Source organism: Phytohabitans kaempferiae, from assembly GCF_042433955.1.
Lineage (GTDB): Bacteria > Actinomycetota > Actinomycetes > Mycobacteriales > Micromonosporaceae > Phytohabitans > Phytohabitans kaempferiae.
The window spans coordinates 1-57,671 of record NZ_JBHLUH010000071.1; the positions used below are offsets into that span (position 1 = coordinate 1).

47 protein-coding genes (1 of these 47 running past the window's edge) are annotated in these 57,671 nt (G+C 69.6%); 27 read left to right on the top strand and 20 right to left on the bottom strand.

Annotated elements, in window-relative coordinates; all coding sequences use genetic code 11:
- Positions 1-296 precede the first annotated feature (296 nt).
- Entirely contained in the window at positions 297-851 is a 555-nt protein-coding gene (locus ACFFIA_RS32510; protein WP_377258342.1) for a TetR/AcrR family transcriptional regulator, read from the bottom strand.
- A 442-nt stretch (positions 852-1,293) separates the two neighbouring features.
- Here ACFFIA_RS32510 and ACFFIA_RS32515 point away from each other — a divergent pair, with 442 nt between their 5' ends.
- The 3 genes from ACFFIA_RS32515 (at position 1,294) to gshB (ending at position 3,676) form a co-directional block, all read left to right on the top strand.
- Entirely contained in the window at positions 1,294-1,965 is a 672-nt protein-coding gene (locus ACFFIA_RS32515; protein WP_377258344.1) for a glutathione S-transferase family protein, read from the top strand.
- A gap of 191 nt (positions 1,966-2,156) precedes the next feature.
- Positions 2,157-2,666 (top strand): hypothetical protein, encoded by a 510-nt coding sequence (locus tag ACFFIA_RS32520; RefSeq protein WP_377258347.1) that lies wholly within the window; start codon positions 2,157-2,159, stop codon positions 2,664-2,666.
- A complete protein-coding gene (gene gshB, locus ACFFIA_RS32525) occupies positions 2,666-3,676 on the top strand; it encodes a glutathione synthase (RefSeq protein WP_377258350.1) in 1,011 nt (336 codons plus the stop codon). Before ACFFIA_RS32520 ends, gshB begins: the two co-directional genes overlap by 1 nt.
- 525 nt (positions 3,677-4,201) lie before the next feature.
- Here gshB and ACFFIA_RS32530 read toward each other — a convergent pair.
- The 3 genes from ACFFIA_RS32530 to ACFFIA_RS32540 form a co-directional block, all read right to left on the bottom strand.
- Complete coding sequence (locus tag ACFFIA_RS32530; RefSeq protein ID WP_377258353.1) at positions 4,202-4,546, bottom strand: response regulator transcription factor; 345 nt, start codon at positions 4,544-4,546, stop codon at positions 4,202-4,204.
- Between the two features lie 398 nt (positions 4,547-4,944).
- Positions 4,945-6,861 (bottom strand): DUF1996 domain-containing protein, encoded by a 1,917-nt coding sequence (locus ACFFIA_RS32535; RefSeq protein ID WP_377258356.1) that lies wholly within the window; start codon positions 6,859-6,861, stop codon positions 4,945-4,947.
- A 302-nt stretch (positions 6,862-7,163) separates the two neighbouring features.
- Positions 7,164-7,544 carry a hypothetical protein gene (locus tag ACFFIA_RS32540; protein ID WP_377258359.1) on the bottom strand — a complete coding sequence of 127 codons (381 nt, stop codon included), beginning with the start codon at positions 7,542-7,544 and terminating at the stop codon, positions 7,164-7,166.
- A gap of 588 nt (positions 7,545-8,132) precedes the next feature.
- On the opposite strand from ACFFIA_RS32540, the gene ACFFIA_RS32545 reads away from it, so the two are divergent.
- Both ACFFIA_RS32545 and ACFFIA_RS32550 read left to right on the top strand, forming a co-directional pair.
- On the top strand, positions 8,133-8,966 hold the full coding sequence (locus ACFFIA_RS32545) for a hypothetical protein (RefSeq protein WP_377258362.1): 834 nt from the start codon (positions 8,133-8,135) through the stop codon (positions 8,964-8,966).
- Complete coding sequence (locus tag ACFFIA_RS32550; RefSeq protein WP_377258364.1) at positions 8,963-9,757, top strand: maleylpyruvate isomerase family mycothiol-dependent enzyme; 795 nt, start codon at positions 8,963-8,965, stop codon at positions 9,755-9,757. The genes ACFFIA_RS32545 and ACFFIA_RS32550 overlap by 4 nt, the downstream gene beginning before the upstream one ends.
- A gap of 164 nt (positions 9,758-9,921) precedes the next feature.
- Here ACFFIA_RS32550 and ACFFIA_RS32555 read toward each other — a convergent pair whose 3' ends face one another.
- Entirely contained in the window at positions 9,922-10,536 is a 615-nt protein-coding gene (locus ACFFIA_RS32555; protein WP_377258366.1) for a lytic polysaccharide monooxygenase auxiliary activity family 9 protein, read from the bottom strand.
- Between the two features lie 500 nt (positions 10,537-11,036).
- The gene (locus ACFFIA_RS32560) at positions 11,037-11,615 is read right to left on the bottom strand and encodes a hypothetical protein (protein ID WP_377258369.1); all 579 of its coding nucleotides are present in this window, start codon (positions 11,613-11,615) and stop codon (positions 11,037-11,039) included.
- A gap of 990 nt (positions 11,616-12,605) precedes the next feature.
- On the opposite strand from ACFFIA_RS32560, the gene ACFFIA_RS32565 reads away from it, so the two are divergent.
- The 3 genes from ACFFIA_RS32565 (at position 12,606) to ACFFIA_RS32575 (ending at position 15,699) form a co-directional block, all read left to right on the top strand.
- Entirely contained in the window at positions 12,606-13,142 is a 537-nt protein-coding gene (locus tag ACFFIA_RS32565; protein WP_377258372.1) for an AAA family ATPase, read from the top strand.
- A 317-nt stretch (positions 13,143-13,459) separates the two neighbouring features.
- Positions 13,460-14,230 carry a hypothetical protein gene (locus tag ACFFIA_RS32570; RefSeq protein WP_377258375.1) on the top strand — a complete coding sequence of 257 codons (771 nt, stop codon included), beginning with the start codon at positions 13,460-13,462 and terminating at the stop codon, positions 14,228-14,230.
- Positions 14,227-15,699: a glycosyltransferase gene (locus ACFFIA_RS32575; protein ID WP_377258378.1), complete on the top strand. Its 1,473-nt coding sequence runs from the start codon at positions 14,227-14,229 to the stop codon at positions 15,697-15,699. Before ACFFIA_RS32570 ends, ACFFIA_RS32575 begins: the two co-directional genes overlap by 4 nt.
- A gap of 28 nt (positions 15,700-15,727) precedes the next feature.
- Here the strand turns inward: ACFFIA_RS32575 and ACFFIA_RS32580 are convergent, their stop codons facing one another.
- Both ACFFIA_RS32580 and ACFFIA_RS32585 read right to left on the bottom strand, forming a co-directional pair.
- The gene (locus ACFFIA_RS32580) at positions 15,728-17,902 is read right to left on the bottom strand and encodes an APC family permease (protein WP_377258380.1); all 2,175 of its coding nucleotides are present in this window, start codon (positions 17,900-17,902) and stop codon (positions 15,728-15,730) included.
- A 118-nt stretch (positions 17,903-18,020) separates the two neighbouring features.
- Positions 18,021-18,728, bottom strand: a complete 708-nt coding sequence (locus ACFFIA_RS32585; protein WP_377258383.1) for a hypothetical protein — start codon at positions 18,726-18,728, stop codon at positions 18,021-18,023.
- 157 nt (positions 18,729-18,885) lie between these two features.
- Between ACFFIA_RS32585 and ACFFIA_RS32590 the strand changes: the two genes are divergently transcribed.
- A complete protein-coding gene (locus ACFFIA_RS32590) occupies positions 18,886-19,740 on the top strand; it encodes a Rieske (2Fe-2S) protein (RefSeq protein ID WP_377258385.1) in 855 nt (284 codons plus the stop codon).
- 23 nt (positions 19,741-19,763) lie between these two features.
- Here the strand turns inward: ACFFIA_RS32590 and ACFFIA_RS32595 are convergent, their stop codons facing one another.
- Entirely contained in the window at positions 19,764-20,612 is an 849-nt protein-coding gene (locus ACFFIA_RS32595; protein WP_377258387.1) for an SDR family oxidoreductase, read from the bottom strand.
- A 537-nt stretch (positions 20,613-21,149) separates the two neighbouring features.
- Here ACFFIA_RS32595 and ACFFIA_RS32600 point away from each other — a divergent pair.
- Positions 21,150-21,716 carry a hypothetical protein gene (locus ACFFIA_RS32600; protein WP_377258390.1) on the top strand — a complete coding sequence of 189 codons (567 nt, stop codon included), beginning with the start codon at positions 21,150-21,152 and terminating at the stop codon, positions 21,714-21,716.
- 28 nt (positions 21,717-21,744) lie between these two features.
- Here the strand turns inward: ACFFIA_RS32600 and ACFFIA_RS32605 are convergent, their stop codons facing one another.
- Positions 21,745-21,942: a hypothetical protein gene (locus tag ACFFIA_RS32605; RefSeq protein WP_377258393.1), complete on the bottom strand. Its 198-nt coding sequence runs from the start codon at positions 21,940-21,942 to the stop codon at positions 21,745-21,747.
- Positions 21,943-22,071: 129 nt separating this feature from the next.
- On the opposite strand from ACFFIA_RS32605, the gene ACFFIA_RS32610 reads away from it, so the two are divergent.
- Complete coding sequence (locus ACFFIA_RS32610) at positions 22,072-23,619, top strand: MFS transporter (protein WP_377258396.1); 1,548 nt, start codon at positions 22,072-22,074, stop codon at positions 23,617-23,619.
- A 44-nt stretch (positions 23,620-23,663) separates the two neighbouring features.
- Here the strand turns inward: ACFFIA_RS32610 and ACFFIA_RS32615 are convergent, their stop codons facing one another.
- Entirely contained in the window at positions 23,664-24,125 is a 462-nt protein-coding gene (locus ACFFIA_RS32615) for a hypothetical protein (protein WP_377258398.1), read from the bottom strand.
- A gap of 202 nt (positions 24,126-24,327) precedes the next feature.
- Between ACFFIA_RS32615 and ACFFIA_RS32620 the strand changes: the two genes are divergently transcribed.
- The 6 genes from ACFFIA_RS32620 to ACFFIA_RS42625 all read left to right on the top strand — a co-directional run bounded on the left by ACFFIA_RS32620 (position 24,328) and on the right by ACFFIA_RS42625 (position 32,667).
- A complete protein-coding gene (locus ACFFIA_RS32620) occupies positions 24,328-24,471 on the top strand; it encodes a hypothetical protein (RefSeq protein WP_377258401.1) in 144 nt (47 codons plus the stop codon).
- Between the two features lie 50 nt (positions 24,472-24,521).
- Entirely contained in the window at positions 24,522-25,658 is a 1,137-nt protein-coding gene (locus tag ACFFIA_RS32625) for a sensor histidine kinase (protein WP_377258404.1), read from the top strand.
- A gap of 8 nt (positions 25,659-25,666) precedes the next feature.
- Positions 25,667-26,305: a response regulator gene (locus tag ACFFIA_RS32630; RefSeq protein WP_377258407.1), complete on the top strand. Its 639-nt coding sequence runs from the start codon at positions 25,667-25,669 to the stop codon at positions 26,303-26,305.
- Positions 26,306-26,925: 620 nt separating this feature from the next.
- Entirely contained in the window at positions 26,926-28,305 is a 1,380-nt protein-coding gene (locus ACFFIA_RS32635) for an aspartate aminotransferase family protein (protein WP_377258410.1), read from the top strand.
- Between the two features lie 11 nt (positions 28,306-28,316).
- Positions 28,317-32,555 (top strand): Pls/PosA family non-ribosomal peptide synthetase, encoded by a 4,239-nt coding sequence (locus ACFFIA_RS32640; protein ID WP_377258412.1) that lies wholly within the window; start codon positions 28,317-28,319, stop codon positions 32,553-32,555.
- Positions 32,556-32,574: 19 nt separating this feature from the next.
- Positions 32,575-32,667, top strand: coding sequence for an MbtH family NRPS accessory protein (locus ACFFIA_RS42625; protein WP_512700730.1), 93 nt, complete (start codon positions 32,575-32,577; stop codon positions 32,665-32,667).
- 71 nt (positions 32,668-32,738) lie between these two features.
- Here the strand turns inward: ACFFIA_RS42625 and ACFFIA_RS32645 are convergent, their stop codons facing one another.
- The 3 genes from ACFFIA_RS32645 to ACFFIA_RS32655 all read right to left on the bottom strand — a co-directional run bounded on the left by ACFFIA_RS32645 (position 32,739) and on the right by ACFFIA_RS32655 (position 39,644).
- Positions 32,739-35,582, bottom strand: coding sequence for an AfsR/SARP family transcriptional regulator (locus ACFFIA_RS32645; RefSeq protein ID WP_377258415.1), 2,844 nt, complete (start codon positions 35,580-35,582; stop codon positions 32,739-32,741).
- Between the two features lie 63 nt (positions 35,583-35,645).
- A complete protein-coding gene (locus tag ACFFIA_RS32650; protein ID WP_377258418.1) occupies positions 35,646-37,865 on the bottom strand; it encodes a golvesin C-terminal-like domain-containing protein in 2,220 nt (739 codons plus the stop codon).
- A gap of 342 nt (positions 37,866-38,207) precedes the next feature.
- Positions 38,208-39,644 (bottom strand): RICIN domain-containing protein, encoded by a 1,437-nt coding sequence (locus tag ACFFIA_RS32655; protein ID WP_377258421.1) that lies wholly within the window; start codon positions 39,642-39,644, stop codon positions 38,208-38,210.
- Between the two features lie 174 nt (positions 39,645-39,818).
- Between ACFFIA_RS32655 and ACFFIA_RS32660 the strand changes: the two genes are divergently transcribed.
- Positions 39,819-40,451 carry a DeoR family transcriptional regulator gene (locus ACFFIA_RS32660; RefSeq protein WP_377258424.1) on the top strand — a complete coding sequence of 211 codons (633 nt, stop codon included), beginning with the start codon at positions 39,819-39,821 and terminating at the stop codon, positions 40,449-40,451.
- Positions 40,375-40,656: a substrate-binding domain-containing protein gene (locus ACFFIA_RS32665; protein WP_377258545.1), complete on the top strand. Its 282-nt coding sequence runs from the start codon at positions 40,375-40,377 to the stop codon at positions 40,654-40,656. Before ACFFIA_RS32660 ends, ACFFIA_RS32665 begins: the two co-directional genes overlap by 77 nt.
- 32 nt (positions 40,657-40,688) lie before the next feature.
- On the opposite strand, the gene ACFFIA_RS32670 is transcribed toward ACFFIA_RS32665, so the two are convergent.
- Complete coding sequence (locus ACFFIA_RS32670) at positions 40,689-41,099, bottom strand: VOC family protein (protein WP_377258427.1); 411 nt, start codon at positions 41,097-41,099, stop codon at positions 40,689-40,691.
- 10 nt (positions 41,100-41,109) lie between these two features.
- Positions 41,110-41,553 (bottom strand): helix-turn-helix transcriptional regulator, encoded by a 444-nt coding sequence (locus tag ACFFIA_RS32675; RefSeq protein WP_377258429.1) that lies wholly within the window; start codon positions 41,551-41,553, stop codon positions 41,110-41,112.
- A 195-nt stretch (positions 41,554-41,748) separates the two neighbouring features.
- On the opposite strand from ACFFIA_RS32675, the gene ACFFIA_RS32680 reads away from it, so the two are divergent.
- Together ACFFIA_RS32680 and ACFFIA_RS32685 are read left to right on the top strand one after the other, a co-directional pair.
- Entirely contained in the window at positions 41,749-42,267 is a 519-nt protein-coding gene (locus ACFFIA_RS32680; RefSeq protein ID WP_377258432.1) for a hypothetical protein, read from the top strand.
- 190 nt (positions 42,268-42,457) lie between these two features.
- Positions 42,458-43,810, top strand: a complete 1,353-nt coding sequence (locus ACFFIA_RS32685; RefSeq protein WP_377258435.1) for a GH1 family beta-glucosidase — start codon at positions 42,458-42,460, stop codon at positions 43,808-43,810.
- On the opposite strand, the gene ACFFIA_RS32690 is transcribed toward ACFFIA_RS32685, so the two are convergent.
- A complete protein-coding gene (locus ACFFIA_RS32690) occupies positions 43,807-46,458 on the bottom strand; it encodes a glycoside hydrolase family 38 N-terminal domain-containing protein (protein WP_377258439.1) in 2,652 nt (883 codons plus the stop codon). The two genes, ACFFIA_RS32685 and ACFFIA_RS32690, sit on opposite strands and share 4 nt — an antisense overlap.
- Positions 46,459-46,778: 320 nt before the next feature.
- Between ACFFIA_RS32690 and ACFFIA_RS32695 the strand changes: the two genes are divergently transcribed.
- The 3 genes from ACFFIA_RS32695 (at position 46,779) to ACFFIA_RS32705 (ending at position 50,066) form a co-directional block, all read left to right on the top strand.
- The gene (locus ACFFIA_RS32695; protein ID WP_377258442.1) at positions 46,779-48,152 is read left to right on the top strand and encodes an ABC transporter substrate-binding protein; all 1,374 of its coding nucleotides are present in this window, start codon (positions 46,779-46,781) and stop codon (positions 48,150-48,152) included.
- A 95-nt stretch (positions 48,153-48,247) separates the two neighbouring features.
- On the top strand, positions 48,248-49,195 hold the full coding sequence (locus ACFFIA_RS32700; RefSeq protein WP_377258445.1) for a carbohydrate ABC transporter permease: 948 nt from the start codon (positions 48,248-48,250) through the stop codon (positions 49,193-49,195).
- Between the two features lie 28 nt (positions 49,196-49,223).
- Positions 49,224-50,066, top strand: a complete 843-nt coding sequence (locus tag ACFFIA_RS32705; RefSeq protein ID WP_377258447.1) for a carbohydrate ABC transporter permease — start codon at positions 49,224-49,226, stop codon at positions 50,064-50,066.
- 97 nt (positions 50,067-50,163) lie between these two features.
- Here ACFFIA_RS32705 and ACFFIA_RS32710 read toward each other — a convergent pair whose 3' ends face one another.
- Complete coding sequence (locus tag ACFFIA_RS32710; RefSeq protein WP_377258450.1) at positions 50,164-51,729, bottom strand: MFS transporter; 1,566 nt, start codon at positions 51,727-51,729, stop codon at positions 50,164-50,166.
- Between the two features lie 80 nt (positions 51,730-51,809).
- On the opposite strand from ACFFIA_RS32710, the gene ACFFIA_RS32715 reads away from it, so the two are divergent.
- On the top strand, positions 51,810-52,487 hold the full coding sequence (locus tag ACFFIA_RS32715; protein WP_377258454.1) for a TetR/AcrR family transcriptional regulator: 678 nt from the start codon (positions 51,810-51,812) through the stop codon (positions 52,485-52,487).
- Between the two features lie 194 nt (positions 52,488-52,681).
- Here ACFFIA_RS32715 and ACFFIA_RS32720 read toward each other — a convergent pair whose 3' ends face one another.
- Positions 52,682-54,730, bottom strand: a complete 2,049-nt coding sequence (locus ACFFIA_RS32720; RefSeq protein WP_377258457.1) for a hypothetical protein — start codon at positions 54,728-54,730, stop codon at positions 52,682-52,684.
- A 37-nt stretch (positions 54,731-54,767) separates the two neighbouring features.
- Positions 54,768-55,781 carry a hypothetical protein gene (locus tag ACFFIA_RS32725; RefSeq protein WP_377258460.1) on the bottom strand — a complete coding sequence of 338 codons (1,014 nt, stop codon included), beginning with the start codon at positions 55,779-55,781 and terminating at the stop codon, positions 54,768-54,770.
- Positions 55,782-55,910: 129 nt separating this feature from the next.
- Between ACFFIA_RS32725 and ACFFIA_RS32730 the strand changes: the two genes are divergently transcribed.
- Together ACFFIA_RS32730 and ACFFIA_RS32735 are read left to right on the top strand one after the other, a co-directional pair.
- Positions 55,911-56,906 (top strand): hydroxyacid dehydrogenase, encoded by a 996-nt coding sequence (locus tag ACFFIA_RS32730; protein WP_377258548.1) that lies wholly within the window; start codon positions 55,911-55,913, stop codon positions 56,904-56,906.
- 109 nt (positions 56,907-57,015) lie between these two features.
- Positions 57,016-57,671, top strand: the 5' end (the start) of a protein-coding gene (locus ACFFIA_RS32735; protein WP_377258463.1) for an NHL repeat-containing protein. The gene runs 1,411 nt beyond the window's last position; 656 of the gene's 2,067 nt are visible here — the first part of the coding sequence; the start codon lies at positions 57,016-57,018; its stop codon lies off the right edge, out of view.

The window sequence follows — 57,671 nt, forward strand, 5'->3', positions numbered from 1 at the left end:
GTCGTGGGCGCCGTCGGGCGAGCCCGCCTGGCCAGGTGCCGTGACGCCGAGGTCAAATACGCCCGACGCCGTTTCGGACGCAGCGGTTGATGCCAGTATCAGCAAGCTTTGCCGTCGGCGTCGTAACGGGGCGTGGGTTGCGGATGTCGTGCTCGTGAGTTTCCGCCCAGCGGCCGAACTCGCCGCGATCGTCGCCTCGCCCGACGCGGGCCGCCTGTCCTGGGTGACCGCGGTCGTCCTCACTTGGCCGGTGGTAGGTACTACTCACCTCGGTGACGTCTGCCGCTACCCCAAGATCAGGTCGGTCTCGGCTGCTCTAAGCCGCGCAGGAGCAACTCGATCAATCGGAGAGGGTCGTAGTTTGGATCGCTGTCGCGTCCGATGCAGAGGTTGCCGAGGCCGCGCATCAGCTCATAGGCGCGCCAACCGGGTCTGATCTCGCCGGCATCGGTGGCAGCGTCGAGCAGTTGCGCGCACACGGGCACCAGGCGATCGAGGAAGTAGGCGTGCAGCGCTTCGTAGCCGCTGCTGGACGGCCGTAGCGCGTTGGCGAGCCCGTGCTTCGTCACCAGGAAGTCAACGAGGTGGCCAACCCACTCGCGTAATGCCGCGAGCGGAGAGTCGGCGCTGGCCAGCAGGGCGGGGCCGGCCTCGGCACAGGCCTCCACCTGGTGGCGGTAGACGGCTACGACAAGATCGGCCCGGGTCGGAAAGTGGCGATAGATCGTCCCGATCCCGACACCGGCCCTGGCCGCGATATCACGGATCGGCGCATCGACGCCGGAGGTGACGAACGCCGCAGCCGCCGCGGCGAGTAGCGCCCGCTGGTTGCGTTGCACGTCGGCCCGCATTCGTCGGGCCGGTACCTCCCCAGACTGGTTCGTCGTTGACACCGAGTTCCTCCAAGGCGAGTTGACAAAGCGGATCACTGTTCCGTATCGTCCGGAACAGTGATCCGCTTTGAGCTTATCCCAAGCCGCAGCCGTGCCCCTATACAGGTCGGACGGCATCAGCGAAGGTGTCCCAGCGAGAGGTGACTCGTTCGAACGAAGCGACCCGCGAGACCGCCACCGTCGGCGTGCGGGGCCCCGCCCTGTCCATCAGTCCGGGCGTGCTGCCAGCTTCCGACCGCGTTGTGGAACTAGAACATAAGCGGACGTGTGCGCATGGCGCGGAGTGCCGAGCCCGACATGGTGTCCGGGAGGTGTCGCGCCCGGCTGGACGTAAAGTCGCCAGGCCACGTGTCTCGCTGGCAAGGCGCGTGACAGAGCAATCTTTGAGAGGAGAAGTCCCATGATTTTCTACGATGCTAATGCGCCAGGACCAAACCCGACGACCGTGCGGCTATTCGCCCATGAACGCGGGGGTCTCGAGTTCGATGTTGTGTCGATCGACCTCGTGGGCCTCGAGAACCGGAAGCGCCCCTACCTGGATACCGTAAATGCCCGAGGTGAAGTGCCAGCACTTCGCCTCGACGACGGAAGTATAATTACCGAAATAACGGCGATCTGCGGCTATTTCGATGAAATTGCAAAAAGCGGCCGCAGGCTCTTCGGAGAAACACCTGAGGAGCGAGCGATGATCCACATGTGGACTCGGCGGGCTTACCTGGAGGTAGTTCTTCCTTTCGTGAATCATTGGCGCGGCAGCGAAGCTGCCGAGAACGCCTATCGCGGCCACCGCATTCTCCAACCGGAGGCCAGGCGGAGCAACAGGCTGCTCGCCGAGCGCGGGCTCAATCAGTTTGACGAGGATCTTGAGGGGAAGACCTTCATCGCTGGCCAAGACATCACGATGGCCGATATTCTTCTGTTTGCCTTCATGGCAACGAACATCGAGGGGGAAGGTACCACGTGGCTCAATGTGCCCCAGCGACCGAACGTCGCCGCGTGGTATGAACACATGGAGGCACGCGATGCGAGCAAAAAGATGTTGACCACCCTGCCGGCACGCTTTAAGAACTAGCAATTAGATCCTGCTACGCAGGGGCGACGGCATGCCGCTCGTAATTCGCCGCATCGTTGCGCCATCACGGCGGGGGATTACGGCAGCCTCTATCCGGCGTGCGCCGCTCGACATTGAGTGATCGGCGCTCAGTAGTCGCAATACCTGAAACTGGGGGATCCATTGATATGCCGGGCTCCGAGCGGTCACGCGTGGACGTCAACATGACGACGGCGGGCAGGGCGTTTATCCGCGGCGCCAAGCCGATGGCCGCCACGGCGGACAAGCTGGTCGCGATGACGCAAGCCGCCAACCAAGGCCGCGCAGACCGATCGACGCTGGCGCACAACAGTTCCGTTTCGGCGGGCGACCCGCATGCGACGATGACGAGCTGGCGCGACGGGCATCCTGATGTCGAGTACGTTGTAGCCGACATCCGCCCCGCGCCGATTGCCCCCACGCCCCGGCCCTTGTCGGCCGAGCGGATCAACGCCACCGATCACGCCCTCGGTGCGTCGGTTTCGGGGGACCGGGCGGGCGTGGCCATCGCCGCCGCGAACCGCCCGCGCCGCGGCGCCGCGTGGGTGCACCGACACCCGGGTATGGGGCCCGATCTACCGTTCGTAGGGCTCGACCACTATGGCCTCGGCGTCGAGAGATCGCATCGCGGACTCGAGGCCAACACCGACGTGCAGGCCCTCGACGTCCTTGGGACCGTGTGATGCGGTTCCTGTTTGTTGTAGACCCACTTGCAGGTCTTCTCCCCGGTCACGATACGAGCGTCGCCCTGATGGAGGCGGCGCAGCGGCTGGGGATGGACGTGTGGGTGGCCGGCGCCGCCGACCTGACCATCGCACGCAAGGGGGTGGCAGCGTGGGCGCAACCGGTCCGGATCGTCCCAGCGGAGCGGCAGCAGGGTCGTTGGACGGCACCGGTGGACTGGTGGCGGGCCGGCGAGCAGGAGCGAATCGATCTGAGTGCCGGCGATGCAGTACTTATGCGCGTCGATCCTCCCGTGAACAGCGACTACCTGCGGACGACGTTCGTGCTCGACGCCGCAGTCCGCGAGGGGGCGCTGGTGGTCAACGACCCGCGCGGCCTGCGCGAGGCGAACGAGAAGCTGCTGTCGCTCGCCGTGCCCGACCTCGCCCCCGAAACCATCGTCACCGCCCACGCCCACGACATTCGGGAGGCGCTCGAACGATGGGACCCGGGGGTGGCCAAGCCGTTGGAGGAGATGGGCGGGCGCGGTGTGGTCATGCTGCGCAAGCACGATCCGGGCGTGACAGCGCTCATTGACCTCGTGACCCGGCGTGGAACACGCCAGGTTGTCTTCCAGGAGTACCTCGCCGCAGTGGCGGAGGGAGACAAACGCATCTTCTTGCTCGACGGCGAGCCGATCGGAGCCATCAACCGCCGGGCGTCACATCCGGATTTTCGATGCAACCTGGCCGTCGGGGCCGTCTCGGAGGAGACGGTGCTTGACGCATCCGACCTGGAGATCTGCCGTCGGCTGCGCCCGGTGCTCAGGCGTCTCGGCCTGGCGCTGGTCGGGATCGACGTGATCGGCGGGCGACTCACGGAGGTCAACGTGACAAGCCCGACCGGGCTCCGCGAGATCGAGCTGTTTAGTGACGACCGACCAAGCGACCGCGTCATCGGATGGATCGCAAACGCGGCCGCCGCGCCCGAGGTAGTCCGGAAACGATCGCAACAGAGCCTGATTTCCTGATCGCGGAATCCGCTCCGTCGCGGAACCCGGGAGCCTTCGTGCAGCCACGCTCGTCTGCCTTCTGCGGGTGTGTCAAACGAACGGGCCTGTCTCATATACCGTGGTGACGGAGCGGGTGAATCCACTTGTCCCGACGATCGCCTACGGTGACAACCCAACGGATGCGCCGGCTGGCACACGGGCCGCTCGGGAGCAGCGCGGCGAGACCCACAACGGCTCGATCAGCGATGCTGGGATGGCAGGCACAGAACCTCCCATGATCACGAAGCGTCAGCAACCTTCATGATCACTGGATCTATGCCTGCACTCGTTCAGGCACGCCACCCAGCCCCACCATTACGCGCGACATCTAAACTGCAACCACCGATCCGGAGGTGTCAAGAGACGGACCACACCGGCGGGATTTCAACATCGGGACAGGAGATTCCAGCACCATGAGATTGGAAGAATGGCCGACAGCCGCTCCACGCATCATCTGCAGTTCAAGCGACCGCGAACGGGACCGGAATGTCGCCTGCGGAGCCCTCAGGTCAGCATGCCCTCGCGGTAGGCGTACATCACTGCCTGTAGACGGTCACGCAGCTTGAGTTTGGCGAGGATGCGCGACAGATATGTCTTGACGGTTTCCTGACTTATCTCCAGGGCTGAGGCGATCTCATCGATGGACAAGCCTTCGGCCATGAGGTGCAGCACTTCCAGTTCGCGTGTGCTCAGCGGGGTATGCCCTCGGCGGGCCGGATCTGCGGCGTGCTCGCCGCCGAGTTGGCGGGTGTGGTGGCTGGCGCGGGATTGTGCCACGGTTGTCCTCTCTGGCGAACTCGCGCTCGTCTCGAGCCTTCGTGAGACGGTCAGCGAGGGTTCATCGTTCAAGTACGGCAGGGTGAGTTTTCCGACGGACCCGCTGACAGCCGCGATCGCGGTTCGCGAGGCGGCCAGGGTTGAGCGTCGCGCCGGGCCGCCTCTATACGCTGGTAGGCCGCCAGCGCCTGGTCCGGGATCGGGGCGCCCTGCAGCCCGCGCGACCTGCGCAGCACGTGCAGCAGTGTGCTGCGCAGCAGGCCCCGTCCGCCCAGGCCCAGTGGATCGGATCGCCTGGCGGTGAAGAATCACCTCCACCACATCTTCACCAAGCTCCAGGCCACCAACCGCACTGAGGCGGTCCTGCGTTGGTCGGGCCAGCAGCAGACGACGCCCGCCGGCTGAACGCGGCGCCAGCCCCGCCGACCGCGTGTGGACGGCGGAGCGGGCGCCTCCCGACACGACCGGCGCTATCCCGAGTACACGGTCAGCTCGGCCACCGACCACCAACTGCTCGCCGAACCTGTCTGCACCACCTTGATGTATCGGGCGTCGCGCTGCGCGAACGTCGCCAGGATCTGCGTCGCGAAGCCCTTTCCGTCGGCGACTGGACCGGTCCATGTGTTGCCGTCGGTGGAGAGGAACACCTCGTAGCCGCGGGCGTAGTCGCTCCCGGTGGAGAGCAGTGATAGGCCGCTGACCGGGTGGACGCCGCGCATGTCCACGGTTACGGACTGGCCGTCGGTCATCGGCGCCCCCGTCGTCCAGCGAGAGTTCCGGTCGCCGTCGAGCATCTTGGCGGGGCTGTCCCCGGTGCGCGACGCGGTGGCGGTCCAGCCGGTCCGGTCCAGGATCTCGCGGCTGCCGGCTACCTGGTAGTGCTCGTCGAGAGCGGCGCCGGCGCTGGGGTCGAACTGGTCGTACCCCCGGGCGTCGCACTGCCGGCCGGCGTTGACGCAGTGCTTCACCAGCGCGGTCAGGGTCGGGATGTCCCAGGCATTGTAGAAGTCGTAGTGGAAGGAGTAGCCGCGCCCGCTGGAGAGCCGGACCTTCGACATGTCCCCGCTGACCGGAAAGGCCATCTTGAACTCGATCATCGGTACCGCCACCGGATGGTCCACCGGGCAGACCTCGTCGACCGGGTACACGATGTGACTCTTGTGGTCGGGGGTGTCCAGGTGCAGGCCGTCCCAGCAGCTCGGCGCCTGCATCCGGATGTTCAGCTGGGTACCCGCCGGGCAGCTGGCGGGGAAGTCGACGTTCTCGTAGCTGTCGCCGCACTCCCAGCCTTTCTGGTAGGCGGGTGAGGACTCGAACTGCGCCGCCGTGGTGGTCGGGCTGCCGACGAGAAAGCGCAGACCGACCGGGAACGGGCGCACACTCGTGTAGTCACGCACGCCGCTTTTGTAGTAGATCACCTGCGGGCCGTCGGGCAGCACGGGCGTGTCTCCGTTGTAGACGGTCGGCATCCAGTACCCCGACTTGTCGCCTGGCACCACGCACATCGTGTTTCCGTCCAGGAGCGATGCCGTGGTGCTCGCCGCATTCGTCGTCGTGTTACCCATGAACGTGTGGTCGTGCGAGGCACCCGCTCGGTTCGGGAAGACGATCGGGTCGTCCGGCAAGCGGTGGCTCGGCGCGCAGTTGGCCTGGAACTCCCGGTGTTCCTTCCGCGGCGGCCTCGCCGTCGACGGCACCACCCCGGTCACCGGCTGATCGGCCATCACGTACCCGCCGCCCTCGCCGGACCCATGCCCCGGGTGCGACATGCTCGGGCTCGGCTTGGGGAGCGTGGACGGCTCTGTGGAGGGACTGGTCCCGGGCGTCGAGGTCGGCCCGGCCGTCGGGGCGGGTTCGAGCCGCGTCCCGTACACCTGGAACTCCCAGAGCGAGAACCCGTACCCGGTGGCCCGCTTCGTTCCGTGCACCCGCACGAACCGGCCCTCACCGCTGACGTCCAGCTCCTGCTCGCCGCCGGTGCCCGCGGTGGTGCGGTAGACCGAGTTCCAGGTGGCTCCCTCCGGCGACACCTGGATCTCGAACGCCGTGGCGTAGGCGCGCTCCCAACGCAGCACGACGCGGTCGACGCGCGCCTGCGCACCGAGGTCGACACGTAGCCACTGCGCGTCCTGGAACGCGCTGGACCAACGGGTCCGGTCGTCACCGTCGACCGCACGCGCGGCGGACCAGGATGCGCCCTCTACAGAGGACGCGCTGGCCGGTTTGCCTTGGGACAGTGGGGTTTCCTCGGCACCAGCCAGTCGAAGTGGCCCGATCGCGGTCCACGACGTCACCGCGGCGGTCAGAGCGACGATCGCCGCCACAATGGAGTACCGCAGGCGCTGGCGACGCCTTGGGCCGGACGGAGGTAGGACTCGGGTGAGCATCGAGCCTCCACAAGGGATCAAGGATCGTAGTGTCGCCGGTACGCTAACCGCGCCCGGCTCTGTGGCGAATGAAGCGAAAGACCCAGAAGGCGCCGCCAGCGGGCCCAGGTTCCAGTGCCCTGGGCCACGGCTGGGCCTTTCGACTCAGGATCGTGCGGCGGTGCGCGGTCTACTGTCTCGCCATGCACACGGCTAATGCGGAACACCCTGGCCGGGGTCGGCCCGGGGCCTGGCGGCTGGCCGGCGCCGCGGCGCTGGCGTCCCTAATTAGCCTCGATGGGACTATCGCGGTCACCCAGCGCCTACATCTCGGCGAACTCCACATGGGTCGGCCTCATGAGATCATTGAACTCCGAATACACCGTGCCGTCGGGATCGGTTGACGACAGGATGACGGTGCCTTCGCCGCTGCCGCTGAAGATGGTCGAGGAACCATCGGAGAGGTCGAGACGTGTTGTGCCGTCGGCGTGGTAGGTGTAGTCGCCTGAGTTTCCGTCGGGAAACTGCACATGGCCCGGCCGGTTCTCTGCGTCGAATTCCGTGTAGACCGTGCCGTCGGGATCGGTCGATGACAGGATGACGGTGTCTTCGCCGCTGCCGCTGAAGATGGTCGAGGAACCATCGGACAGGTCAAGACGCGCCGTACCATCGGAGAAGTAGGTGTACTCACCCGAGAGTGCCATGATCCGCTCCTGGTCTCGCTGCCAGATCCGCTATTGGTTGAATGGGATTCAGGCCTCGGTGGCCTCGGGAGAAAGGGTCCGAACCGCCGACCGAAATCCAGCGGCGCCCGCGCGGTGAATACCGCCGCGGGCCAAAGCGCCCGGCGCGGCGACGGGACTGCTGCGGTCGGGCGGCGAGCCGGCTGCACGGCCTTCGGGGTCGGTGCGAGCCTGAGAGATCTCGGTGCTGGCGGTAGCCGCCGGGACGCCACCGAAAGGTGACCCCGGAGGTCGCGGACGGGGGGCCGCGCCCCGTGTCGGATCGGGCGAAACGACGCATACGAGTTGAGCGATGTCATGAGGGGAAACCCTTACGTGGTATGGGGCGGCGAGGCTGATCCGCGCCGGGCGCCTCGCCGCACGCTATCGCCTTGACGCGCGCGCACTCCAGATCCTCATTCGGGGGGCACGCCCACGTTCCACAGTTGGGGACGGCAGTTCCAGTGAGGCTTCGCCTCGGACCGCCCAGTCGGGTGACTGGCCTGGCCTTTCCCGTCGCGGTGGTTGCATCCTCGCATTCATAACCGTGGTTGTGATGGGCGGGCGGTCATGGGCACGCGTGTGGTGACGGTCAACGATGTCCTGGACGGTCATGTTGCGCTGGATATCCAGTGCCTGGACCGGATCTACCTCAACGCGTACGTGCTGAAGTTGCAGACCAGTGCGCAGGTGGTGGCGTTCCTGTCCGGGCACCTGGGCTACCCGTTCCCGTCGCCTGTGCTGTTCAACAAGATCGGGCAACGGTTCCGGCAGGCGGTGGCGGCCTACGCCGAGGCCAACGACATCCCATGGATCAAGTTCGGCAAGGACGACGACAAGCTCGCCACCATGAGCCCGCACCTGCGCCGCCAGGCCGTCACCGGCCGCTCGGGGGTGGCCGCGATCGGGGTGGGCCAGGAGTTCCAGCGGGTGTGGACGGCCACCGAGGGCAAGACGTCCACCGGCACTCCGCGGTGGTCGTTCTACAAGGCCGACCGCAGGGTGACCTGCTACTACTTCTTGAGGCCTTCGGTCCGGCGTTCATCAAGGTGCGCCTACTTCCCCTACCCGGGCAAGATCTGGATCAACGGGCACGAGTGGGCCAAACGGCAGGCCACCAAGGCCGGCATCGCCTACACCGAGCTGTCCAACGGGTTGCAACCGGATCGGTCACAGCGAAGATGCCAGCCACGACGCCGACCAGTACAGGCACCGGCAGTTCCAGGGTCGAGTCAGGGGGAGGGAGTACCGGCATCCTTGAGGCCAACTCGCCGAGCGACCCCGACGGATCAGGAGGTGATCGGCAAGTCGCCTGACACGCCGATCCACACCTCACCGATGAGTTTGACCGGCACGCCGAGTCTTACCCAGCACAACGAACCTACGGAAAGGTCAATCCAGTGATCGAGCTGAACGCGGAACACGCCCGGCGAGGGATTGTCGAGTACACCCGGCGTTTGGCGGGATCAGCCGCCGCGGTCGGACCTGACGCCGTCGTGCCGACAGCCCCGGAGTGGACCATCACTGACCTGGTCGAGCATGTGGGTCAGACCCAGCACTGGGTGGCGGAGATCATCGAGCGGCGCATCACCGACCCCACGCAGTTGCCCACGGAGATGGCCGTACTCCCCACAGACCCCCGCGAGTGGCGGGCGTGGCTGTCGCAGTCCGCGCAGCGGGTCGCGAACGCCTGCTCCGATGACGCGCTCGACGCGCCGGTGTTCAACGCCGCGGGGGACGAGCGGTCTGGGACGCGATTCTGGATGTCCACCGTCCTCAACGAGACGGTCGTCCACGGCTTTGACGCGGCCAACGCGGCGCACCGACCGGCCGACATCGACGCCGACATCGCAGCCGCGCTCATCAGCAACCACCTCGCGATGCTCACCTCCCCCACGTGGGAGACGCGGCGGTCCGAGTCCGCCCGCGCCATCCGGGGCACCGGGCAGACCCTGCAATGGCTGGCCACCGACACCGCGGGCGCTTGGTTCGTCGAACGGCGGCCTGACGGGGCGAGGTGGCAGCCCGGAACCCAGCAGGCCGACGTGACGGTGACCGGCCCGGCAGGATCGCTGCTGATGATCCTGACCCGACGACTCCCTCTAACCGGCCGCGAAACCACCGACATCAGCGTCGACGGCGACACCGACCTCGCCCAGCACTGGCTCGACAACACCGCCCACGTCAGCGACTGAGCGGCACAGAGACGCCCACCGCCATGACAGCGGTGAAGCAACGTTCGCCCCAACGATCCGCGGCCGTCTGGGCGGGCTCGTTGGGCAGCGGTTGGGCGGAACAATCCGGCCCAGGACGCTGACGTCCTGGGCCGGAGTAGTGCCGCGGCTGTCGGTCTCGCTGGTCAGGCGATGTTGATGTCGCTGCACCACATGTAGGTCTGGTCCATGTGCGACGCCTTCCAGATCACGAAGAGGACGTGGTTTCCGGTGCGTCCAGAGACCGAGACGTTGAACGAGATGTTCTGCGCCGGCGCGTAGCGCCCGGTCGTCGTGATCAGGTCGAGGTTGCCCCACCCGAGGCGCTGTGTGGAAGGGTTGAACCCCTGCTTGGTGACATAGACCCGGAAGTAGTCAGCACCGTGGCTGGCCTGGTCGTACAGCTGAACCGTGAAGCTGCGGCCGACGGTGGTCGTCTTCCACGCTCCGGGCTGGTTCAGCGTGTCGTTCCTGGAGAGGGCGTTGCTGCACAGCTGTCCGTCCGGGGTACGGGCCTGGTACTGGCCGGCGAGGCCGTCCCGCAGCGCGCTCATCCAGTTCCACATGGTGTCGGGGTTGGCCTGGAACGCCCGCCAGCACATGGGGTCTTGCTGCTGCATGGCCGGGTTTGTGTGCTGGTTGCCCCAGGTCTTCCAGCACTGGTAGGCGCGACTTGCCGGGTTGATGATCGTGCCGTGAGCCTGGGCCGCGCCGGTCCAGGGCAGCATGCCGACCACCATGGCGAACAGCAGGACGAGCACTCGGAGGGGGTGACGGGCGGCTGACCGGGACCGTCCGCCGGATTGATCGGGCTGGTGGGAACGCACTGTTCTCCTCCGTTCCTCGGCACTAAGGATCAGTATGGGAGCGCTTCCGACCACTATTACATCCATGAACTTAAATATCAATACTGATCTATCTTTGGTCCGATGTGGATCGAGTTGACCGGAGTCGCCGTCGAGTGCGGAGCCCGGAGTGGTGCATCACCCCACCGGATGGCGAGGTCGCTGGCAGCATTGACTGCTGGCGATCCTTCGTCCGCTCATGCTCGCCGCCGTCGCCGTTTGGGAGTGCGACGATCGCACCAGGCGCGACGCGGACGTCCGGCCAAGCCGCACGCCGAAAGGCCTACGCCGAGCCTGGTCTGTGCGCCGAGATCCGCAGCCGCGGCATCACGGCTGGTTCGCAGCTGCCAGAGGTGGGCCGTGAGGGCGGCCGGATGGGTGCGGGTACGACCGCCTCATCCGGCCGCCCAGCGTGGTCAGAGCCCGGCCGCGGCGTCGTACCGGCGGCGCAGGTCGGCCATCTCCGAGTCGGCCAGCGCCTCCTTGAGCGCCAGCTCCGCGTACTTCTCCGGGAACATCTCCCGCAGCCGGTCGACGAACATGACGTCGGCAGTCGCCTCGACCACCTGGATGCCCGGAGGGTCGGTGGACATGTCCATGATCACCGGTCCGGCCAGCTTGACCGCCACGTCCCAGGGGCGCTTCTGCTCGGCGACCCCGCAGAGGTGGAAGCCGTAGGCCGTCCGCACGTCGGCGAGCGCGGTGACCTCGGCCGGCTCGTAGCCGTAGACGCGGACCCCGCAGACCACCGCCGGCTGCTCCTCGGTGGTCACCTGCTGGACATTGTGTCCGGCGTGGTTGTGTTGTCCCGGGTCCGCCTTTTCGAGCACGGAACGCATCCGGGTCAGAACCTGTGCTTGCAGATCCGCCGGCTCCGCCTCCGAGCCGGCCGGGTTGACCAGTGCGACCACGCCGGCCGACACCGCCAGCAGGATCACCGCCACCCACACAAAGCGGTTTCGGTACCACCCCGCGAAACTCTCCCGGGAAATCATGATCGCTTCTCACCTCGTCGCCGGTTCTGGTGCGCTGGCAGACCGCATCGGACGCCCCGGTGTGCCAGACGTCGAGCGCGTCGGACGTCGCGGGGACACGTGCCGGGGGACACGTACGGCGGGCGGGGATAGCTGCCCGGGGATATGCGCCCGTCGTCGTGGAGGTGGCCCGGCGATGCGGCGCGCGAGCGTCTGCCAAAGCGGCGCGCTGCCGGCACTGCGTTGCTCCCGTGCTGGCCGTTCCCAGCACGGTTGCCCCCGTGCTGCGGCGATATGAGCCATTCCAGCACGCCTGGTCCGTTCCGGCAATATCGACAACCCTCAACATATTTCGGGCCGGTCGCCCGCCGGCGCACCAGTCGTGAAACTACGGAACGTAGTCGATGAGATCATCGGGACCGGGTCGGTAACGCGATCCCGCGGAGGTATCCAGGCTTCCCGGCAGAGTCCCACCAGCCAGCCGAAGCGCTCGGGATCACTCGTGTGGCCGGTACTTCCTCGTGAACCGCACACCGTTGAAGGTATGGGTGCAGCACGAGCAGAAGGGTTCCATGCTGTGCGGGCCAAGCTCGGGGTTGACCGCCTGTAAACGGTTGTCGGCGTCTACGTAGAGGCCGTCACCAGGCTACGGGACGCCATGCCTCCCGCGGACCCACTACGGTGGTGGCATGGGAGCGCTGAAGCCGTGGCACCTCGCCCTAGCCTGCTGTCTACTCACGACGATCGTCGTGGTTGTCGGGATGGTCTGGGCGGCGATGCGCGGCCGATAGGGACGTCCGGCCACGCGGTAGCTGCGCACCGCGGTCGGGGCTGGTGACGGTCTCGATGTGGCGCGCGGCGACGCGTCCACACAGGACGCCTGACAAAGCCGGCAGAGCTTGAGCGCCGTCGACCGGTCCAGCGAAATCGTGCCGCCCGCGTCGCAGGCCGAGTCGTTCCTCGTGCTGCACTACCGAGTGCGAGACCCGCGCTACGGAGGGAGCGACGCGAGTGCGTATTGGTGTGGCCGGTACTCACGGAATCGGCAAGACGACACTCGTCGAGGATCTGTCGACGCGCAATCCTGACCATGTGAGCGTCGCGGAGCCGTACGTCCTGCTCGAAGACCAGGGCTACGAGTTCGGCTATCCGCCGTCGCCAAGTGAATACATGGTGCAGTTCAAGGCTTCCCTTCGGCTGTTCCGGCGACCAGCACCGAAGGCCATCTTCGATCGCACGCCGCTGGACTTCGTGGCTTACCTGCGCGCGTCAGGTGGCGAGCTGGAGTCAGACGCGGACGTGGAGGCGCTCCGTTCGGCGCTGACGAGCCTGGATCTGCTCGTCGTCATCCCGATAACGACCGACACCGAGCGGTCGCTGCCCCCGGCCGACTTCGCCGAGCTGCGCAAAGCGATGAACGATGCCCTGCTGGATCTCGTCTACGACGACAGCCTCGAGGTGCTTGGCGGCGTCAACCTGATCGAGCTGGACTGCCCTCTCGGCCGGCGGACGGAGCAGGTGTCCAAGGCCCTGACGCGGCTCGCTTGAGACCATCCGGCGTCCACAGTGGCGTCGTGCGGATGTCGCGGATAGAACCGCTGAAACATGGTCAAGCGCCGGCGATCCATCCTATTTGGACGAAGTCGGTTGTGGGCGGGTCCAACCGTTTCGTCGGCGTCGACGGTGTCCCCGAGCCGACAGTGTTCCCGGCGGCGCGTCTGTACCGTGTGGCTTCCGAACGTCACACTCGCGTGCCACACCGGTAAGCCATCTGTCAGCGCTCCACGAGAGAGTAGGAAGCTGCTGTGTCGTCGTTTGGCGTGGTCATACCGTCGCATGGCGGCAGCAATACCCTTCATCGCAGCGTGATGTCGCTGGCGGCGCAGCGTTTCGACGGTGATCTCACCGTGGTCGTCGCGGTGAACGATGACCGGCCCGACAGCCTGGCCGTCGCCGAACTGCTCGCACCGGTGTTGCGGGGCGTCGGTGTCGAATGCACCGTCGTGCACACGGCGCCGGGGCGAGCGGCGGCGCTGAGTGCCGCGGATCGGTTTCTGCCCCGCGCACCGCGGCTGTATCTGGACCAGGACGCCGCGTTGTCCACACACGCGGTGGCCGATCTGGCGGCCGTGCTCCAGCCTGGCACCGGCGTGCACTTCGCCGCGCCGGCAGTGCGGTTCGCCGCGTGTCGCAGTGCGGTCTCGCGGGCCTACTTCCAGGCATGGAGTCGGTTGCCCTATGTCCAACTCTCCCCGGTGGCCTGCGGCGCCTACGCGGTCTCGGCCGCCGGGCGGGGACGCTGGGGCGACCTTCCCGCCATCCACTCCGACGACAAGTGGGTCCGCTGGCACTTCGCACCGCACGAGCGCAGGGTCGTTGGCACGTCGACCTACGAGGTGCTGCCGCCGGACGGCATCGAAGACCTGGTCCGCGCCCGCCTGCGGTACCGGCGCGGCAACCGGGAACTGCGGGCGCTCGCACAGGTGCCCGCGCACGCCGACGACGACCGCCGCTACCAACATTTGGTACGCCGCATGGTGATGAGGCCGGCGGCGTGGTCGCCGGCGTTGGTGATGGTGGCCGTGCACGCCGCGGTCGCGGTGCTGGACCATCAGCCCCGGCGCGGTCCCGCGTGACGAGCCGGCTCGACGTCGTCGTGCCGGCCCACGACGAGCGGATGCTCGTCGGCGCCTGCTTGCGCGCGCTGCTGTGCGACGCGGGCGAGATCGACCTCCGGATCGTGGTGGTCGCCAACGGTTGCACCGACGACACCGCCGACGTGGTCCGGGCCGTCGCCGCGGCCGGATCACAGCCGGGACGCGAGGTGGTCCTCGTCGAGACCGCGACGGCGGACAAGGCCCACGCGCTGAACGCCGCCGACGTCCACCGCCGGGGCTGTTCGGTGGTGTATCTCGACGCGGACACGGTGCTGACCCCGGGGACGCTGCGCGCGCTGGCCGAGGCCCTCGACGGCGTACCGGCACCGCGGCTGGCCGGTCCACGGCCGCAACTGGTGCGTCCCGACGGTCGGCTGTCGCGGGACTTCGGGGCCGTGTGGTCCGAACTGCCGGCCGTCGCCGGACAGGTCATCGGCGCCGGATGCTACGCGGTGAACCCGGCCGGCCGGGCTCGCTGGTCGCACTTCCCACCGGTGACCGCCGACGACGCGTTCGTGCGGTCGCGGTTCAGCCGGGACGAGCAGACCGTACCGGCGAACGGGTCCTACCTTCTCGTCCTGCCGAACGGCTGGGAACTCGTGCGCGTGGTACGCCGGTGGCGCGACGGCAACGCCGAACTGGCCCGTTCACCGTCGGCCGGTGCGGGCCGCAACCTGCGTGCCGTCCTGAGCCGGCCCGCGTTGTGGCCGCACCTGCCCGGCTTCGCGTTCGTGACGGCCGCGAGCCGGCTCGCCGGACCGGCCCGCTGGCACCGCGCCGAGGGTCCTCGCGCCATGGCTGGTACGGCCTCCGCCGGTGTACCGCCGACGGTGGAGGCGATCGTCGTCGCGCACCGCGGCCGGGCCACCATCGACCGCTGCCTCGCGAGCCTGAGGTCCGCATGGGCGTCCCTGGCTGTCACGGTCGTCGACAACGCCTGCCCGGACAAGACCGCCGACCACGTGTCTGCGGCGCATCCCGGCGTCGCGCTCGTCCGCCACGACCGCAACCTCGGCTTCGCCGCGGCCGTGAACAGGGCCGCCGCGGCCGGCGGCAGCGACTACCTGCTGCTGGTGCACCCCGAGGTGGATCTCGAAAACGGAGCCGTCGACGAGCTTCTCGCACTGGCGACAAGGTTTCCGGCGGCCGGGCTCTACGGCGGTCGCGAGGTGGACGGGGCCGGTGACCGGCGGCGCGGCGACGTGCGGCCCGTACCCGTTCTCACCGCGGGGGTCCTGCTCGTCGACCGGGCACTGTGGCGACGCCTCGACGGTTTCGACGAGCGGCATCTCCACCACGGCGAGGACGTGGACCTGTGTGCGCGCGCCCGGCGGCTCGGCGCACGGCCGATGCGCACGCCGGCGGCCCAGTACCGACATCGTCTGGGCGGCCGTGTGGCGACGACGGCGCTCCTCAGTGGACTCACCGACGATACGAGGTCGCGGTGAGGCGATGCGCCGCCGGCTCGAACGGGCGTCAGCGAGTGGCCTGCGGATGGACCTCGGACAGGTGAATGGGCATGCTGGTGACGACGACACCGGGCAGGCGGCGCAGGGCCCTGCGGAGACGACGCTCGATCTGTGAGTGCAGAAACCTCTGCCAGGGACGATTGACCACCACCTCCGGTATGACCACCGTGAGCGTGATGTCGGGCTGCCTCTCACGTAGCTGGGCGATGTACTGCGCCAGAGGTTCGAGGATCTCGCGGTGCGGCGATACCACGGTCTCCAGCCGGACGTGGTCACCCCAGGCCGTCCATTCGTCGCGGAGCCGGTCGGCTTCCTGATCTTCTGGGCTGACGTGCACGGCGAGTGCCGGCTGGCCGAGCGACACCACGTAGGCGAGGGCGCGCAGGGCCGCCTGGTCGAACCGGGCGACCGGGACGACGAGCAGGTGGTGTACGCGTTGCGGCAGGAACTCTTGTGCCATCTCGCGCTCGCTTCTCTCCGCGGAGGTCAACTGTGTGGGCGTGGGGTGCAGGGACACGGCCTGCCGTACCCGGTCGTAGTGCCGCCGTATGCCCAGGCACAGCAGCACCAGCGTCGGCACGGCGACCACCACGACCCAGGCGCCTGAGGCGAATTTCGTGATCGCGGCGGTCACCAGCACGATCGCCGAGAGCGTCGCGCCGAGCGCGTTGATCGCGGCCCGGCGCCGCCAGCCCGACCCGCGGTGACGCCGCCAGTGGTTCACCATGCCGACCTGCGAGAGCGTGAACGCCAGGAAGACACCGACCGCGAAGAGCGGGATCAGCGCCTGCGTCCGGCCCCGGAACGCGGTGAGGATCACGGCGGCGGCCACCGAGAGGGCCACCAGGCCGTTGGTGAGGGCCAGCCGGTCGCCCATGTGCAGAAACCGGCGTGGGACGTAGGCGTCGCGGGCCATGTAGTACAGCAGGCGGGGCAGGTCGTTGTACGCGGTGTTCGCGGCCAGCAGCAGGACCAGCGCGGTGGCGGCCTGGATGATCGGGTACCACGGCCCGTGGGGGAAGGTGCGGTGGGCGAGCTGGGAGAGCAGGGTCTCGTTCGCTCGCGGGACCAGGCCGTTGAGGTGGGTCAGGAGCATCAGGCCCACGAAGAGGAGGATCAGGATGCTGATCATCCAGGTGAGCAGCGTGCGGGCGTTGCGCCACTCGACGGGGCGGAGGGCCGGTATGGCGTTGGACACCGCCTCGATGCCGGTCATCGAGGTGGCGCCGGAGGCGAAGGCGCGCGCGATCAGCAGCACGCTGATCGCCTCTGTCGCGGGCACCGGCGGTGGCGGGATCACTGTGAATCCGCGCGCCACGGCCTGCCCGAGCCCGAAAAGGGTCATCCCCCCGATCGCGACCAGGAACAGGTAGGTGGGGGCGGCGAAGATGTTTCCGGCGACGCGGATCCCACGCAGGTTGCCGGCGAGCAGGGCGGCGATGACCGCCAAAGACAGCGGTACGGACAGCGGATTCAGCGCCGGCAGGGCCGACGTGATCGCGGCGATTCCCGCCGCCACCGACACGGACACGGTCAGGACGTAGTCGAGGATGAGACCGACCGCCGCGGTCAGCCCGGCCCGGGGACCGATGCTGTCGCTGGCCACCAGGTAGGAGCCGGCGCCGTGCGGGTAGGCGCGCACGGTCTGCCGGTACGAAGCGCCGACCGCCAGCATCAACACCACCAGCGCCGCGGCGATCGGCAAGGAGAGCCCGAGGGCCGCACTGCCGGCGAGGACCAGGATCGTCAGCAACGCCTCCGGCCCGTACGCCACCGACGACAGCAGGTCGGACGAGAGGACCGGCAGCGCGATCAGCTTGCGCATCCGTTCCCGCAGCATTGACATGCTGGACAGGGGCGGCCCGAGCAGCACGCGACGCACCCGGAGAGCAAACCGGCCCCGGGACGTGTCCGGCCGCTCCGCCGCCGGCGTCGCGGTGAGCTCACCAGGTTGGTCCGGCCGGAACGCCTCGTCCGGCCCCCGGGCGCGGGCAGCGCCCGGCCTGGACGGGCGAAGCTCGGGATCCACCGGCAGCGCCCGCGCCGGCTTCTCGACCCGCCACTGCTCACCGAGCCGGCGCAGCGTCTCGATGTCCTGCGCCGACAGGGGAGGGAACTCGGCGGACGGGCTCAGGGACGTCGTCGGCCGGACCTGGCCCGCACCGTCCCGCTCCTTGCCCAACGCCCGCTCCTACCAGCTCGACACCGGCCAGCCGTACCGACGATCCCAGGAACGGCCGGCCCGGCGGCGGTGAACGGGCGCATTGGTGCCACCCTTCGCGTGGCTGTCGAACGAGCGGTCAGGCGTTCGCGCGCAGGCGATCGACCGCCGTGGCGACTAGTTCCCGGACGTACTGTTCGTCGCCGCTGGCGGATTCCCAGCCAAGGTTGGCCACGACGGTGATGTGGTCGCCCACGCGGGCCACCGCGACCGGGACGGTGGTGACCACGTTGGCGTCACCGTAGTCGAACCGTTCGGATATCCGCAGGAGCATCGACTCGTCACCGGCGACACCGGTGCCCACCGTCCGCCATTCCCGCTGTCCGCGCTGGAGGCCGCCCGGACAGCGTTCCACGGCCGCGGCGATGTCGGCGAAGGCATCGGCCGCGTGGCCGGGATGCAGACCGACGTACTGGATCACTATCGACGGGGTCTGGCCCGCTCCCGGGCTGACCTGCGCGCGCATCGCGACGGCCGCGGTCCGGGTGGCGTCGCTGGGATACCGCGCCTCGCACGGCCGCGCCGGCCGTAGGTGCGCACTCTGGCCCTCCGGCAACGGCTCCAGCGGTGAGTCGCCCAGGTCCGCCGGTTGGAGCAGGGCCGACGAGTCGATCACCCGCTGCGCGGTCGCCGACGGCGACGCTGTCGCAGCCGCTGATGTGGTGGGCGCCGGCGTCGAGGGGACAGCCGAGGTGGCGGGACCCGCGGCGTTGTCGGTGGAGCAGGCGACCGCCGGGCTCACCAACACGACCACGACGACGAGAGCCAGCAGCCGGGCGCCGCGCATCACATCCCCCAAAAATGAGTACCTGCCCTGCGGTTCGATTGCCCCACCTGCTCAATCGACAAACATCACACACGTCGCGGACGCTGCCTGGCGACTGCGGCGGAGGACTTCGTGGAACCGCTCGTTTGCACGAGGCAGCGCGGGGAACACAGCCCGCATGGCGTTGCGGATGATGCTGGACCGGCTGGAGATGGCCGAGCGGCTGGACCGAATCGGCGATCCGTTGCAGCGCGGCGTGCAGGCCGTGCTGCGCGGGCGGATACGCGATGCCCTGCACGGCGTGTGGCTGGGACATCCGTTGCATCCTGCCCTCGTGCAGTTACCCGTGGGCGCGTGGCTGAGCGCCGCCGTGGTCGATGCCGTTCCTGGTGGCAACGGCCCCGCGACCGTGCTCACGGGCATCGGTACCGCCGGTGCCCTGCCGGCCGCGGTCGCGGGCCTCAACGACTGGGCGTCCCTCTCCCGTGAGCAGCGCCGGATCGGGCTCGTCCACGCCTCCGCGAACCTGATCGCGGTCGGCCTCTACACCGGCTCCCTGATGGCCCGGCTCACCGGCAACCACCGGCTCGGGCGGCGGTTGGCCTACGCCGGGCTGACCACCGCCAGCGTCGGCGCCTACCTCGGCGGCCACCTGAGCTACCGGCAGGCAGCCGCTGTGAACCAGGCCGAGACGTTCCTGCGCCAGATTCCCGAAGGCTGGCAGGACGTGTGCGCGCAGGAGGCACTCGCCGACGGACAGCCGTTGAGTGCCCGGATCGGCGACGTGCCGGTGCTTGTCACGCGTACCGACGGCGCGGTGACCGCGATGATCGGACACTGCGGCCACCAGACCGGCCCGCTCGCCGAGGGCGAGCTGGTCAATGTGGACGGCGCTGACTGCCTGGTATGCCCCTGGCACGGCAGCACCTTCCGGCTCGCCGACGGCGTGGTCGTGCACGGCCCGGCCGCCACCGACCAGCCGCTGCTGCGGACCCGCGAGATCGGCGGGCGCATCCAGGTGGCCCTGCCCTAGCACGCCGTGCCGCTCGCGGCGAGTCACAGGGCGGCGCGGCTGGCGTCGGCGAACGACGTGGGCGGGCGTCCGATGAGCCGTTCGAGGTCGTTCCCCTCCACATGGAGGTAGCCTCGGGCGACGCCGCGGTCGCCATCGGCGATGAGTTCGGCGGCGGACTGGGGCGTCCCCGCGGCGACGAGAAACTCGATGTATTTGTCGACCGGCAGATCGGTGTAGGTGATCCGCTTTCCGGTCTGCCGCGATATCTCGGCGGCGAGTTCCGTCATCGTGAACGGCGGGCCGCCCAGCTCGTACACCTGATTCGCGTGACTGCCGGTGGTGAGCGCCGCCGCGGCGGCCTCGGCGAAGTCAGCGCGCGTTGCGGCACTGACCTTGCCGTCGCCGGCCGCACCGGTGATCCCATGCTCCAGGTAGGTCGGCAGCTGGGAGGTGTAGTTCTCGAGGTACCAGCTGTTGCGCAGGAAGATGTGCGGCAGCCCGGAATTGGTGATGTCGTGCTCGGTGGCCTCGTGCTCGGCGGCGAGCATCATCGTCGAGCTGTCGGCGTTGGAAATGCTGGTGTACGCGATCAGCCCGACACCAACCTCCTTCGCCGCGCTGACGACGTTGCGGTGCTGCCGCACGCGTTTGCCAGTTTCACTGCCGGAGACGAACATCAGCGCGTCGGTATCGGCGAACGCCCGGCGCAGCGACTCGACGTCGTCATACTCCACGGGTACGACAGCGACGCCTCGATCACTCAGGTCGGTGGCCTTGGCGACATTTCGCCCGAGCGCGGTGATCTGATCGGACGGGACGCCTCGGCGCAGCAACGACTCCACGATAAGGCGCCCGAGGTGACCGGTGGCCCCGGTGACCGTGATAGACATGGGAACTCCTCAACAATCCTCACCAACACTCCACCTCCGCGCTACCCGCGGATGGAGTAAACATGCGGCGCCGAATTCGCGACGAGAACGTCCGGTTTTCCGACGGTGGCCTTGGGTAACCATCCAACAACGCAGGGAGAATCCGCCGCGAGACGCGGCAGCAGAATGGAGGGATTCGAGATGGGTAATCGCGATGAGCTTCACGATCTGCGTCAACGCGCCCATGAGGCTGGCATCCAGGGCAGCTCGAGGATGAGCGGTAGCGAGCTGCGACAGGCGTTGCAGAAGGTCGGCAAGGGAGCCGAGCCGATGACGGCCAAGCGGCAGGTCAAGGGCTGGCAGTAAGCCGGTTGCCGCGCGTGATTCGGAGCCGTGCTCGTTTTTCGAGCACGGCTCCGGTCGGCGCTTCGGACGATGACGCGGCCATGGCGATGACGGCGCCGCCTGCGATGATGCTCATGTGGTGGCCGAGGTCGCGCATGGCGCTGTGGGGCAGGTGGCGAGAGGGAGCGGCCCTGGTCTGCCACGGCCGCCCAGGTGACGGGCCGGCAGCCGGTGGCCCAGAAGCCCCAGGTCATCCGGCCAAACCAGGTAATCGGCTGGACCGCGGCGGTCGTCGCCGTCGTCGCGGCGACCGCTGGCAGCACGGCCGTCGACCTGCCGTGGGGCGGGCCGCTCCTGTGGCAGGTCTTCTGTGGCGCCATGATGCTGCTCCTCCTCGACGCGCTCTGGCGACACGACTTCCGTCCGCGTCTACTGTGGAACGCTGGCGGCCTGGTGCTCGTGGACCGCGACGGCGCCCACCGCTACGCCTGGTCCGACGTCCGCACCGTCAGCGCCCGCGGTAACACCATCTCGATCCGGACCCCCGAGGGCCTGCTGCAGACACACTTCGACCGGCCCTGGTGGCTCGCGCGGCTGCGCCCGTCCATCCGGGACCTGCCGGAGACAATCCAGGCGCGGCTGCGCACGGCGCACGAGGCCGCGGTGGCCGGGTCTGCCGAGGAACCACCGCCCGCACCGCGCGTGCGCCGGCCCGTGGCCCTCTACCTGCTGGCGGCAGCCGGCCTCCTGGCGATCGTGGGCACCACCATCCTGACCTGACCTGTACGGGCGAGGGCGGTCTGCGGGTCTAGGACGTGCGGTTGCGCCAGAAGGGTCGGATGCGGAGGCCGTGGTAGCCGAGTGCCAGCGCGAGTCCGTAGGTCGCGAGGCCCGGGAGGAGCATTGCCGGTGGGCGCCAACCCAGGTAGAGGCCGACCAGCAGCGTGACCCACGCTGCCGCGCCCGCCGCGAAGAGGGCCCACCAGAGCCGATCTCGCTGCCTCATGGCGGAAGCGTACGCCAGTTATCTGCCGCGCCGAACCACACTTACCGGCGAAACTGTTCGCTGGGGCTGTCGATTCCGGATCGGGTCGCTCGTCGGAGGGGTGAAGACGACCTTCCGGAGGAGAACTCGATGGAAACGACCAGGGCGACCCGCCGAGAGTGGCTCGGGCTGGCCACGCTCGCACTGCCCACCCTGCTGCTGTCCGTGGACGTCAGCGTGCTGTACCTGGCACTGCCGCACCTGAGCGACGACCTGGGCGTGGACGCCACCGAACAGCTGTGGATCCTCGACATCTACTCGTTCATGCTGGCCGGGTTCCTGGTCACCATGGGTACGCTCGGGGACCGGGTCGGTCGGCGAAGGCTGCTGCTGATCGGGGCCGCCGCCTTCGGCGTCATGTCGGTGGTGGCGGCCTACGCGTCGAGCCCCGCCATGCTCATCGCATCCCGCGCGCTGCTCGGCATCGCCGGCGCGACCCTGATGCCCTCGACGATGGCGCTGATCCGGAACATGTTCCGTGACCCCAAGCAGATGGCGACCGCGATCGGGATCTGGTTCAGCTGCTTCATGGGCGGCATGGTCCTCGGGCCGCTGGTCGGCGGGGCGCTGCTGTCGACGTTCTGGTGGGGGTCGGCCTTCCTGCTCGGCGTCCCGTTCATGGTGCTGCTGCTCGTCGCCGGGCCGATGCTGCTGCCGGAGTACCGGGACGCCGATGCCGGCCGCCTCGACCTGGCCAGCGTGGCCTTGTCGCTGGCCGCGATCCTGCCGGTCATCTACGGCCTCAAGGAGTTCGCCCGGGAGGGCTGGCACACCACGGCGGCCGTCGCGGTCGTCATCGGGCTGCTGGCCGGTCTCGTGTTCGTACGGCGCCAGCGCCGGCTGGCCAGCCCTCTGCTCGACCTCCGGCTCTTCGCCAACGGCACGTTCTCCAGCGCGCTGGGCACCGGGCTCTGCCTCGGCATCGTCATGGCGGGCGTGACTCTCACCTCCACGCTCTACCTCCAGGCCGTACGCGGACTCACGCCGCTGCAAGCCGGGCTGTGGCTGATCCCGCAGACCGTCGCGATGGCATTCGGGCTGATGGGCGCCCCCGCCCTGGCCCGCTGGATCCGTCCCGCCCACCTCATGGCCGGCGGCCTGCTCGTGGCCGCCGCCGGCATGGTCGCGCAGACCCGGGCGGAGGCGGAGGGCGGTGTCGGTCCGGTGGTACTCGGACTGGCGCTGACCAGCCTCGGCATCGCCCCCACGATGGCGCTGACGATGAACCTGATCCTCGGCTCAGTGCCGCCGCAGAAGGCCGGCTCGGCCGCCTCGCTGTCGGAGACCAGCGGCGAGTTCGGCGTCGCGCTCGGTGTGGCCGCGTTGGGCAGTCTCGCCACGTTCGTCTATCGCTCGCAGCTCGCGGTGCCGTCGGGCACGCCCGTCACCGCGGAGCAGGCCGCCCGCCAGGGCATCACCGAGGCGACCGCCACCGCCGCCGCGTTGCCCGGCACGCTCGGTGCCGAGGTGCTGGAGGCCGCCCGCGCCGCCTTCACCGCCGGCCTGACGACCGTCGCCGGTGTCGGCGCGGCCGTCTTCGCCGGCTTCGCCATCGTGGTTGCCGTGGCCTTCCGCCGCGTCCCGCCCACCGGCGAGCCGGCGGCGGAGCAGGCCGAGGGCGCGCCGGCGAATGCCTGAAACCCTTTCGGGGTACGGTCGCGGCCGCCCGTACCCCGAAAGGGTCATCGGCGGGTCAGCCGCCGGACGAGCACCGCGAGCAGTCCGCTGATCAGGCCGACCACGAGTCCGGTGAGCAGGCTGCTGGCGCTCGTGGCGACGCGGAACACGAGTTCCTCCGTGCCCGGCGAGAGCTGACCGGCGAGGTTGCCACCGAGGCTCGGCGGATCGTCGGCGAAGACGTCCGACCAGAAGATGTTGTGCACCACCGCGAGCCCGACGCCGTAGAGGCCGCCCACGGCCAGCAGCGTCACGACCGGCGACGGGACCCGTCGGACCACCGCCACGATCAGCCAGACCAACGGCGGGCCGAAGACCAGCAGGCCCTGCACCGGCCCGGGGACGGACACGCCCGTGTCATGGATGAACACGCGGGGCATCGCCAGCGCGGCGAGCGCGGCGATCATCCAGAGCGGAAGGCCGAGGCGGAGACCCGGACGGGTCCTGGAGCGGTTCTCGGTATTCATGGATTCGACGTTAGGAGCGCGGGCGGGCCGGCCCATCCGTCGAGAAGCGTCAGCCGGGTCGCTCGGGAGCGGCGGTCGCTCGCCCGCGACAGCGCTGACGCTCGCGGGCGAACGCGAGGCGACGGTACCGCGTCTACCGTTGGCGGGAACAGCGCCGGGCGAAAGGGGACGGAAGGTGACAACAAGGACTCCAGGGCGCAGAGTGCCCATCGTCGGCGCCGGCATGCGCGTCACCGGCCACGACCGGCTGGCCCGCCAGTCGCGCCTGAGAGTGCGGCACGCCGGCCGGTTCGTGCCGCCGCGCGAGGCCGCCATGAAGGCGCTGCGGCCGCCGGCGCCCCGGTGATGTCACCTTTGCGCATGCCCGGCCGCCGCCGGCCCGCATACGATCCGACCATGGCCCTGAGCTGGCGTTCGTCGAGCGCCCGGTCGGTCGACATCGCGCTGTTCGTCGGCGTCACGGTCGTGCTGTCGGTCGTCGTGTCCGCGGATCAGGCCGGTTCGCGGTCGCCGGACGTCCTGGCGTACCTGTGGGCGGTCGGCCTCGGCGCACTCATGCTGATCCGCCGGTCGATGCCGCGGCTGGTGCTCGCCCTGACCGCGCTCGGCTTCTTCACCTACTACATCGCCGGGTTTCCCGCGGTCGGCGTGGCCGTGCCGATCTCGGCCGCGCTCTTCTCCGCCGCCGAGGCCGGCTACCTGCGCGCGTCGGTGGTGACGGCCGCGGTGGTGCTGGCCGCCTCGACAGCGTTCCGGCTCGCCTCGGGCCAGTCGCCGTCGTTCGTCCTGGGATATGAGCTTTCCAGCCACGCCGCGCTCATCGCCGCTGTCATCGCCCTGGGCTACAGCGTCCGCGCCCGCCGTACCCTCCAGCAGCGTACGGAGCAGGTGGTACGCCTGGTGACCCGGCAGACCGCGATGGACACCGCGGCGCACGCCCGGGAGGGTCAGCTTCTGCTGGCGCGGGAGCTGCACGACTCGATGGGCCACTCGCTGTCGGTGGCGTCGCTCTTCGCCGACGTGGCCCGCGAGGCGGATGGCACGCGTCGCGCCGAGGCCATCGATCGCGTGAAGTCGAGCGTCTCCGACGCCATGGCGCAGCTCCGGTCGACGGTCGCGCTGCTGCGCTCGACCGACGGCGAGCCACTCGCCAACCCCACGCTCCACGACCTGCACCGCCTGCTGGAGGGACCGGCGTCCGCCGGCTACGAGGTGACGTCGCGCATCGAGGAGGTCGTGGCGAGCCCGGACGTCGAGGCGTGTGTCTACCGCACCGTCCAGGAGGCGGTGACCAACACGATGCGGCATTCCAACGCGACCCACATCACGGTGACAGTGGGCGCTGAAGACGACGTGGTCGAGGCGACCGTCCACGACAACGGCACCGGCAACCGGCTCTCCCGGTTCACGCCCGGCCACGGTGTACGCGGTATGCGGGAACGGGCCGAGAAGCTGGGCGGTGCCCTGACTGTCCACACCGGACCCGACGGATGGCGCGTCCGGGCCACCCTCCCCGCGAAGGCACGACTGTGATCCGACTGATGATCGTCGACGACCAGGAGCTGGTCCGGGCAGGCCTGCGCGCACTGCTGGAGAACACCGACGACATCACCGTCGTCGGCGAGGCCGCACACGGCCGCGAGGCGCTGACCCAGGGACGCGAGCTACGCCCCGACCTGTTCCTGATGGACCTGAAGATGCCCGTCATGGACGGGATCGCCGCCACCGCCGCGATCCGCGCCGACCCCACGCTCCGGGAAACGCCGGTGCTGGTGCTGACCACCTTCGACGACCAGGACGACGTGCTCGACGCCATCCAGGCCGGCGCCAGCGGCTACCTGCTCAAGGACATGGACGCCGACGCGCTGCGCGCGGCCGTCCGCACCGCCGCGGCCGGCGAGTCACCGGTCAGCCCGGCCGTCGCCCGGCAGATGATGTCGCAGATCGCGCGCATGCCCTCGCGCCGGGTCCGCGACCAGGAGCTGGGCGCTCTCACCGACCGCGAACGCGAAATCCTCGCCCACGTCGGCCGAGGGCTCACCAACGCCGAGATCGGACAGGTGCTGTTCCTCAGCCCGGAGACCGCCCGCACCTACGTCAGCCGCCTGCTGACCAAGCTCGCGGCCCGCGACCGGGCCCAGCTCGTGGTGATCGCCCACCGCGCCGGACTGGTGGAGTGACGCCGCCACGCCCGAGTGGGCGGCGTTACCGGACGGTGCGGGCAAGCCTCGTCCGGTAACGCCATTTGCCGCCGACCCCGGTCCGGCGAGCCGGCTGCGACCCAGGTCCAGGTTCATCAGGTGACGATGCGCCGCGAGTGCTACGTGCCGTTGCGTTCCCGGTGTCCGTACTCTCGATTGGTGCGGAAGAGCCCTCGTCCTACGTCAGGGTAGGTTCGCGTTCTTCGTCATTGTCGCGATACGGACGCTAGAGTCGGTGCTCGGTGGCGTTACCCAACCGTAATTGTCGGACAATCGACGCCTTGACAGGCCGGTTAATGGCACGGTCCGCGCATCTTGCATTGGGCGCCACATCTTTCTTCGCTGAACGACGTCCGTAACCACGCTGTGGGCGCGGACGGAATCAACCTGCCCGGATTTCGAGGACGGCTGGCTGTTGACGGTGGGCTGCCCCACGGTCACGTTTTCCGCGCACACGGATTGGAGGGGTGTTTCCCGCCTGCGTAAGGGAGGGATGGCTGGCGTGGTACGAGCCGGCCTCTTTGGTGTGCCCCCATTTCATGGAAAGAGAGCTGACCGTGATCGACCCTGACCGGGCGGCAATGCCAACCTATCCACGCGTGAACAGTGATCTTCCGGGGCCGCGTTCGGCCGCGTTGCTCGAGCGACAGCATCGGCGAGAATCGAATGCCCGCACCTATCCGCGGCACCTGCCCATCGCCATCGCGAACGCGTCGGGCAGCTTCGTACGCGACGTCGACGGCAACGTGTTCATCGATTTTCTCATGGGCGCCGGTGTGCTCTCGCTCGGGCACAACCATCCGGAGTTGGTGCAGGCGGTAACGAAACAGCTCGCCCAGATCACGCACGGCCTCGACTTTCCGACGCCGGCGAAGGACGCGTTTATCGAGGCTCAGCTCTCGATGCTTCCCAGAGGTATGCGCGATCGGATGAAACTGCACTTCTGCGGCCCCACCGGAGCCAACGCGGTCGACGCCGCGATCAAGCTCTGCAAGACGGCGACCGGCCGCGGCGACCTCATCTCCTTCCAGGGCGGGTTCCACGGCAGCAGCCACGCCGCGATGGCGCTCACCGGGCTGGTGGAGCAGAAGGAGCCCGTCGCCAACGGGATGCCCGGCGTCCACTTCTTTCCCTTCTCCTACTGCTCGCGTTGCCCGCTGGGGCTCGCGCCCGACAGCTGCGCGATCAACTGCGTCGACTACCTGGAACGGTCGTTGCGGGACGCCAACGGGGGAGTCCCGCTGCCCGCGGCCGTGATCCTCGAGCTTGTCCAGGGCGAGGGCGGTGTGGTGCCGGCCAACCGGGAGTTCGTCCGCCGGGTCCGGGCACTGACCCGCGAGCTGGACATCCCGCTGATCGTCGACGAGGTGCAGACCGGTTGCGGGCGCGCCGGGACGTGGTTCGCGTTCGAGCAGTACGACATCGAACCCGACGTCATCGTCGCCTCCAAGGCGTTGAGCGGCATCGGTGCACCTGTGGCCGTCATCTTCTACGACGCCGAGTTGGACACCTGGGCCCCGGGCGCGCACACCGGCACCTTCCGCGGCAACCAGTTGGCCTTCGCGGCCGGTACGGAGACGATCAACATCTTCCGCCGCGACGACGTGCTGGGCAACGTACGCGAGCGGGGCGAGCAGATCGCCGACCGGCTCGCCAAGCTGCAACTCAATCCGTGGGTACGCGAGGTACGTGGCGTCGGCCTGATGTGGGGAATCGAGCTGGCCGATCCGCTGCTCGGGCAGCCAGCCGGTGTCCTGGCCCGCAAGGTGCAGGCGCGTGCGTTGCGGCGAGGGCTGATTCTCGAGGTCGGCGGCCGCGACGACTGCGTCATCCGCATGCTCCCCGCCCTCAACGTCTCGGCCAGCGTCGTCGACACGGCCTGCTCGATGATCGTGGATGCTATCGAGGAGTGCTGCGGATCGGCCACCTCCTCGTCCTGGGCGCCGGTGTCAAGCGCGGACGTAACGGGCGACGCCTGATGCAACAGGAAATGAACGGGGACCTGGACACCTTCGACGTCCACAACCAGATCCTCGTCTGCGCGGGGTACGACCACACGATTCGCTGGCAACCTGGGGAGCGCCTGCACCATCTCTTCGAGCAGCGGTGCGACCGGATGCAGGTGATCGGCCAGGGCGACCACCTGGCCGTCGACGCGGGCGAGGTCCGGCTCACGTACGACGAGTTGGACGCGCGGGCCAACCAGCTCGCCCGCCACCTGCTGGCGCGGGGAGTGCGGCCCGGTGACCGGATCGGTCTGCTCTTCGACCAGGCCGTGCGCTCGTACGTCGGGATGCTGGCCGTACTGAAGGTCAACGCCGCCTACGTGCCGCTGGACGTCGGGTTTCCGGCCGACCGCCTGGCGTACATCGCGCAGGACGCCGGTGCGCGCATGGTGCTGACGATGTCGCACCTGCGCGACCGGCTCGGGCACCTGGACGCGGAGCCGCTGTATGTCGACGAGGTGGACTCAGAGGTCGCCGCCGAGCCGGCGCACCGGCTCACGGACGCCGAGCGGGGGGACCCGGTCGACGATCTCTGCTACATCATCTACACCTCGGGGTCGACGGGGCGGCCGAAGGGCGTGGCGATCGAGCACGCCAGCATCGTCAACTTCCTGCGCGTCGCGGCCGAGGTCTACGGGATGCGTATGGCCGACCGCGTCTACCAGGGCATGACGATCGCCTTCGACTTCTCGGTGGAGGAGATCTGGGTCCCCTGGATGGTCGGGGCGACACTCGTGCCCAAGCCGGGCGGCGTCAGCCTGCTCGGCGCCGACCTGCACGACTTCCTGCGTACGAGGGGCGTCACCGCGCTCTGCTGCGTACCGACGCTCCTGGCCACCATCGACGATGACCTTCCCGGTCTGCGCTTCCTGCTGGTCTCTGGCGAGGCGTGCCCGCAGGACCTCGTCGCCCGGTGGCATCAGCCCGACCGCCGGTTTCTCAACGTGTACGGCCCGACCGAGACCACGGTCACGGCGACCTGGGCGCCGCTCCACCCCGACCGGCCGGTGACCCTCGGCGTCCCGCTCCCCACGTACTCCGCCGTCGTCCTCGATCCGGCCGAGGAGATGGCGCTTCCGCCCGGCGAGATGGGCGAGATCGGCATCGCGGGGATCGGGCTGTCGAGCGGTTACGTCAACCGGCAGGATCTCACCGACCGGGCGTTCGTCCGGGACTTTCTGGGGATCGACGGCAACCCCTCGGCCCGGATCTACCGCACGGGCGACCTCGGCCGCGTCAACGAGCGGGGCGAGATCGAGTATCACGGCCGCATCGACTCGCAGGTGAAGATCAGGGGCTACCGCATCGAACTGACGGAGATCGAGTCGGTGCTGATGCAGGTGCCGGGGATCGCGCAGGCGGTGGTCACCACCTACGAGCCGGAGCCGGGCGACGTGGAGCTGGCCGCCTACTACAGCCTGCGCCGCGACGCCGGCAGCCCGGACCGGGACCTCATCTACGACCAGCTACGCGACCGGCTGCCCGGCTACATGGTGCCGGCGTACCTCGAAGAGCTGGAGGTCATCCCGACCCTGCCCAGCGACAAGGCCGACCGCAAGAGCCTGCCGCCGCCGAAGAGCCGGCGCAGCCTCGCGACCCGCGCCGACCACGTCGAACCCACCACGGCCGGGGAGAAGGCCCTCGCCGAGGCGCTGGCCCACGTGCTGCGCGTCGACCGGGTATCGGCGGACGCCCACTTCTTCGACGACCTCGGCGCGAACTCGCTGTTGCTGGCCCGGTTCTGCTCCCGGGTACGGCTGCACACCGACCTGCCGTCGGTGTCGATGCAGGACGTGTACCTGAATCCGACGGTCAGGAAGCTGGCGGCCAACCTCGCCGAGGCGGCGCCCGTCCCCACCGCACCGCCGCCGACCAGGGCACGGCGTGCGCGGTCAGCGCGGTCCAGCACCGCCCAGTACGTCCTCTGTGGGGCGTTGCAGCTCACCCTGTTCGTGGTCATGGCCTGCTTCAGCGCGCTCATCCTGGTGACCGGATACGAGTGGATCGCCGACAGCAACGGACTTGTCGAGATCTACCGACGGTCGCTGGAGTTCGGCAGCGCCGCCTTCGTCCTCACGTGCACCGTTCCGATCCTGGCGAAGTGGATGCTCGTCGGTCGCTGGAAACGCCAGCGGATAGCCGTCTGGAGCCTGGCCTACTTCCGTTTCTGGGTCGTCAAGACGCTGATCCGGTCCAACCCGCTCGTCCTGTTCGTCGGGTCACCGGTCTACTCGCTGTATCTGCGGGCGCTCGGCGCGCGGATCGGCCGCGGCGTCGTGATCCTCTCCCGGAACGTGCCGGTCTGCACCGACCTGCTCACCATCGGCGAGGACACCATCATCCGGAAGGACTCGTCGTTCACGTGCTACCGGGTCCGGGCCGGCGTGATCCACACGGGATCGGTCACGTTGGGCAAGGACGTGTACGTAGGCGAGAAGACGCTGATCGACATCGAGACCTCGATGGGCGACGGCGCGCAACTCGGCAACAGCTCCTGCCTGCACACCTCCCAGGCCGTGCCGGACGGCGAGCACTGGCACGGATCGCCCGCGCAGCGGACCGAGGCGGACTACCGGACCGTCGCCCCGGCCAGGTGCGGACGGCTGAAGAGATTCACCTACGGCCTGCTCCAGGTGCTGAACGCGCTCGTCGTGTACATGCCGATCGCGGCCGGTGGCCTGGTGATCCTGCTGGTCGAGGTGCCACACCTCAACCGGCTGATCGGCCCGGACCACGATACCGTGACATCGTCATCCTTCTACTTCGACCAGGTGATCTTCTCGTCCGTGCTGTACTTCGGCGGGCTGTTCGTCGGGCTCGCCGTGGTGGTCACCGTGCCACGCCTGTTGAACCTGGCAGTGCGGCCCGGCAAGGTCTACGCGCTGTACGGCATCCACTACTGGGTCCAGCGCATGATCGCGCGCATGACCAACCGGTCGGGCTTCGTCTCGCTCTTCGGCGACAGTTCGTACATCACGCACTATTTGCGCGGTATCGGCTGGGACCTGTCCCGGGTCGAGCAGACCGGGTCCAACTTCGGCATGGCGGTGGCGCACGAGTCGCCGTTCCTGAGCAGCGTCGGCACCGGCACGATGGTCTCCGACGGCCTGTCGATGATCAACGCTGACTTTTCGAGCACGTCCTTCCGCGTGGCGCGCGCCTCGATCGGGCCGCGCAACTTCCTCGGAAACCTCATCGCGTACCCCTCGCAGGGCAGGACGGGCGACAACTGCCTGCTCGCCACGAAGGTGATGATCCCGATCGACGGCGAGGTCCGGGAGAACGTCGGGCTGCTCGGCTCGCCGTGCTTCGAGATCCCCCGGTCGGTGCAGCGCGACAGCAAGTTCGACCACCTCAAGGACGGAGCCGAACTGCGCCGCCGTCTAGCCTCCAAGACTCTGCACAACACCGTCACCATCGCGCTGCACATCTTCGTGCGGTGGGTCCACCTCTTCGCCGTCACCCTGCTCGCGCTGGTCGCCGTCGACGTGTACCACCGGTTCGGCCTGCCGGCGATCGCGCTCGCCGTCGTGCTCAGCACGCTGTTCAGCGCGGCCTTCTTCACGCTCGTGGACCGTGCGGTCACCGGGTTCCGGCCGCTGAGACCGAAGTTCTGCTCGATCTACGACCTTTCCTTCTGGCGGCACGAGCGCTACTGGAAGGTGCCCGCGATGCGGTACGTGCAGGTGCTCAACGGCACCCCGTTCAAGAACCTGATCTGGCGGCTGCTCGGGGTCCGCATCGGCCGCCGGGTTTTCGACGACGGCTGCTGGATCACCGAACGCAGCCTCGTCTCGATCGGCGACGACTGCACACTCAACGAGGGGAGCATCATCCAGAGCCACTCGTTGGAGGACGGCACCTTCAAGTCCGACCACATCAACATCGGCGCCCGCTGCACGGTCGGTGCCGGCGCGCTCGTGCACTACGGCGTGACGATGGGCGACGGTGCCGAGTTGGGGCCCGACTCCTTCCTCATGAAGGGCGAGGAGGTCGCACCGTACGCGCAGTGGCGCGGAAACCCGGCCCGGGAAAGCCGGGACGTACGACCGTTCCAGTTCGTGGAGGTCGCGCCTACGGTCATGGCGGCCTCGGCCGCGGCGGAAGCCCAGACGGCACTGGCCGCCTCCTCGTCGGCGGACCACGAGGGCACCACGCCCAGCCGCGTCATCCGCGAGGCCGTGCCGCCGGAGTCGGACAAGCGCCAGCCAGAGCCGATGTGAAAGCGGGCGCTAGGGCGCGGTGCGGAGCGAAGACTTCGCCGGCAGCCGGCAGGACTGCCTCGACCACATCGACACCGTGTGGACCGACATGCGGCCACTGAGCGCCCGCTGACGATCGGCCGAGGCGGGCCGGGCCGGTCTTTCGTGCACCGCCGGCCGCCTCTGGTCAAGAGCTCGCCGTGGTCATACCTCGATCTGGCGTACGAGGCTGATGACCGATGACGCCCCGAGCTGGCGGCCGGCCAGGATCTGGTCGGCGCCGTGGGGATGCTGGGCGACGATCGCGTAGGCGCCGTCGAGTTGCTGGTGTATCCACTTCGACAGCCGCTGGTCGAGCCGGTGCAGCAGCCTTTCCGTGCCACCGAGCGTGAGCGCCGCCGCGCGGTTGTGTCCAATGTGGGCGAGGGCGCACGCGGAGCCGGCCAGCAGCTCGGCGACCAGTGGCCACTCGTGGGCGTCCGCGACGGTGTCCAGGATGGACCGGAACGTCTTCAGCGCCTCGCCGTGCGCACCGGTGGAGTGGTATGCCCAGCCCAGGTTGACCTGGTACGTGTGCATGCCGTCCGGCGTCTCGTCGAGGTCGGCCAGCCCGCCGGTGAGCACCTCCAGCGCGAGTACGCCGCGGTCGGCCTCGGTGAGGGCCTGCGCCGCGTTGACCATCGTGGAGACCCGCAACGCCGGTGAGGGCTCGTTGGCGAGGGCGGCGAGGGCTCGCAGGGCCGAGTCCACCGCGCCGACGTGGTCGCCGTCGGCCGTCTGTACGGCCGCCAGCATGCCGTGCAGCTCGGGCAGCCGGCGCTCGACACCGGTGCCGGCGGCGTCGATCGCGGCTCGCAGCCAGCGGGCCGCCTCGCCGGTGCGCCCCTGGTCGTAGGCGACCACGCCCAGGATGCCCTGGCAGGTCACCAGCCAGTCGACGTCGCCGGCGGCGTGCAGGATCTCCGGGCATCCGGTGAGGGCGCGGGCTGCCTCCTCCACGCGCCCGAGTTCGCGCAGGAAGATGCCGCGCAACACGCGCAGGCGTACGGCGCGGGCGGGCGAGCCCTCCGGCAGCCGCTCCAACGCGTCGAGCATGCGCATGGCCGGATGCGTGGAGTTTTGCCACAGCCAGTAGAGCAGCACGGCTGTGGCCAGGTCGTACAGGTCGTCGTCGGGCCTGCCGGTGGCCAGCCCGCGGCGCAGCGCGCCGAGCAGGTCGGGGTAGCCGGCCCCGACCCGGGCCAGCAACGCGTCGTCCAGCCAGCGCGGATCCCGGCAGAGCCCGGCGTGGTACCGGAGATGCGCCTCCTCGGCGGCACGCCGGGTCTGCTCGTCGCGGTCGGCCGACTCCAGGTACCCGATGATGATTTTCGGCACGGCGTAGCGGACGGTGCCGTCGTGCCGGTCCAGGCGGAGCAGTCCGAGCGAGACGAGCCGGTCGAGCGAGCCGGGCCGCGCACCGCCGACGGCGGCGGCGGTGGCCGCGTCGAACGCGCTGGCGAAGAACGACAGCCGCCGCAGGATGGCCTGGTCGGCGAAGGAGAGGCGGTCGAAGCTCCACCGGATCGCCGAGGCCAGCGCGCCCGACTCGGCTCGGGCCAGCGAGCCGACGACGTGCTCGCGTACGTCCGCCAGGGACCGAAACCGCACCAGCCCCGCGGCGAGTTCGATGGCGAGCGGCAGGCCGCCGACCTCGCGGCACAGCCGGCCGATCTGCGCCGGGCCGCTCCCGGCCACAAGGGAGCGGTCGGCGACGCGATCCAGGAACAGGGCCACCGCGGGGCTGGCGAGCACGTCGTCGGGTCCGGCGTCCGCCGGGGGCACGGTCAACGGCCTCACGGGGTATTCGGTCTGCTGCGCGGCGTCGAGCCGCGACCGGCTGGTGACCAGCGCGTGGAGGCCGGCGCACCGGCTGAGCAGCGTGGTCAGCAGGCCGCTCGCGGGCAGTACGTGCTCGAAGTTGTCGACGAGCACCAGCAGCGCCCGGTCGGCGACGGCGGCGGAAAGGTCGGCGATCGGGTCCGGCGCGGTCAGTCGGATACCAAGGGCTCGGGCGAAGGCGTCCGCGACGTCCTCCGCCGAGGTCACCGGCGCCAGGTCGACGAAGGCCGCCGGGCCCTGCCAGGCGCGGCGGGCCACGTCGAGCGCGAGCCGGGTCTTGCCGACCCCGCCGAGACCGGTCAAGGTGACCAGCCGGTGTCCGCGCGCGACGAGGTCGCCGATCTCGGCCACCTCCCGCACGCGGCCGACGAGCGGCGACACCGGCTCGGGCACGGCGACGAGGGTCAGCTCCGCCCGCGCGGTCGCCGGCGACAGCGCGTCACCGTCGACCGCTCCCGCCGCCGCGCCCGAGAGCAGGCCCTGGTGCGCCGACCGCACGGCGGGCGTCGGTTCGAGCCCGGTCTCCTCGACCAGCAGTGCGCGGTACTCCCGGTAGTCGTCGAGCGCCGCCGAGGTCTGCCCGGACGCGGCCAGCGCCCGCATCAGCAAAACCCGGGACCGCTCGCGTAACGGCGCCTCCGCGACCGCCCGCCGCAGGTAGGCGATGGCGGCGGCGTGGTCGCCCGCCTCGGACAGCCGCGCCGCGCCGTCTTCGATGGCCGACAGCTTCAGCTCGGTGAGGCGGACGGCCTCGTGCCGGAGCGGGGAGACGTGATGCAGGCCGAGGTACGGCTCGCCCTGCCACATGCGCAGCGCGGTGCCCAGCGCCTCGGGGTCGCTCGCCGTCCGGGTCAGGTCTTCGAAGACCAGGGCGTCGATCTGGTCGCGGGCCACGTGGAGCTGGTAGCTCGACGTCCGATGCCGGATGGTGGCGCCGGTGCCGGCCAGGGCCCTGCGCAGCCGGGAGACCGCGGTGTGGAGGGCGGCGGTGGGACTCGCCGGCGGATCCTCCGGCCACAGCAGGTCGATCAACCGGCCGGTGGAGAGCGGTTGGTTGGCCGTGGCGGCGAGCAACGCCAGCAGGATGGTCTGCCGGGCGCCGCCCAGCGGGACGGGCCGCCCGGTCGGGTCCTGGACCTCGACCGGCCCCAGGACGCGTAGGCGCACGACGACACCATAGCCCCTGCTCGCCGAGCCCTCTAACGGATTTCGGCGAGCAGGGGCCGGTGGCTATCCTGTGTGGACGGCCACGAGGAGCCCTTCGGCCATGAGCGGCGTGCCGGGGGTCAGCGCCCCGTTGACCAGCGTCACGGTGACGTCTTCGCTCGGATCCAGCAGGAAGCCGGCCGCGCGCAGGTTGATCCAGCCGCCGCTGGCGGCGCTCTGGTCGACCGATGCCTCCTCGACACCGCCCTGCACCGTGACCCGGTAGCGGGCGTCCGGGTCGAGTTCGGAGTGCCCGCCGGGGAGCCTGACCCACAGGTCGTACGTGGATGGTTGCGACGCGGGGATGTCGTCACTCAGGTCCCACACGTGCGAGCCGTCCTCGTACTGGCTCCTGACGAGGTAGCCGCCGCCGGTGCACCGGTCGCAGGCCGTCTCGGTCCACTCGCCACTCGCGCCGGTCGGCTCCGCGTCGACGACCGAGATGAGGGAGATGCGGTTGAGCAACGCCAACTCCCGGTCCGGCGCGCGGTACGGCGACGAGCTGACCCAGGCCCGCCAGAAGTCGTGCGCCGTCTCCGGCTTGGCCGAGGCGATCACACTCATGATCGTCATGAACGGCACCTCGCGTTCGTCGGAGAGCCCGGTCCAACTCTCCCGGCTGTCCAGTTCGAGACCGCTGTCGTAGAGGTCCCACAGGGAGCCCGCCACGTTCCCCTCGACACTCGCGCCTGGTTCACAGGTGTAGGTCCCGCTGAGGATGACTGTCAGGCACTCCTCGATCTCGTCGTACTCTGCCGCGTTCAGCTGGTACCGGGTCGAGCCCTGCGCCGCCACCGCCACGAAGTTGGCGAGCCCTTCGGCGAACGCGCACTTCGGGCCGGATGCCTCGGTGTACTCGTGCGTCTGGCACTCCGGCTCCTTCTGCGTGACGAAGCCGTACACGTGGTGCAGGTACCGGTGGGCGGTCTCGTGCTCGATGCCGTGGTAGCCCGCGCTGGATCGGTTCAGATTGACGATGCTCGTGGTCGGGTTGTAGTAGCTCCCGCCTTCGTCGTGGATGCGCACGGTCACGTTGGGATGGACGGTCGGCGTCCAGATGTCCCGGACGTTGTACACACCCCGGTAAGCCAGCGCCCACTCCGACGTGGCGGTGGTGACCTGATCGCCCGGCAGCCTCTGGTGAAACCGCCCGAGGTTGACGGTGTGCATCACCAAGGGGTCGTCCTCGATCTCGAGGTCCTCGACGATGACCACCGACCGGTTGGCGTTCTCCGGGTAGACGCGCAGTTGCAGGTGCGCCTCGGCGCAGGTGTGCGAGCGCAGGAACGCCTCGCCGGTGTCCGGACAGCCCTCCCAGGGGTCGCCGTTGGCCAGGCTGAAGGCTTGCGGGTAGACGAAGTCGAGCCGGTAGGCCCCGGTCGCGTCGAGGTTGCCCCGCACCGGATACCCCGCGGGCCGGTGGTCGGAGTCGCTGCCGCTCAGGACGGGACGCCACTGGACCGCCGTGCCCGGACCGTCCTTGCCGTAGTACCACAGCTCGTACCTCGCGTCCCGCAGCGGGCGATCCCCGACTCCCGGCGGCGGAACGAGATTGACCGGCGCGACCACCTGGCCGAAGACCGTGACGTGCGGAGCCTGTCCGTGGTCGCCGCCGCCGTCGGGTCCGTCGTTGTTGCAGCGCGCGTTCGAACCGGCGCACGGGTCGTCCTCGTCGGGCGGGAGCGGGTCGGTGCCGCCCGGCCCGGTGCCCGCCCAAAGGAAGGGCACGCCGAGCCTGGGGTCACACACCTGTCCGGGCTCCATCGTCCTCACGAAGATGCTGCTCGGGATGATGTCGTCGCCGTAGTACGGATTGGTCGGATGCTGGTAGTTGTCGATCTCGCTGTCGTGACCGAGATACGCGCTCGCGCCCGGATACCTGCCCGCGTACTTCCGCCCGCTCCCGTTCTGGAGCATGAGTTGGGGATCGACCCAGGTGACGCACTCCAGGGCACCGCCGGGCGGGTTGCAGTTCTTGTAGTAGTAGGCGTAGCTCGTGAGGGGGGCACTGCGGCTCGTCAGCACCGAGACGCCACATCCCACCTGTTCGCGGAAGGTCGGTGGATTGAAGATCCAGCCGTCACCGCCGTCGCACGGCCCGTCCACGTAGTACTGGTAGCCCGGCTCACAGGGCGGCGGCGGATCCTGCGCGGCGGCCGGGGAGGCGACCGTGGTCACCAGTCCGCCGACCGCCAGCAGGCCGCTCAACGCCAGGACGTACCAGCGCCTCGCGTCGAAGCTCATCGTCGATATCCCTTCAGGTCTGCGCACAATGGAGCCACTCGGCGGGCTCCCTTGTCCGCCACCGTGCGGGACGCGACTCACCTGACGCTCACCGGCCGCTGTCACGGCGCGGTCAGGTAGGCGACGTATCACCGATCCGGCCGCCCCCTCCGACCCGATCCGGTCGACGACCCGCGCGGAGGGGCGCGGACCGTCAGGCCGCGGTGCGCGGTTCGAGGACCACCACGGCGGTCTCGGACGAACGCTGGGCGGCGGATCACCGCCGCCCAGCCCCGCTGTGCGAAGTACCAGAGCGAGTCCGACCGGGAGTAGCCCGTCATCCGGCTCACCGCGCGGTGAGCCTCAGGACTGGGTCCTGGTCCACTGCTGGTTGTTGCCGCTGCCGCAGACGTACTGCTGGATGTCGGCGCCATCGGCGGTGTTGGCGCTGACCACGTCCAGGCACTTGCCGGAGTGCCGCGCCCGCAGCTGGAAGTAGCTGCCCGTGGCGACCCACTGCCACTGCTGGTTCGTGCCCGAGCCGCACGTGTACTGGATCACGTTGCCGCCGTCCGCCGTCGACGCGGACGCCACGTCCAGGCACTTGCCGCTGTTCTGGTTGACCAGCCGGACATACCCGCCGCCGGCGTCCTGGAACTCCCACTTCTGGTTTCCGCCACCGTTCCACGCGTACTGCTTGACCTCGGCGTTGTTCGCGGTCGAGTTGCTGACCACGTCCATCACGCGACCGCTGTGCCGGGCCGTGACCCGGTAGTACGCGGGGGAGTTGCCGGTGATGGTGCCGGTGGCCGCGTCGATGGTGATCGACGGGTACCAGCTCAGGCTCATGCTCGTGTTCGACGGGAAGGTGATCGGCAGCCAGACGTACTGGGAGTCGTTGACCGGCCCGCTCCAGGCGCCGGCCCAGCGGTCGCCCATGTAGAGGTAGCTCGTCGTCGAGGTGCCCTGGATCGGCAGCACGTACGTCGGCTGCGAGCTGAACGTGGTGCCGTTGCCCACGTTGGTCCAGCCGCTCCACGGGCCGGAGATGCTCGACGCGGTGGCGTACCGGGCCTGGTTGGGGCTCCAGCCGGTGGCCCCCGAGGTCAGCAGGAAGTACGTGCTGCCCCGCTTGAACATGGCCGGTGCCTCGCGGTGGGCGCCGTCCCAGAAGTTGCCGACGAGCGTGGCCACGTTGAGGTAGTCCGCGGTGAGCCGGTAGATGTGCAGGTCGTAGTTCTCGTCCGCGGCCGAGATCATGTACGCGGTGCCGTTGTCGTTGTAGAGCGTGATGTCCCGGGACATGTGGCCGAGCGGCCGGAAGCTGCCGTGGTACGTGTAGGCACCATCCACAGTGGCCGACGAGGCGACCGCGGCCCGTGCCTCGCTGTAGTTCGCCCCGTTCTCCTTGTGCATCCACATCACGTACCGGCCGGTGCTCGCGTTGTAGATGACCTTCGGCCGCTCGATGTTGGCGACCTGGAGTTCGGCGGCCGACGACTGGGTCAGCACGTTGTTGCGAAACTCCCAGTTGCGCAGGTCGGTGGAGCGGTAGACGGAGACCGCCCGGAAGGTGTTGTTGGCGTTGCGGTTCTCGCCGAACCAGTAGTAGTAGTTGCCGACCTTGAGGACGCCGCCGCCGTGGGCGTGCAGCACGTTGCCAGCGGTATCGGTGAACTGCGTGCCGTTGGTGACGGTGACCGGTGCCGCGTGCGCGGGAGCGGCCGTCACGGCCACCGCCGCGGCCGCGGTCACCGCGAGCGTCGCCCCGAGCGACAGCAGCCGCCTGATCCTTCTCACTTCGTGTCCTCCCACACCCAAGGCATCGATGGTTATCATGTTCGTAACACCTCGGTAACCGGTTGCGCCAGAGGTCGAAGCAAGTCGATCGATAACGTACAGAAACGAACAGCCGGGCTACGGCCGCGTCACCGAGGACTCGCGCACGACCAGGTCGGGCGCGAGCAGCACGCGGTGCACCGGCCACCGAGCGCCCCCGAGCAGCCGCGCGACCATGAGCAGTTGCTGGAGGCACTGCAACGCGACGGCGCGATGCGCATCTCCGACCTGTCCGAGGCGCTCGGCGCCGCCCCGGTCACCATCCGGCGCGACATCGCCCAGCTCGCGGCCGAAGGGCTCGTCCGGCGGGTACACGGTGGGGTCGCCCTGATCACGCCCGACGAGGCGCCGGCGGCCGACGAGCTGCCCGCCGGCCCGGACTCGCTGAGCGGCCGCACCATCGGCATGCTGGTGCCCTCGCTCGACTACTACTGGCCGGACGTGGCCCGTCGCGCCGAGGAGGCCGCCCTCGAACTCGACATGCGGGTCGTGCTGCGCGGCTCCTCGTACGAGACCGAGGACGACAAGCCCCAGCTCGAGCGCCTGGTCGACCGGATGGCCGTCGATGGGCTGATCATCGCTCCCCGGATGGACGTGCCCACGGCCGAGCGCACCATCGACTGGCTGGCGCACGCGGGCGTCCCGGTCGTCCTGGTCGAGCGGGCGGCGCCGGGCGACCGGGACGACGGCGCTGCTCGTACACGCCGACGCGGAGGCGATCGCCCTGGTCCAGCACTGCGAGGAGCGGCACCTGTCCGTCCCCGGTGACCTGTCGATCGTGGCATACGACGACGAGGTCGCCGGCCTCTTCAGCCCGCCCCTGACCGCGGTACGCCCGCCGCGGCGTTCGATCGGGCGCGCCGCCGTGCGCCTGGTCGCCGACCGCCTCGCCGACCCCGACCGCCCCACGCACCGCATCGTCATCAGTCCATCGCTGCGGATCCGCGAGTCGACCGCGCCGCCCCGCCCGTAGCCCCGGCCGCGGCGACGCGGTGGCGACCGGCGCTAGCGGGCTTCCTGGATCCGGATCAGGTTGCCGGAGGGGTCGCGGAAGGCGCAGTCACGCACCCCGTACGGCTGGTCGGTCGGCTCCTGGACGACCTCGGCGTCGCTGGCCTGGAGCCGGGCGAAGGTGGCGTCGAGGTCCTTGGTGGCCAGGTTGATGCCGCCGTAGGTGCCCTTGGCCATCATCTCGCTGATGGTGCGGCGCTCCTCGTCGGTGATGCCCGGGTCGACGGCCGGCGGGTGCAGCACGATCGACGTGCCCGGCTGGCCGGGGGGACCGACCGTGAGCCAGCGCATCCCCGCGTATCCGACGTCGTTGCGGACCTCGAAGCCGAGCGTGTCGCGGTAGAACGCCAGGGCGGCGTCCGGGTCGGTGTGCGGGAGGTAGCTTGAGTGAATCGTGATGTCCATGACGGTTACGCTACGTGAGGCTTTGTGGCTGTGCTTCTCGATTCCTGATCGGTCTGGTCACCTGTTTCGCCACGCACGCCGGCATCCCCGCGGTCGCGCGCGCCGCCTCGCGCCGGTACGCGCTGGGCGGCATGCCGACAAGCTCGGTGAAGCGGGTACTGAAGGTGCCGAGCGACGAGCAGCCGACCGTGAAGCAGACCTCGGTGACGCTGAGGTCGCCACGGCGCAGCAACGCCATCGCGCGCTCGATGCGCCGGGTCATCAGGTACGAGTACGGTGACTCGCCGTAGGCTTGCCGGAACTCGCGGCTGAGGTGCCCGGCCGACATGTTGACGCCCCGCGCGAGCGCCTCGACATCCAGTGGCTGTGCGTGATCCCGGTCGATCCGGTCGCGCACGCGGCGAAGCCGGGCGAGGTCGCGCAGGTGCTGCTCAGCGGCGGTACTGCTGGTCACTCAACGGATCGTGCCACGCCGCGCGGGCGTTTGCCCAGCGACGCCGGCATCTTCCCCAGTTACGGAGCGTCAACGGCGGTACCGGCCACGCCCTCGGCCGTTGCAGGGGGAGCGGCCGAGGGGTAGGCGGCCGCGGCGCAAAGCGTAGGGAAGCTCCCGATTCCAGCGGCACGTCCCGGCCCTAACTTCGAGCACATGGCTCTCCTGAAGCGAATCGGGGCGCGGGCGAAGCTCGTGCCGGTGGCGTTTGCTCTACTCCTCGCCGTGGCGGCCTGCGACGGCGAATCCGGTGCCGCGGCGGAGGACGCCGGCCTTGGCGACCTTCCCGTCGTCGGCAACCTCGAAAGCACGGTGCCCGCGTGCCCGTTCACCGCGGAGAAGATCTCCGGGTTCGTCGGCAAGCCGATGGTGGACGACGGAAACTGCTCCTTCGGCGACGGCAAGGGCGTCGGCAGCGTCACGATCAACCTGTCGTCCCAACTGGCGGGCTCGACCACGTACGACTACCAGCGCAAGACCGCTGGCGAGTCGCACGCGAAGGTCACCGACGTGCAGAAGGGTGACCGGGCGTACATCGCGGTCGACGACATCAAGGCCGAAGCGGTGCTGGTCAGCAAGGGCGGCAGCTACACCATCATCTTGTCCAGCCTCAGCCTCGACCCGGCCGGCTACGAGCGGGCGCTACAGGCGATGTTCGACGAGATCCCCGCGTGACGGCCACTCCCAGCTGACCCGGAACCGGCGTGCCAGCCTCGGCACGCCGGTTCTGCCGTTCAGGACGCGCGCCGGATGAACCGTGGTCTACCGCTGATACCGCCACCGTGCGCGTGAGGGTTTCCAGCGCTGGATCCCGGTGACATGATTCGCCACGACTGGTGGGAAGTCCTCGGCGAAAGGGCTTGGCGTGCGCGAGTTTCCAGACGGCTTCCGCTGGGGAGCGGCGACGTCGGCATACCAGATCGAGGGCGGCGCCGCCGAGCGCGGCCGGTCCATCTGGGACTCGTTCTGCGCCGTACCCGGCAACGTGTACCACGGCGACACGGCCGACGTCGCCTGCGACCACTATGGACGGTGGGCGGAGGATGTCGCGTTGATGGCCGAGTTGGGCCTGACGGCGTACCGCTTCTCGGTAGCCTGGCCGCGCGTGCTGCCGGCGGGCACGGGCGAGCCGGATCGACGGGGCCTCGACTTCTACTCGCGGCTGGTCGACGCGCTGCTGGAGCGGGGCATCGAGCCGGCGCTCACGCTGTACCACTGGGATCTGCCGGAGGCGCTGCACGAGCGCGGCGGCTGGCTCGAGCGCTCCACAGTAGACGCGTTCGTCGACTTCGCCGGCGCGGTGCGCGACCAGCTCGGCGACCGGGTCCGGCTCTGGACCACGCTCAACGAGCCGTGGGTCGCCGCCATGCTCGGATACGGCACGTCGCTCCTGCCGCCGGCGCTGGCCGACGGTGCCGCCGCGCTGCGGGCCGCCCACCACCTCCTGCTCGCGCACGGGCAGGCGGTGCCGGTGCTGCGCGGTGGCGACCGGCAGGTGGGCATCACGGTCAACCTGTCGCCGATGGTGCCGGCCACCTCGTCGGCCGAGGACGCGGCGGCGGCGGAGCGCTTCGACGGCTACCACAACCGGTGGTTTCTCGACCCCCTGCTGCGCGGGGCGTACCCGCAGGACATGGCCGACTGGTACGGCGCGGCGTTCGACGGTGTGGTGGCCCCCGGCGACCTGGCGACGATCGCCGCGCCGCTCGACTTCCTGGGCGTCAACTACTACTGCCGGATGCACATCGCCGCGGGCGCCGACGCCGCCGACCCGCTCACGCCCCGCCCGGCGGTGGGGGCCCGCCAGGTCAGCCCGAGCGGCGTGCCGGCGACCGCGATGGGCTGGCCGGTCGAGCCGGACGGGCTGCGCCAGATCCTGGTGCGGCTGCGCGCCGACCATCCCGGCCTGCCACCGGTGTACATCACGGAGAACGGCGCGGCCTTCCACGACTACGCCGACCCCGCCGGGGCGGTGCACGACCCGGAGCGCGTGGAGTACCTGCGCGGGCACCTGGGCGCGTTGCACGAGGCGATCGCGGCCGGGGTCGACGTGCGCGGCTATTTCTGCTGGTCGCTGCTGGACAACTTCGAGTGGCACCAGGGGTACGCCAAGCGGTTCGGCATCGTGCACGTCGACTTCGCCAGCCAACGGCGCACGCCCAAGACCAGCGCCCGCTGGTACTCCGAGGTGATCCGCGCCAACGGCCTCAGATCCTAAGCGGTGCGGAGCTGGATCGTCGCGATCTGCCAGGGGCGCAGCGGGAGGGTCGCGGCGCCGCCGTGGACAGGGATGGCGGCCCCGGGTTTGCCGAGCAGGTCGGCGAGCCGGGCTTCCGCGACGGGGCCGAAGTGGACGGTGGTGGGCCGGCTCGTCATCGCGACGACCCGGGCTTCGAGCCAGCGGGCGTCGCGGCGGCGAAGGCTCGTCATCACGACCCCGTCGCCGCGCACCGCGAGCCCGACCGAACGGCTGAGTTCGCCGCCGGGGGCCGCGCTGCCCCGGCTCGCGAGGGGTGGATGGCGGTACGCCTCGGCGGCATCGAGCACTCCCGCGGACTCCCACGTTCCCGGGTACGGCATGACCGCGAACGTGGCCCGGATCCGGTGGTCGATGAGCTGGGCCTCGGGGGTGGCCACGACGGGACCGGCGGGCTCGGGGCGCAGCGGATGGTCGGGGCGGCTGATCAGGCCGGTGGCGCGCAGCAGCGTGAGCGCGAGTTCGCCCGGCAGCAACTCGTACTCGGTGACCTGGTCCAGCAGGACGGCGGCGCCGCCGGCGGCGACGAACGAGTACGCGGGGAAGGTGGGCAAGGGCTCCTCACCGTGCCCGCCCTCGGCGGTGCGGCCGCGGGTCACGACCGCGAACTGGCCTTCGGCGTGTGACTCGGTCGCGGGGTGGGCGAGGGGGACGTGGAGGCGTGTCCGATGGTCGGGATGCCGGTTGGTGAAGGCGACGTCGAGCCGGCAGAAGGGCTCGCCGTGGCGGAGCTCGACCCGCGTGCTGACCTCGGTGGTGACCCGCCACGGGTAGGTGCGGCGGACCTCGATGGCACCGACGAGCGGCCCGGCTTCGAGGACGGTGACCGATGTGGACGACGGCTCGTCGAGCGGGGGCCGGCCGTCGGGGGCGTAGTTGTAGAGGTCGCCGCGGTCGCCGCCGTCGCTGAGGCGGCCGACGCCGGTCAGCACCACGCCGTTCGATGTGGACAGCGTCAGTGTGCCGTCGCCGGCGACGTCGACGGTCAGCCGTCCGTTGGTCAGGCGGTGCCCGGCCACGTGCACCTCGGCCTCCGGGGCCGGCGCCGGTTCGGCCCGCGCGGTCTGGAAGCCCAGCGGTGGCAGGAAGGCGGCCGCGTACCCGGTGCGCAGCGGCTCCTCCAGGATGCGGAGCCGCCACTCACCCTCAGTGATCAGGTCGGCCAGCTCGCGCGTCGCGGTGGTGATGCCCGGGCCGGACCGGCCCACGGTCACGGTGAGCTCCCGCGGGCCGGTGATCTCGACCGCCCGCGGGGTACGGGGAAGGAACTCCAGCCCCAGCGTCCCGTTGCGCAGCGCGCTGGCGACGAGCCCGGCCGGGCGTACGGTGTCCAGCAGCGCGCGGGACTCGTTGCGCCCGGTCTCCTGGAAGGGGACGAGTGCGCCGTCGGCGAGCCGCAGCGCCACGGCCGGCCACTCGTGCGGTGCCGCCACCTCGACCGCGACGACAGCGCGGCGGGCCGCAGGCGAGGGGTTGACCAGCAGTACGGCGTCGGCCGGGACGGTGGCGGCGAGGCTCTCCACCGTCCGGTCCACCACGGCGCGCCCGATCTGCTCGGCCTCGGCGATGCGGGCGGCCACCTGCGTCGCGGTCTCGTCGGCGCCGCAGCCGGTCACCGAGTCGTGGCAGGAGCTCTGCACCAGCCGCTGCCAGGCCAGCTCCAACAGCCGGGCGGGCCAGCGATCGGCCGGCTGCCATCGGGCCGCCAGCGGCTCGGCGTACCGCTCGACCAAGCGCTCGGCCGCCGACAGCGCGCGCTTGAGACGCGGCCGGCTGGAGAGCACGCCGGGCAGGATGTTGGCGCGGGCGTGGCTGCGCAGCTCGCCGTGCCAGACCGGCAGACCGTCCAGGTCGGATGGATCGAACAGCTCCAGGTACCGCTCCAGAGTGGAGAGTCGCACACCGCCGCCGGCGGACCTGACCGCGGACGCCAGCCACGGCGGCGGCGCGGAGTGGTCGAAGCCGGCCATGGCGAGCACCGGATCACCGCCGAACCACGGCCTGGCCCGGGCGGCGTGCTCGCTGGCGGCGACCGGGAAGCGCTCGGGGTCGGCGACCAGTTCCGTCGCGTTGCCATAGCCGCCGGGCAGGTACTCCGTGCGCACGGCCGTGCCGTCCGGGGCGTGCCACGCGAACGCGTGCCGGTCGACCGACGCCGGTACGCCGCGCCACACGCAGGCGTGCCGCAGCCCGGCCAGCGCCGGGATCTGCGGGATCTGCGCGCAGTGACCGAACATGTCCGGCAGGTAGCCGACAGGCATGGCCCCGCCGAGGTCCGCCGCTCGGCGCAGGCCCCATTCGAGGTTGCGCACGATGCTCTCGCCCGAGCACAGGAACTCGTCCATCAGGATCGCCCACGGCCCGATCGCGAACTGCCCGCTGGCGACCAGCGCGGCGATCCGGGGCGCCGCCTCGGGGCGTACCTCCAGGTAGTCGTCGACCACCGCCACCTGGCCGTCGAGCGTGAAGTGGAACGCCGGGTCGGCCTCCGCCCGCGCGACGACGTCGTCCATGAGGTCGACCAGGCGCAACCGGAACCGCTGGAACGGCTCGTACCACTCCCGGTCCCAGTGCGTGTGCGGAACCAGCCAGACCGGCTCGACCGGCATGTGGCACCTCTCTCGACATGAGGTCCCGTGCGGTTGTGTGAAATACGGCCCCGACCGTAACCAGCGCGGTACCCTCTGTCAATCCGACCGGATCTCTGCCGGCCCGGCGTGTCTCGCAAGCTTTCCTGTCCTGGGATGGCTGGCCTGTGTCCGGGTATCGGCCCTGGCCGTAACAAGAGCAGATCTTCGATCGCTATCCATTGCGGGCCGGCGGGCGCAGCGCGGGTCAAGGTCGGTCACAACTGGGAGGTGGAATCGGGCCGGCCCGTGGCGACGCTGGTGCGCGTCTCGGGGGCCGGGCGGCGCGACAGTGGCGACGAATGGTCACGCGTCGGTCTCGGCGCCTTGACCTGCGTGTCAGCGGGCTCCTATATTTCGGCCAGGACCGGTATTCGGACCGGCAGCGCGTCGACGCGGAGCGTACATCCGCGATGGTGGGAGGAAGGGTGCAGTTGAGAAAGGCCGCGGCCTTAGGCATCGCGACAGTGCTCACGGGGGCGCTCGCGGCGTGCGGAGGCGACAGCGGCGAGGAGCAGTCGGGTGGCGGCAGCGTCACCTTGTGGATGTATCCGGTGATCGCCGACCAGGCGAAGAGCCAGGCCTTCTGGAGCAAGGTCGAGACAGATTTCGAGGCCGCAAACGCTGGCATCGACGCGAAAATCGAACTACAGCCGTGGGACGGCCGTCAGGAGAAGATCACCACCGCGCTCGCCGCGGGCAAGGGCTTCGACCTGGTGGTGCTCGGCCCCGACCAGATACCGCAGTATGTCGAGCAGGGCACGCTCGCCCCGGTTGACGACGTGCTGACCGACAAGGCCGCATTCGCGCCAAACGCGATCAACGCCCTGTCGGTCGACGACAAGCTCTACGCGGTACCGATCTACCACACCGTCAACCTGCCGGTGTACAACAAGGCCGCCCTGGCCAAGGCGGGTATCACCGATCCGCCGGACACCTGGACGGAGATCAGGGAAGCGGCGCCGAAGCTGGCGGCGGCCGGGGTCTCGATGTTCCACTACGCTGGCGCGCCGAACGAGACGCTCAACCTCACGTTCTACCCGTTCCTCTGGCAGAACGGCGCCTCGGTGTTCAGCCCCGACGGAAAGTCGGTCGCCTTCAACCAGCCGGCCGGTGTCGAGGCGCTGCAGTTCCTGCTCGACCTCGAAGCGGCGGGCGGGCTCCAGCAGGGCGCGGCCACCGCCACCACGGTGCTCGACAACACCTCGTTCCTGAAGGGGACCACGGCGGCTGTCCCGACCGCGGCGCTGAGCCAGCTGCCGCAGATCGAGGGGGCCATCGGCGCTGAGAACGTCGTCATCGGTGAGCCGATCGAGGGCAAGAGCCGCGTGTCGTTCGGCATCCCCGGTGGCGTGGTGATGGCCAAGCACGCGGAGGGGAACGAGGCGGCGAAGAAGCTCGCCGCGTACCTCGGCAGCGCCGAGGTGATGGCGAGCCTGGCGAAGGAGTCCGGCTTCTTCCCGACCCGCCCGGACGTGCAGGTGCCGGACGCGACGGAGCAGGCGAACCAGTTCGCCGCCGCGCTCGACAAGATGTACCCGGGCGATACGCACCCCAAGGCACGCCAGGTGATGGCCGTCCTGGCGCCGCATCTCCAGGCGGCGCTGCAAGGCAAGAAGACGGCGCAGCAGGCACTCGACGACGCGGCCAAGGAGGCCAACGCCCTGTTGGGCTGATCGAGTGGCCACGTGGCCGGGGCACCGCGCTTGTGCCCCGGCCACAAGCTGCCTGATGGACGGGTCAGGATACGCCGATGGTGAGGGGAGCCCCAGTGGTGGATGTCGCGGACCGGCCGGCGGCGCCGGCGAAGACGGGGAAGCCCGGTCGCGGCGGCGGGCGCCGCAACGTGCCGTGGCGGGAGCGCGTACGCGAGCCGGCCGCCGGCCTGCTGTTCGTGCTGCCGATGCTGGTGCTGTTCGTGGTGTTCCGGTTCGTGCCCGCCTTCGGCGCGGTGGGGATGAGCTTCACCGACTACAAGATCAGCGGCGAGTTCGACATCGTCGGCGTCGACAACTACACGCGCCTGTTGAACGACCCCGTGTTCGCCTCGAGCCTCAAGGCGACGCTGCTCTACAGCGCCATCTACGTACCGCTGACAGTGTTAATCGCGCTCGGCACGGCGTTGCTGCTCAACAGCGTGCTGTGGGGGAGAGGGCTGTTCCGCCGGGCGCTCTTCCTGCCGTACGTCACCAGCTTCGTGCTCGCCGGAATCATCTGGCGCTGGGTCTACGAGCTGGATGGCCTGATCAACGGCCTGCTGGCGAAGGTCAGCCTCGGCCCGATCGACTTCCTCGGTGAGACGACGCTCGTACTGCCTTCGCTCGCCGTCGTGTCGGCGTGGAAGGGATTCGGCTACTCGATGCTGATCCTCCTGGCCGGACTCAAGTCGATCCCTGGGTCCTATCTGGAGGCGGCGCGCGTGGACGGCGCCAGCGCGTGGCAACGCTTCCGCCGGATCGTGCTGCCGCTGCTGCGCCCCGCGCTGTTCTTCGTGATCGTCATCGAGACCATCGGCGCCTTCCAGGTCTTCGACACGATCTACGTGATGACCGGCGGCGGGCCGGTGCGAGCCAGCTACACGCTCGTCTTCGGCCTCTTCGACCAGGGCTTCCGGTTCTTCGACTTCGGCTACGCCGCCACGATGGGCGTGGTCCTGTTCATCATCATCCTCGTGGTCTCGCTGATCCAGCGGCTCTTCCTCGACCGGGACAACACATGACCACCACGACGGAAGGGCGGGAGGACGCATGACCACCACGGCGGAAGAGAAGCCGCAGGCGCGCCCCACACTGGCGAACCTCTCGCTGACCGGCCTGCTCGCGATCGTCTCCCTGCTCACCGTGACGCCGTTCGCGCTCATGTTCGTCGTGGCGCTGTCGCCGGAGCACGCGCCGACGGTGCCGACGCAACTGCCCGACGGGCTCACGCTGGACAACATCACGCAGGTGCTGTCGGCCTCAGGGTTCGCCCGCTGGACCGTCAACTCGCTGATCTACTCGGTGGTCTCGGTGGTGCTGGTGCTGCTCACCGCCTCCATGGCCGGGTATGCCTTCGCGAAGAAGCGCTTCCCCGGCCGCGACACTCTCATGTGGTCGTTCCTCGCCACGCTGATGGTGCCGTTCCAGGCGATGCTGATCCCGTACTTCGTGATGGTCTCGGAGATGGGCGGGCTGGACACCTTCTGGGGCATGATCGTGCCGACGCTCGCCAACTCCCAGGCGGTCTTCCTCATGCGACAGTTCATCCGCGACCTGCCCAACGAACTGTTCGACGCGGCCAAAGTGGACGGCGCCTCGGAGTGGCGCATCTTCTGGCGGATCGTGCTGCCGCTGACCCGGCCGATTCTCGCCACGCTCGGCGTGTTCGTGTTCCTGTGGCACTGGAACGACTTCCTGTGGCCACTCGTGGTGGCACAGAGCGACGAGATGCGGACCCTCACCGTCGGCCTGGCGACGCTGCGCAGCGAGACCGTTCCACTGTCGACGATGATGGCCGCCGCGGCGGTGTCCGTGGTCCCGTGCCTGCTGGTCTTCGGCGTGCTCCAGCGTTACCTCGTCAACAGCATCGCGACCACCGGCCTGCGGAGCTGAACACCTGATCACCTGATCCCGCGTCCCGGCTGTGGCTTCGGCCGCAGCCGGGCGTTTCGCTGTCGCCCCGCCGGCAGCCCAGGACATCCACGGTCCGCTAACGATCCTGGGGCGACCGGGGTCGACGCAGGACGAGGGCCACGGCGACCAGGGCCGCTGCCCCGGTGACGAGGATCGAGCTCACGCCGGCGTACGCCTGGAGACCACGGGCCACGGCATCGTGCACCGCGTCGAGAAACGCCGGGCTGTGGGCAGCGAATCGTTCAGCGGTCGCGATCCCTTCGTGGACGCTGGATCCGGCGGATTCGACGGCTGTCTCCGGCACCTCCGGCGGCATGGCGCCGGGCAGGGAGACGCGGTAGACGAGCGTGCCGATCGCGCCGCCGGCGGCCACGCCGAGTGCGGTGCCCAGTTCGCCTCCGACCTCCTGGGCGGCGGCCGCCGAGCCCGTCTGCTCGGGCGGCGCGCTGGAGATGATCGAATCGCTGACCAGCGCGATCGCCACGCCGTGCCCGAACCCGATGACGGATATCGCCGCGACGAGCGGTGCCCCCGCGCCGGTGCCGGCGGCGACCAGCACCGCCCCGAGCGCGGCGATGACCAGCCCGCCCAGGATGATCGTGGTGGCGGGCATTCGCGCGGCGAGGGTGGGGGCGAGCATCGCCCCGGCGATGTTCACCGCGACGAACGGAAGTGTCCACAGACCCGCCTCCAGCGGCGAAAGGCCCGCAACCCATTGCAGGTGCTGCGTGAACAGGTAGAACGTGCCGACGACACCGACCCCCACGATCAGCAGGGTCGCCAGCGACACGGCCATGCGCCGGTTTGCTAGCAGGGCGAGGTCGAACAGCGGGTCGGGCAGCCGGCGTTGCCGGCGTACGAAGGCGGCCAGCACGGCGAGTCCGCCGGCCACGACGGCGAGGTTCGTCCACGCCGAACCGGTGCCGGCCTGCTGTCCCGCCGCGAGTTCCTGTAGCCCATACACCACGGCGAGCATCCCGACGACGGAGAGCGCGACGCTCGCCCCGTCGATCCCGGTACGGGTTCGCTCGCTGCGTTCCGGCAGCAGCCTGGCGCCCACGAGCAGGAACAGCAGCATCGGTGGCACGTTGACGAGGAAGACTGATCCCCACCAGAAGAACTCCAGCAGTGCGCCGCCAAGGAGTGGGCCGACCGCCCCGCCGACGGAGAAGGCGCTGAACATGATGGCGATGGCGAGCCGGCGCTGGCCGTCGTCGCGGAACATGACGCGCAGCAGCGAGAACAGCGACGGCATCAGGGTGGCTCCGGCGATTCCCATGAGGGCACGAACCGCGATCAGCATCTCCGCGCTCACGGAGAACGCCGCCACCGCGGACAGCGCGGTGAAGATGACCGAGCCGGTCAGCAGCAGCCGTCGCGGGCCGAAGCGGTCGCCGAGCCGTCCCATGGTGACGAGGAAGCCGGCGATCAGGAATCCGTAGACGTGGACGATCCACAGCGTCTGGGGCGCGGTGGGATTCAGGTCCGCGCTGAGGGTGGGCAGCGCGAAGAACAGCACCGTCAGGTCGGTCGAGAGCATCAGCATGGGCAGCACCAGCAGGGCGAGCCCGGCCCACTCCCGGCCAGTGGCGCGATCCGTCGGAGCTGCCTCCGCGGTTCGCTCATTTAAGTTACGTTCCATGACGTAACGATATCGGGTCCGCCGCGATCTCGCGACTTCGTTACGTTCGGGCACGTAACGGTGGGTATAGCCTGGGCCTCATGTCCGAGGCACACCGTCCCAGCACCGGGGGCAGCAGCGGCCGACCGCGCGACCCGCAGATCGACAACGCCGTGCTCGCCGCCACGCTGGACGTGCTCGACGAGGCGGGCTACAACCGGCTGACGCTCGAAGACGTCGCCCGCCGCGCCGGCACCTCGCGGCCGGCGATCTACCGCCGGTGGCCCGGCCGCGCACCGCTGGCGCTCGCCGCGATCGCGACCCGCCTCGACGTCCCCTCGCCGCCCGACACCGGCTGCACACTGTGCGACCTCGACGAGAGCTTCAACGTATTCCTCGCGGCCTATCGCACGATCCGCCCGGACGTCCTCAGTTCGCTCTACACCGACTGCGTGGCGGACCCTGAGCTACGGACACGCTTCATGGACACCGTCATCGACCCGTCCCGGCGAGCTGTCGGTCAGACGCTCGACCGCGCCATCGCCCGCGGCGACCTACGCGGGGACACCGACCGGGAACAGGTGCTCGACATCGTCGGGGCGCTGGTGCACTACCACGCGGTGTTCGGCCGCCGGCACATGACCGACGCCGAAGCCGCGAGCGCCATCGAAACGCTTCTGCGGGGCGTGGCGGTTGACTACCGCGGCCTCGTCGCACACAGCGAGGCGCTGGAGCGGAAACATGTGATCGCCCACGGGCTTGTGGACCACGGAGGGTGAGGCCGCGGGAAAGCGCCCCAAGAAGACGCTCCGCCGCGCTCCACGACTCCCCGGGACCCCGCGCGACGGTCTGTACCACGACGGACATCGCGGTAGCTCGATGTCTTGTGTCGCCGGGGCGAGCTTGTCACGACGGGCCGAAAGCTCCGCCCAGGTCGCTCGCACGACCTGGGCGGAGCCTTTTGAGTCGCGGGTCAGTCGTACCAGCGGCTCTCGATCAGGTGGTTGTTGGCCTGCAGGAAGTACTTCGGCCCGGTACCGCTGGTCGCGGTGGCGAAGAGGCTGGGCTGCGCCCGTACTCCCGCCGCAGTGTTGGCCATCGTGTCCGGGTTGACGCGGAGGAACGCCCCGACGGCGGTGCCGTACAGGTGGCCGTCGGTCGGGTCGAAGGCCAGGTTGACCGCCCGCGGCTGGAAGCCGATCACCGGCCCCCAGTTCCACGACGCGTAGTCGACCGTGCGGAGCACCTGCCGGGTCGCCGGGTCGAGCTCGAAGCCCTTGCCCGCGGTGACGCCGAACAGCCGGCCCTGGCCGTCGAACGCCAGCCCGCTCACACCGAGTTCACCGGGGATCGGCACGGTCTCCCACAGCTTCTGCCCGGAGGCGGCGTCGAGCGCGAACACTCGACCGTCCTGCCTGGACGGACAGCAGCCCAGCGAGCCACCGTAGACCACGCCGTCTCGGTACGTGATGGCACTGATCTCCTGCGGGCCGGCGATGCCCTTGAAGACGCGGTGTGTGCCGTCGTCCGGGTTGTAGAGGGTGAGCGCGCCGTCGGTCTCGCTGTTCTTCGGCGAGGTGCCGATGGCCAGGTAGTCGCCCGCGGACACCAGTGTCCACGGCCGCTCCTGCCCGTGCGCCTTGAGGTCGAACACCTTCCTCGGGTTGTTGTCGCCGAACGGCTGTGCCGGGTCGTACGCCCAGATCTCGGCGTTCGGGTACACACCGAGGTAGAGGATGCCGTCGTGCGTGGCGATGCCCTCGATCTGGTGGTAGAAGTCGTACACCGACCAGTCCTGCGTGCCCGGGTCCCAGGCGACGAGGCCGCCGGAGAAGTAGCCGCCGCCGTAGACCCGACCGTCCGGCCCGACGCCGATCGAACGCGGCGACGTCGGCGTACCGGTCAGCCCTTCGACCCGGTCGACCGAGCCCTGCTTCGTCACGGTGTCGTAGAGGAAGATCTGCCCGTTGGGCTGGCCGCCGACGATCACCTCGTGCCGGTTGGCCGGGTTGATCGTCCGCTCCAGGCCCTTGGCCGCGCCCAGCCCGCCGGTGTCCACGTTGCCGGCGAACCCGGTCGACCGGAAGCGCCCGCTGTGCGGCTGGTACGCGGTCAGCTCGCCGCCGCGCACCATGTAGACCTCGCCGTTGCGGGCCGCGCTGGTGACCGACTGCCCGGCGTAGGCGCCGAGGCTGCCCTTGCGGCTCCACTGCCGCCGCTTGATGTCGTAGACCCAGCCGACCGCCGGCTCGATCCCACCGGCGAACAGCACGTACAGGTAGCCGCCCGCGTCGTCGAGCTGGTACGTGTACTTGTCGCCCGAGACGCCGGGCGGCAGCGGGATCTCCTGCTTGGCGCCGGTGACCGGGTCGACCCGGTAGAACGCGGTGAACGGGCCGAGCCCCACGAACAGCTGCCCGTCCGCGTATTCGACCGAGCGTACGTACGTGTACCGGTCGCCGAAGGTCCCGTAGTCGCGGTACTGGCGCGTCTTCGGATCCCAACTGACCAGGTGGGCGGCGGGCAGCGTGCCGGTCGCGTACCCGTGGTAGGTGCCGATGTAGTACGTGCCGTGCTCGTCCGTGTCACCTTCCCACAGGAAGCTCACGTCCGGCAGCGGCCGGCCCACGTTCTGGATCTCGTCGCTGCCCCACGGCAGGTAGAACAGGTCTCCCTGCACGCTGGTGGCAACGTACACGTCCCCGTTGTCCGCCACCGATACGCCCCACGCGCCGGAGGCGTTCTCCATGGGGTACTTGCGCACAACCGTCCGGCTGAACGGGTCGATCTCGGCGAGGTAGGCAGGCGTGCCGGCGGCGGGCAGGCCGGTGACGGCGAGCCAGGTCCGGTACGTGCCGTCCGGCATCCGCGCGGTCTCGCCGCCGGAGGTGGTGGTCGCGGTTAGCGGCATCACACCGCGGTCCGCGTACTGTGGATAGTCGGCTGCGGTGGCGGCCGTGGCCGGTGTCAGTGCCAGGGCAGTGACCACGGCCGGCACCATCAGCCGTCTGAGTAGCGGCATTCCTTACCTTCCTGTGTGGACAATCCTTAGGTAGAGGTCAGTAGGGCAGCACGTACGCGTGGCTCATGTCCGAGTCGTGCGTGCTGGAGGAGCCGCGGGAGTCGGTGAGCCCGACGGCCGTCCCCTGGATGCCGGCGGTCTGTCCGCCCAGCCACTCCGCCTTGACGTAGGCGTTGAAGCGGGGGATGCAGCCCGCGGCCCTGCTGACCGTGAAGTCCGCCTTGTTCAGCGGCACGTACTTGTGGTGGACCCAGTACGGCACGTCGTGCGTGATCTGCACGCTGCTGTCGGTCTTGCAGAGCGTGCCGTCCGACTTCCACTGGTTGATGAAGAGCGTGAACTTCACCAGCGTCGTGTCGTACTTGTCGCAGGGGTTGTTCGGCCAGCAGACCATCAGCTCGACGTCGCCCACCACGTTGAGACCGTTGACGCTCGACGGCAGGTTGAAGTAGTCGAGCGCGGGCAGCCGTACCACCGGGATGCCGGCGTTGAGGCTGCGCACGCCGGCGCTGACGCTGGACTGCACCGGCTCGCCGTTGGTGGCGTTGACGACCGAGGTGTCGGCGAACTGGATGTACCCGCTCACGAGCCGGTACGTGGCGTCGTTGGCGTTGAGCGAGTTGCCCCGCACGTTGGCGGTGCAGGTGACCGTGCCGGCGACCCCGGGATGCACGAGGAAGCGGGTGTAGAGGGTCACGTCCTGCAAGGGGGAGCCCGAGTGGATGTCGTACACGTTCTGCCCGGTCACCATGTTCTTGCTCCAGCCGCCGGGCCCCTTGCAGACGACCTCGTTGTCGAAAAGGCTGCGGATGGTGGCGCCGTTGACCCGCATCTTCGAGACCACGTAGGCGGTCTGCGTCGCGGTCATGTTCAGCGAGACGGTGCCGACTGGCGTGACGTTCTGGTCTACACCGCCACCGGAGGGGAGCCCCGGAGCCAGGATCGTGCGGGGGTTGAAGGAGACGAAGGTTGCCGCTTGCGCGGGCGTTGCGACCAACAGGCTGGCGGCGAGTGCGAGGGCTGCCGTCGTGGCCAGGGAGCGGACGTTCAAGTCGGACCTCCTCATGGGCGCTTCCTAATTACGGGCTGGACCGATACGCTAGTCATGGCGTTACTGCCTGACAATGGGTGATTGTGACTGGCAGGCATACAGTTTTAGACCAGGCCGAAAGTGAGTGATATGCACCAGGGCCCCACCGTCGGGCTCGCCCTGAGCCATGCCTTGCGCGCCGCGCTCTTCGACGGCGAACGGGAGCGGGAGCTGGCCGCCGCCGGCACCGTCCTCGACTGTGGCGACCCGGGGGCACTCGGCGCGGCCCTGCCGGACGTCGACATCCTCGTCACCGGCTGGGGCATGCCCCGACTCCAGCCGCACCTGCTCGACACCGCGCCGCGCCTCAAGCTCATCGCCCACGCTGGGGCCGCCATCCGGCCGTTCGTGACGGAGGCCGTGTTCGCCCGGGGCATCCGCGTCACCCAGGCCGGCGCCGGCATGGCCCGCCCGGTCGCCGAGGTCGCGCTCGCGATGACCCTCGCGCTCCTGCATCGGGTACACCGGTACGACCACGCGATGCGCGCCCAGCGGCAGTGGCCGGTCGTCGGCGTGGTCACCGACCACCACGAGTTGTACGGCGCGACGGTGGGCGTCGTCGGCGCCTCCCGCACCGGCCGCGCCTACATCGAGATGGTGCGCCCGCTCGGCGCGCGCGTGCTGCTCTCCGACCCCTACGTCACCTCCGACGCGGCCAAGCACCTCGGCGTCGAGCTGCTGCCCCTGCCCGACCTGCTGGCCAGGTGCCGCATCGCCTGCGTCCACGCGCCCGCCACTCCCGCGACGCGCCACCTGTTGGGCGGTGCCGAGCTGAAGCTGCTGCCCGACGGCGCCGGCCTCGTCAACACCGCACGCTCCTGGCTCGTCGACCAGGAGGCGCTGCTCGCCGAGCTCCAAAGTGGACGGATCGACGCCGCGCTCGACGTGTACGACCACGAGCCGCTGCCCGCCGACCATCCGTACCGGACCCTGCCGAACGTGCTGCTGACTCCCCACGCCGCCGCGGCGACCGTGGAAGGCCGCCTGCGCCAGGGTCAGGTGCTCGCGTCCGAGGTCGCCCGCTTCGCCGCCGGCCTTCCGCTGGAGCACGAACTGCGCGCCGGCGACCTCGACCGGTTCGCCTGAACCAGGCTGTCCGAAGGGCCGCAAGGCCAGCTTAGGCGATTGACCAGCAGTGGATCATCCGTCTAGCCTCTCCAATTACGGTCCTGGCCCTTAATAATTTGGAGTGCACATGACCTATCGCCGATCGACCCGGGTGTGGTTGGCGGGGCTGCTGGCAGTGCTCGTCACGGCCGGCGTCCTGGCACCCGCCCCCGCCGCGGTGGCGGCCTCCTACCCGCAGTACGCCAACCGGGGCGCGATCCCGCTCACCGCCACGACCACGGCGGGCGGCGAGACGGCCCGCATGCCCGACGGCACCTACCGCACCTGGCTCGCCGTGAGCGGCCTGCCCGCCGCGGGAACCCCCGCCTACCTCGCCGAGGTCGACCCGTTCACCCGCACCGTGGTCCGCAAGTTCACCATGCCGGACGCGCAGGGCGCGTGGGGCGTCTCGGTCGCGTCCAACGGGGATGTCTTCGTCGCCACCTACGGCAAGGGCGCCCTCTTCCGCCTCCCGTGGGGCGGCGACCAGATCCAGAACCTCGGGGCGCCGACGCAGTACACCAGCTTCCTGTGGGAGGGCGACACCGACGACCAGGGCCGCCTCTACGTCGGCACCACCGAGGGCTTCGCCCCGGGTACCCTGCCGCCTGGCCGACTGGTCGGCTGGGATCCGGCCACCAACGCCTTCCGTGACTACGGCACCTTCGGCGACCGGTACACGTACGTCCGTTCGGTCGAGTACGCCGACGGCCAGCTCTACGTCGGGCTCGGCCCGGTGACCGC

Excerpts from the sequence above, each read along its gene's own strand:
- ACFFIA_RS32510 (WP_377258342.1), bottom strand. The coding sequence starts at position 851 with ATGCGGGCCGACGTGCAACGCAACCAGCGGGCGCTACTCGCCGCGGCG.
- ACFFIA_RS32515 (WP_377258344.1), top strand. The coding sequence starts at position 1,294 with ATGATTTTCTACGATGCTAATGCGCCAGGACCAAACCCGACGACCGTG.
- gshB (WP_377258350.1), top strand. The coding sequence starts at position 2,666 with ATGCGGTTCCTGTTTGTTGTAGACCCACTTGCAGGTCTTCTCCCCGGT.
- ACFFIA_RS32535 (WP_377258356.1), bottom strand. The coding sequence starts at position 6,861 with ATGCTCACCCGAGTCCTACCTCCGTCCGGCCCAAGGCGTCGCCAGCGC.
- ACFFIA_RS32540 (WP_377258359.1), bottom strand. The coding sequence starts at position 7,544 with ATGGCACTCTCGGGTGAGTACACCTACTTCTCCGATGGTACGGCGCGT.
- ACFFIA_RS32545 (WP_377258362.1), top strand. The coding sequence starts at position 8,133 with ATGGGCACGCGTGTGGTGACGGTCAACGATGTCCTGGACGGTCATGTT.
- ACFFIA_RS32560 (WP_377258369.1), bottom strand. The coding sequence starts at position 11,615 with ATGATTTCCCGGGAGAGTTTCGCGGGGTGGTACCGAAACCGCTTTGTG.
- ACFFIA_RS32585 (WP_377258383.1), bottom strand. The coding sequence starts at position 18,728 with ATGCGCGGCGCCCGGCTGCTGGCTCTCGTCGTCGTGGTCGTGTTGGTG.
- ACFFIA_RS32590 (WP_377258385.1), top strand. The coding sequence starts at position 18,886 with ATGGCGTTGCGGATGATGCTGGACCGGCTGGAGATGGCCGAGCGGCTG.
- ACFFIA_RS32595 (WP_377258387.1), bottom strand. The coding sequence starts at position 20,612 with ATGTCTATCACGGTCACCGGGGCCACCGGTCACCTCGGGCGCCTTATC.
- ACFFIA_RS32605 (WP_377258393.1), bottom strand. The coding sequence starts at position 21,942 with ATGAGGCAGCGAGATCGGCTCTGGTGGGCCCTCTTCGCGGCGGGCGCG.
- ACFFIA_RS32610 (WP_377258396.1), top strand. The coding sequence starts at position 22,072 with ATGGAAACGACCAGGGCGACCCGCCGAGAGTGGCTCGGGCTGGCCACG.
- ACFFIA_RS32615 (WP_377258398.1), bottom strand. The coding sequence starts at position 24,125 with ATGAATACCGAGAACCGCTCCAGGACCCGTCCGGGTCTCCGCCTCGGC.
- ACFFIA_RS32625 (WP_377258404.1), top strand. The coding sequence starts at position 24,522 with ATGGCCCTGAGCTGGCGTTCGTCGAGCGCCCGGTCGGTCGACATCGCG.
- ACFFIA_RS32630 (WP_377258407.1), top strand. The coding sequence starts at position 25,667 with ATGATCGTCGACGACCAGGAGCTGGTCCGGGCAGGCCTGCGCGCACTG.
- ACFFIA_RS32640 (WP_377258412.1), top strand. The coding sequence starts at position 28,317 with ATGAACGGGGACCTGGACACCTTCGACGTCCACAACCAGATCCTCGTC.
- ACFFIA_RS32650 (WP_377258418.1), bottom strand. The coding sequence starts at position 37,865 with ATGAGCTTCGACGCGAGGCGCTGGTACGTCCTGGCGTTGAGCGGCCTG.
- ACFFIA_RS32670 (WP_377258427.1), bottom strand. The coding sequence starts at position 41,099 with ATGGACATCACGATTCACTCAAGCTACCTCCCGCACACCGACCCGGAC.
- ACFFIA_RS32680 (WP_377258432.1), top strand. The coding sequence starts at position 41,749 with ATGGCTCTCCTGAAGCGAATCGGGGCGCGGGCGAAGCTCGTGCCGGTG.
- ACFFIA_RS32690 (WP_377258439.1), bottom strand. The coding sequence starts at position 46,458 with ATGCCGGTCGAGCCGGTCTGGCTGGTTCCGCACACGCACTGGGACCGG.
- ACFFIA_RS32695 (WP_377258442.1), top strand. The coding sequence starts at position 46,779 with ATGGTCACGCGTCGGTCTCGGCGCCTTGACCTGCGTGTCAGCGGGCTC.
- ACFFIA_RS32705 (WP_377258447.1), top strand. The coding sequence starts at position 49,224 with ATGACCACCACGGCGGAAGAGAAGCCGCAGGCGCGCCCCACACTGGCG.
- ACFFIA_RS32710 (WP_377258450.1), bottom strand. The coding sequence starts at position 51,729 with ATGGAACGTAACTTAAATGAGCGAACCGCGGAGGCAGCTCCGACGGAT.
- ACFFIA_RS32715 (WP_377258454.1), top strand. The coding sequence starts at position 51,810 with ATGTCCGAGGCACACCGTCCCAGCACCGGGGGCAGCAGCGGCCGACCG.
- ACFFIA_RS32720 (WP_377258457.1), bottom strand. The coding sequence starts at position 54,730 with ATGCCGCTACTCAGACGGCTGATGGTGCCGGCCGTGGTCACTGCCCTG.
- ACFFIA_RS32730 (WP_377258548.1), top strand. The coding sequence starts at position 55,911 with ATGCACCAGGGCCCCACCGTCGGGCTCGCCCTGAGCCATGCCTTGCGC.